This is a genomic window from Streptomyces aurantiaciflavus (genome assembly GCF_049808595.1).
Lineage (GTDB): Bacteria > Actinomycetota > Actinomycetes > Streptomycetales > Streptomycetaceae > Streptomyces.
Genome location: NZ_JBNCAQ010000013.1, coordinates 110,764 through 166,958, shown reverse-complemented (window position 1 = coordinate 166,958; position 56,195 = coordinate 110,764). Strand labels below are relative to the sequence as shown.

General features: G+C 73.4%; 54 protein-coding genes (1 of these 54 running past the window's edge). 24 read left to right on the top strand and 30 right to left on the bottom strand.

The genetic code is table 11. The annotated features are described in order from the left end of the window. On the top strand, positions 1-234 hold the 3' portion of the coding sequence (locus ACPT94_RS18090; RefSeq protein WP_360342268.1) for a thiolase family protein. It extends 936 nt beyond the left edge of the window; only the last 234 of its 1,170 coding nucleotides appear in the window; its start codon lies off the left edge, out of view; it ends in the stop codon at positions 232-234. A gap of 66 nt (positions 235-300) precedes the next feature. On the opposite strand, the gene ACPT94_RS18085 is transcribed toward ACPT94_RS18090, so the two are convergent. Continuing rightward, entirely contained in the window at positions 301-1,101 is an 801-nt protein-coding gene (locus tag ACPT94_RS18085) for a TVP38/TMEM64 family protein (protein WP_425246279.1), read from the bottom strand. A gap of 49 nt (positions 1,102-1,150) precedes the next feature. Between ACPT94_RS18085 and ACPT94_RS18080 the strand changes: the two genes are divergently transcribed. Next, complete coding sequence (locus ACPT94_RS18080; protein WP_360342274.1) at positions 1,151-1,873, top strand: DNA alkylation repair protein; 723 nt, start codon at positions 1,151-1,153, stop codon at positions 1,871-1,873. Between the two features lie 7 nt (positions 1,874-1,880). On the opposite strand, the gene ACPT94_RS18075 is transcribed toward ACPT94_RS18080, so the two are convergent. After that, the gene (locus ACPT94_RS18075; RefSeq protein ID WP_425246278.1) at positions 1,881-2,426 is read right to left on the bottom strand and encodes a hypothetical protein; all 546 of its coding nucleotides are present in this window, start codon (positions 2,424-2,426) and stop codon (positions 1,881-1,883) included. Between the two features lie 332 nt (positions 2,427-2,758). On the opposite strand from ACPT94_RS18075, the gene tuf reads away from it, so the two are divergent. Both tuf and ACPT94_RS18065 read left to right on the top strand, forming a co-directional pair. Next, a complete protein-coding gene (tuf, locus tag ACPT94_RS18070; RefSeq protein WP_360342280.1) occupies positions 2,759-3,940 on the top strand; it encodes an elongation factor Tu in 1,182 nt (393 codons plus the stop codon). Positions 3,941-4,096: 156 nt separating this feature from the next. Beyond that, the gene (locus ACPT94_RS18065; protein WP_360342459.1) at positions 4,097-4,888 is read left to right on the top strand and encodes a spermidine synthase; all 792 of its coding nucleotides are present in this window, start codon (positions 4,097-4,099) and stop codon (positions 4,886-4,888) included. Between the two features lie 72 nt (positions 4,889-4,960). Here ACPT94_RS18065 and ACPT94_RS18060 read toward each other — a convergent pair whose 3' ends face one another. Then, positions 4,961-6,301, bottom strand: a complete 1,341-nt coding sequence (locus ACPT94_RS18060) for an MFS transporter (protein WP_360342283.1) — start codon at positions 6,299-6,301, stop codon at positions 4,961-4,963. Between the two features lie 96 nt (positions 6,302-6,397). Further along, the gene (locus ACPT94_RS18055; protein WP_360342286.1) at positions 6,398-7,432 is read right to left on the bottom strand and encodes a DUF8017 domain-containing protein; all 1,035 of its coding nucleotides are present in this window, start codon (positions 7,430-7,432) and stop codon (positions 6,398-6,400) included. Positions 7,433-7,629: 197 nt separating this feature from the next. Here ACPT94_RS18055 and ACPT94_RS18050 point away from each other — a divergent pair, with 197 nt between their 5' ends. Continuing rightward, complete coding sequence (locus ACPT94_RS18050) at positions 7,630-8,067, top strand: DUF4442 domain-containing protein (protein WP_360342462.1); 438 nt, start codon at positions 7,630-7,632, stop codon at positions 8,065-8,067. Positions 8,068-8,140: 73 nt separating this feature from the next. On the opposite strand, the gene galU is transcribed toward ACPT94_RS18050, so the two are convergent. Then, complete coding sequence (gene galU / locus ACPT94_RS18045; protein WP_360342289.1) at positions 8,141-9,109, bottom strand: UTP--glucose-1-phosphate uridylyltransferase GalU; 969 nt, start codon at positions 9,107-9,109, stop codon at positions 8,141-8,143. A gap of 420 nt (positions 9,110-9,529) precedes the next feature. Here galU and ACPT94_RS18040 point away from each other — a divergent pair, with 420 nt between their 5' ends. Continuing rightward, the gene (locus ACPT94_RS18040) at positions 9,530-11,419 is read left to right on the top strand and encodes an RICIN domain-containing protein (protein WP_425246277.1); all 1,890 of its coding nucleotides are present in this window, start codon (positions 9,530-9,532) and stop codon (positions 11,417-11,419) included. A 12-nt stretch (positions 11,420-11,431) separates the two neighbouring features. Here ACPT94_RS18040 and ACPT94_RS18035 read toward each other — a convergent pair whose 3' ends face one another. Further along, positions 11,432-11,830, bottom strand: coding sequence for a hypothetical protein (locus ACPT94_RS18035; RefSeq protein WP_425246276.1), 399 nt, complete (start codon positions 11,828-11,830; stop codon positions 11,432-11,434). 219 nt (positions 11,831-12,049) lie between these two features. On the opposite strand from ACPT94_RS18035, the gene ACPT94_RS18030 reads away from it, so the two are divergent. Further along, entirely contained in the window at positions 12,050-12,709 is a 660-nt protein-coding gene (locus tag ACPT94_RS18030) for a DedA family protein (RefSeq protein WP_360342298.1), read from the top strand. Positions 12,710-12,796: 87 nt separating this feature from the next. Here ACPT94_RS18030 and ACPT94_RS18025 read toward each other — a convergent pair whose 3' ends face one another. Continuing rightward, entirely contained in the window at positions 12,797-13,324 is a 528-nt protein-coding gene (locus ACPT94_RS18025; RefSeq protein ID WP_360342301.1) for a gamma carbonic anhydrase family protein, read from the bottom strand. Between the two features lie 113 nt (positions 13,325-13,437). Between ACPT94_RS18025 and ACPT94_RS18020 the strand changes: the two genes are divergently transcribed. From ACPT94_RS18020 to ACPT94_RS18010, 3 genes are all read left to right on the top strand, one after another. Then, positions 13,438-14,202, top strand: coding sequence for an acyltransferase (locus tag ACPT94_RS18020; protein WP_360342304.1), 765 nt, complete (start codon positions 13,438-13,440; stop codon positions 14,200-14,202). 233 nt (positions 14,203-14,435) lie between these two features. Further along, entirely contained in the window at positions 14,436-15,008 is a 573-nt protein-coding gene (locus ACPT94_RS18015; protein WP_360342307.1) for a helix-turn-helix domain-containing protein, read from the top strand. A 42-nt stretch (positions 15,009-15,050) separates the two neighbouring features. Further along, positions 15,051-15,611: a YbaK/EbsC family protein gene (locus ACPT94_RS18010; RefSeq protein ID WP_425246275.1), complete on the top strand. Its 561-nt coding sequence runs from the start codon at positions 15,051-15,053 to the stop codon at positions 15,609-15,611. Between the two features lies 1 nt (position 15,612). Here the strand turns inward: ACPT94_RS18010 and ACPT94_RS18005 are convergent, their stop codons facing one another. Beyond that, complete coding sequence (locus ACPT94_RS18005; RefSeq protein ID WP_425246305.1) at positions 15,613-16,698, bottom strand: cation diffusion facilitator family transporter; 1,086 nt, start codon at positions 16,696-16,698, stop codon at positions 15,613-15,615. A 62-nt stretch (positions 16,699-16,760) separates the two neighbouring features. On the opposite strand from ACPT94_RS18005, the gene ACPT94_RS18000 reads away from it, so the two are divergent. After that, positions 16,761-17,120 (top strand): ArsR/SmtB family transcription factor, encoded by a 360-nt coding sequence (locus ACPT94_RS18000; protein ID WP_360342313.1) that lies wholly within the window; start codon positions 16,761-16,763, stop codon positions 17,118-17,120. Positions 17,121-17,162: 42 nt separating this feature from the next. On the opposite strand, the gene ACPT94_RS17995 is transcribed toward ACPT94_RS18000, so the two are convergent. The 3 genes from ACPT94_RS17995 to ACPT94_RS17985 form a co-directional block, all read right to left on the bottom strand. Further along, positions 17,163-18,386, bottom strand: a complete 1,224-nt coding sequence (locus ACPT94_RS17995) for a 4-hydroxybenzoate 3-monooxygenase (RefSeq protein ID WP_425246274.1) — start codon at positions 18,384-18,386, stop codon at positions 17,163-17,165. A 31-nt stretch (positions 18,387-18,417) separates the two neighbouring features. Continuing rightward, on the bottom strand, positions 18,418-20,052 hold the full coding sequence (locus tag ACPT94_RS17990; RefSeq protein WP_360342319.1) for an APC family permease: 1,635 nt from the start codon (positions 20,050-20,052) through the stop codon (positions 18,418-18,420). 189 nt (positions 20,053-20,241) lie between these two features. Then, complete coding sequence (locus ACPT94_RS17985) at positions 20,242-20,649, bottom strand: CoA-binding protein (RefSeq protein WP_360342322.1); 408 nt, start codon at positions 20,647-20,649, stop codon at positions 20,242-20,244. A 115-nt stretch (positions 20,650-20,764) separates the two neighbouring features. Here ACPT94_RS17985 and ACPT94_RS17980 point away from each other — a divergent pair, with 115 nt between their 5' ends. From ACPT94_RS17980 to ACPT94_RS17960, 5 genes are all read left to right on the top strand, one after another. After that, positions 20,765-21,487, top strand: a complete 723-nt coding sequence (locus ACPT94_RS17980; RefSeq protein ID WP_360342325.1) for a hypothetical protein — start codon at positions 20,765-20,767, stop codon at positions 21,485-21,487. Next, the gene (locus tag ACPT94_RS17975) at positions 21,484-22,029 is read left to right on the top strand and encodes a SixA phosphatase family protein (protein WP_425246273.1); all 546 of its coding nucleotides are present in this window, start codon (positions 21,484-21,486) and stop codon (positions 22,027-22,029) included. The genes ACPT94_RS17980 and ACPT94_RS17975 overlap by 4 nt, the downstream gene beginning before the upstream one ends. A 71-nt stretch (positions 22,030-22,100) precedes the next feature. After that, entirely contained in the window at positions 22,101-22,727 is a 627-nt protein-coding gene (locus ACPT94_RS17970) for a YigZ family protein (protein WP_360342331.1), read from the top strand. 137 nt (positions 22,728-22,864) lie between these two features. Then, a complete protein-coding gene (locus ACPT94_RS17965; protein WP_425246272.1) occupies positions 22,865-24,028 on the top strand; it encodes an exonuclease SbcCD subunit D in 1,164 nt (387 codons plus the stop codon). Next, positions 24,025-27,048 (top strand): AAA family ATPase, encoded by a 3,024-nt coding sequence (locus ACPT94_RS17960; RefSeq protein ID WP_425246271.1) that lies wholly within the window; start codon positions 24,025-24,027, stop codon positions 27,046-27,048. The genes ACPT94_RS17965 and ACPT94_RS17960 overlap by 4 nt, the downstream gene beginning before the upstream one ends. Here the strand turns inward: ACPT94_RS17960 and ACPT94_RS17955 are convergent. Then, the gene (locus tag ACPT94_RS17955; protein ID WP_360342339.1) at positions 27,009-27,455 is read right to left on the bottom strand and encodes an Lrp/AsnC family transcriptional regulator; all 447 of its coding nucleotides are present in this window, start codon (positions 27,453-27,455) and stop codon (positions 27,009-27,011) included. The genes ACPT94_RS17960 and ACPT94_RS17955 overlap by 40 nt on opposite strands. 198 nt (positions 27,456-27,653) lie before the next feature. Between ACPT94_RS17955 and ACPT94_RS17950 the strand changes: the two genes are divergently transcribed. After that, positions 27,654-28,160, top strand: a complete 507-nt coding sequence (locus tag ACPT94_RS17950; protein ID WP_425246270.1) for a rhodanese-like domain-containing protein — start codon at positions 27,654-27,656, stop codon at positions 28,158-28,160. Between the two features lie 16 nt (positions 28,161-28,176). Here the strand turns inward: ACPT94_RS17950 and ACPT94_RS17945 are convergent, their stop codons facing one another. The 3 genes from ACPT94_RS17945 to ACPT94_RS17935 form a co-directional block, all read right to left on the bottom strand. Then, positions 28,177-28,968: an ATP-grasp domain-containing protein gene (locus ACPT94_RS17945; RefSeq protein WP_425246269.1), complete on the bottom strand. Its 792-nt coding sequence runs from the start codon at positions 28,966-28,968 to the stop codon at positions 28,177-28,179. Between the two features lie 69 nt (positions 28,969-29,037). Beyond that, entirely contained in the window at positions 29,038-30,729 is a 1,692-nt protein-coding gene (locus ACPT94_RS17940; protein ID WP_425246268.1) for a DUF885 domain-containing protein, read from the bottom strand. Between the two features lie 33 nt (positions 30,730-30,762). Further along, positions 30,763-31,254, bottom strand: a complete 492-nt coding sequence (locus ACPT94_RS17935) for an Lrp/AsnC family transcriptional regulator (RefSeq protein WP_360342351.1) — start codon at positions 31,252-31,254, stop codon at positions 30,763-30,765. Positions 31,255-31,314: 60 nt separating this feature from the next. Between ACPT94_RS17935 and ACPT94_RS17930 the strand changes: the two genes are divergently transcribed. Next, positions 31,315-32,529: a trans-sulfuration enzyme family protein gene (locus ACPT94_RS17930; RefSeq protein WP_425246267.1), complete on the top strand. Its 1,215-nt coding sequence runs from the start codon at positions 31,315-31,317 to the stop codon at positions 32,527-32,529. A 144-nt stretch (positions 32,530-32,673) separates the two neighbouring features. On the opposite strand, the gene ACPT94_RS17925 is transcribed toward ACPT94_RS17930, so the two are convergent. The 3 genes from ACPT94_RS17925 to ACPT94_RS17915 form a co-directional block, all read right to left on the bottom strand. Beyond that, positions 32,674-34,044, bottom strand: coding sequence for a GNAT family N-acetyltransferase (locus ACPT94_RS17925; RefSeq protein WP_425246304.1), 1,371 nt, complete (start codon positions 34,042-34,044; stop codon positions 32,674-32,676). Between the two features lie 252 nt (positions 34,045-34,296). Beyond that, entirely contained in the window at positions 34,297-35,871 is a 1,575-nt protein-coding gene (locus tag ACPT94_RS17920) for an alkaline phosphatase D family protein (RefSeq protein WP_425246266.1), read from the bottom strand. 704 nt (positions 35,872-36,575) lie between these two features. After that, complete coding sequence (locus tag ACPT94_RS17915; RefSeq protein WP_360342360.1) at positions 36,576-37,406, bottom strand: alpha/beta fold hydrolase; 831 nt, start codon at positions 37,404-37,406, stop codon at positions 36,576-36,578. A gap of 155 nt (positions 37,407-37,561) precedes the next feature. Here ACPT94_RS17915 and ACPT94_RS17910 point away from each other — a divergent pair, with 155 nt between their 5' ends. Beyond that, on the top strand, positions 37,562-38,443 hold the full coding sequence (locus ACPT94_RS17910) for an RNA polymerase sigma-70 factor (RefSeq protein WP_425246265.1): 882 nt from the start codon (positions 37,562-37,564) through the stop codon (positions 38,441-38,443). A 242-nt stretch (positions 38,444-38,685) separates the two neighbouring features. Further along, positions 38,686-39,447: a GntR family transcriptional regulator gene (locus ACPT94_RS17905; RefSeq protein ID WP_425246264.1), complete on the top strand. Its 762-nt coding sequence runs from the start codon at positions 38,686-38,688 to the stop codon at positions 39,445-39,447. Between the two features lie 126 nt (positions 39,448-39,573). On the opposite strand, the gene ACPT94_RS17900 is transcribed toward ACPT94_RS17905, so the two are convergent. The 3 genes from ACPT94_RS17900 to ACPT94_RS17890 all read right to left on the bottom strand — a co-directional run bounded on the left by ACPT94_RS17900 (position 39,574) and on the right by ACPT94_RS17890 (position 43,234). Beyond that, positions 39,574-40,746 (bottom strand): ROK family transcriptional regulator, encoded by a 1,173-nt coding sequence (locus ACPT94_RS17900; protein WP_360342369.1) that lies wholly within the window; start codon positions 40,744-40,746, stop codon positions 39,574-39,576. 653 nt (positions 40,747-41,399) lie between these two features. Continuing rightward, on the bottom strand, positions 41,400-42,065 hold the full coding sequence (locus ACPT94_RS17895; RefSeq protein WP_360342372.1) for a response regulator transcription factor: 666 nt from the start codon (positions 42,063-42,065) through the stop codon (positions 41,400-41,402). A 14-nt stretch (positions 42,066-42,079) separates the two neighbouring features. Further along, on the bottom strand, positions 42,080-43,234 hold the full coding sequence (locus tag ACPT94_RS17890) for a sensor histidine kinase (RefSeq protein ID WP_360342375.1): 1,155 nt from the start codon (positions 43,232-43,234) through the stop codon (positions 42,080-42,082). A gap of 108 nt (positions 43,235-43,342) precedes the next feature. Here ACPT94_RS17890 and ACPT94_RS17885 point away from each other — a divergent pair, with 108 nt between their 5' ends. The 3 genes from ACPT94_RS17885 to ACPT94_RS17875 all read left to right on the top strand — a co-directional run bounded on the left by ACPT94_RS17885 (position 43,343) and on the right by ACPT94_RS17875 (position 45,512). Then, positions 43,343-44,263 (top strand): ATP-binding cassette domain-containing protein, encoded by a 921-nt coding sequence (locus ACPT94_RS17885; protein ID WP_360342378.1) that lies wholly within the window; start codon positions 43,343-43,345, stop codon positions 44,261-44,263. Positions 44,264-44,265: 2 nt separating this feature from the next. After that, positions 44,266-44,988 (top strand): ABC transporter permease, encoded by a 723-nt coding sequence (locus tag ACPT94_RS17880; protein WP_360342381.1) that lies wholly within the window; start codon positions 44,266-44,268, stop codon positions 44,986-44,988. 80 nt (positions 44,989-45,068) lie between these two features. Beyond that, on the top strand, positions 45,069-45,512 hold the full coding sequence (locus tag ACPT94_RS17875; protein ID WP_360342384.1) for a hypothetical protein: 444 nt from the start codon (positions 45,069-45,071) through the stop codon (positions 45,510-45,512). Positions 45,513-45,519: 7 nt separating this feature from the next. Here the strand turns inward: ACPT94_RS17875 and mug are convergent, their stop codons facing one another. Beyond that, entirely contained in the window at positions 45,520-46,065 is a 546-nt protein-coding gene (gene mug / locus ACPT94_RS17870; RefSeq protein ID WP_360342471.1) for a G/U mismatch-specific DNA glycosylase, read from the bottom strand. Beyond that, positions 46,062-47,504 (bottom strand): adenylosuccinate lyase, encoded by a 1,443-nt coding sequence (gene purB / locus ACPT94_RS17865; RefSeq protein WP_360342387.1) that lies wholly within the window; start codon positions 47,502-47,504, stop codon positions 46,062-46,064. Before purB ends, mug begins: the two co-directional genes overlap by 4 nt. 112 nt (positions 47,505-47,616) lie before the next feature. Here purB and ACPT94_RS17860 point away from each other — a divergent pair, with 112 nt between their 5' ends. Next, positions 47,617-47,769, top strand: coding sequence for a hypothetical protein (locus tag ACPT94_RS17860; RefSeq protein WP_425246263.1), 153 nt, complete (start codon positions 47,617-47,619; stop codon positions 47,767-47,769). A gap of 166 nt (positions 47,770-47,935) precedes the next feature. On the opposite strand, the gene ACPT94_RS17855 is transcribed toward ACPT94_RS17860, so the two are convergent. The 7 genes from ACPT94_RS17855 to ACPT94_RS17825 form a co-directional block, all read right to left on the bottom strand. Further along, positions 47,936-48,724: an SGNH/GDSL hydrolase family protein gene (locus ACPT94_RS17855; RefSeq protein ID WP_360342390.1), complete on the bottom strand. Its 789-nt coding sequence runs from the start codon at positions 48,722-48,724 to the stop codon at positions 47,936-47,938. Positions 48,725-48,827: 103 nt separating this feature from the next. Next, a complete protein-coding gene (locus ACPT94_RS17850) occupies positions 48,828-49,841 on the bottom strand; it encodes a hemolysin family protein (protein WP_425246262.1) in 1,014 nt (337 codons plus the stop codon). Next, positions 49,838-51,172 (bottom strand): hemolysin family protein, encoded by a 1,335-nt coding sequence (locus ACPT94_RS17845; RefSeq protein ID WP_360342396.1) that lies wholly within the window; start codon positions 51,170-51,172, stop codon positions 49,838-49,840. Before ACPT94_RS17845 ends, ACPT94_RS17850 begins: the two co-directional genes overlap by 4 nt. A gap of 177 nt (positions 51,173-51,349) precedes the next feature. After that, a complete protein-coding gene (locus tag ACPT94_RS17840; RefSeq protein WP_360342399.1) occupies positions 51,350-51,775 on the bottom strand; it encodes a GNAT family N-acetyltransferase in 426 nt (141 codons plus the stop codon). Positions 51,776-51,853: 78 nt separating this feature from the next. After that, on the bottom strand, positions 51,854-52,741 hold the full coding sequence (locus tag ACPT94_RS17835; RefSeq protein ID WP_360342402.1) for an LLM class F420-dependent oxidoreductase: 888 nt from the start codon (positions 52,739-52,741) through the stop codon (positions 51,854-51,856). A gap of 45 nt (positions 52,742-52,786) precedes the next feature. Next, positions 52,787-55,354: an ABC transporter permease gene (locus tag ACPT94_RS17830; RefSeq protein ID WP_425246261.1), complete on the bottom strand. Its 2,568-nt coding sequence runs from the start codon at positions 55,352-55,354 to the stop codon at positions 52,787-52,789. A gap of 4 nt (positions 55,355-55,358) precedes the next feature. Continuing rightward, positions 55,359-56,195, bottom strand: a complete 837-nt coding sequence (locus ACPT94_RS17825) for an ABC transporter ATP-binding protein (protein ID WP_360342408.1) — start codon at positions 56,193-56,195, stop codon at positions 55,359-55,361.

Here is a 56,195-nt window from a genome sequence, read left to right as displayed (position 1 = left end):
AACGAGGCGTTCTCCAGCGTCGTCCTGGCCTGGCGGCAGGAGACCGGCGCCGACCTCGCCAAGGTCAACGTCCACGGCGGCGCGATCGCCCTCGGGCACCCGCTCGGCGCGAGCGGGACCCGGTTGACGACGACTTTGGTGCACGCGATGCGGGAACGGGGCGCCCGCTACGCGTTGCAGACGATGTGCGAGGCGGGCGGCCTCGCCAACGCGATGATCCTCGAAGGGGTCTGAAGCGCTTTCAATGTCCCGACAGTCCCGGTGGTCTCAGTGGCCAGGGCTTCCCAGGCCTCTGGGGCGTCAGCGGCGGCGCAGGTGGTGGCGTTTGCGCCACGCCACCACCGCGCCCGCCAGGCCGGGCAGGGTGATGGCGGCCATCGCGATCAGGAAGAGCGGCGAGGTCGGGGAAGAGGCGGTGGCCCCGGCCACCACGTACGCGGCCGTGTTCGGGACCGAGCCGAGCGCGGTCGCGACCAGGAACGGCAGCCAGCCCATGCGGGAGACGGCGGCACAGTAGTTCGCGGCCCAGAACGGGATCCCCGGGAAGAGCCGGGCCGCCAGCATCGAGCGCAGCCCGTGCCGGCTCAACTGGCCGTCCGCGGCCTTCAGCAACCGGCCCCGCAGCAGCGGTCGCAGCGCGTCCTGCCCGAGGACCCGGCCCAGTCCGAAGGCGATTCCCGCCCCCAGCACCGTGCCGCCCATCGCCGCGCCGAGGCCCAGCTGCGAGCCGAACAGGGCGCCCGCGGCCAGGTTCAGCAGCGGCCGCGGCACGAACGCCACCGTGCACAGCCCGTACGCGACCGCGAACACGAGCGCCGCTGTGGCGCCGCCCAGTTGGGGTGGCCAGCCCTCCGCGAGCAGCTTCTGCGGTTCGAAGAGCAGCACGCTCGACGCGGCCGCCGCCAGCAGCGCGACCAGCAGCGCGAAACGGGACCAGGGGGAGAGCAGCACTCTGGTGCAGCGGGCGGCGAGACCGTCGGGCGCGGGCGTGGGCGCGGCGACGACGGGAACGGGCACGGGCACGGGAACGACGAGCTCCGTGGCGGCGGCCCGGGGAGAGGCCGTGGCGGTGCCCCCAGAGCGGGTGGTGGCATCGAGCATCCGGCGACACTAACCGACGGACATGTGTGATCGCCGTATGGTTCGTCTCATGACCGTCACAGGTGCGGAAACGGTCGATGTACCGCCCAGCGCTCTCGCCGACGCCGTGATGGAGCGGCTGACCGCCGCGTACGCCGGCGCGGCCGATCCCGTCCGGGCGGCGGCCATGCGCGCGTACATGAAGGACGTGGCGCCCTTCCTGGGCCTGCCCACACCCGAGCGCCGGGCCCTGTCCCGTGCCGTCCTGGCGGGCACGTCCCGCCCCGACGAGGCCGACTGCACGGCGATCGCCCTGCGCTGCTGGGCGCTGCCGCAGCGCGAATACCACTACTTCGCCGTCGACTACCTCCGCCGGCACGCCCGACGCTGCACCTCGGCGTTCCTGCCGGTGACCCGCCACCTCGTCACCACCGTGCCCTGGTGGGACACCGTCGACCCGCTCGCCGCCCATGTCGTCGGCGCCCTCGTCGCCGCCGACCCGCGCCTCACGGCCGACATGGACGCCTGGATCACCGACGACGACCTGTGGGTCGCCCGCGCCGCCCTGCTCCACCAACTCCGCTACAAGGAACGCACCGACGCCGACCGCCTCTTCGCCCACTGCCTGCACCGGTCCGGCCACCCGGACTTCTTCGTCCGCAAGGCGATCGGCTGGGCCCTGCGCGAGTACGCCAAGACCGACCCCGGGGCCGTCCGCGCCTTCCTGTCCCGTGAGCGGGGCCGGTTCGCTCCGCTGACGGTCCGGGAGGCGCTGAAGAACATCGGCGGCTGAGCGCGCGTCACGGCCGCCGGCGGGGTGCCTCGTCGTCGGGGGTGTCGGGGCTCGCGAAACGGAAGGGGACCGAGAGGTGGGCGGCCAGGGCCGCGCCGACCCGGCCGGCCACGGCGGCCGACGGGTGCCGGGGGAACGGGTCCTCGTCGCCGAGGTGCCGGGCGGCCGCGGACCGGTGGACGGTGGCGAGCGGCAGTTCCCCCTCGGGGTCGGCGGTGACCGCCACCAGCTCCACGAACCAGTCGTGCACGGTGTCCCCGTCCCAGACGGCCTCCACGGCCACGACGCGGCCGGGCGCGCCCGCCGCACGGGCGGTCAGCGACTCGAGGTCGAGCGGGCTGTCGGGGGTGCGGGCGACGCGGTCGCCGTGGTGGCGGTAGCGGTCGTGGACGACGAGCTGGGCCTCGGCGAGCCCCAGCCCCCGAGCCCGGCCGGCCTCCCAGACGACCCGGACCGCCGGCAGCAGGGCGTCCTGAAGGACGTATCCGTCGGCCTGGGCGCGGATGCCGGCCGGCAGCAGCTCCCACCACTCGGCCGTGGTCATGTCGGTCATGCGGACGGTGCCTCTCTCTTCCGTGCGGCCCCGCCCCCCAACTCCCCCGGGGAAAACCATTCGACACCGGTCGGACCGTCGGCGAGGATCTGTCCCATGTTCCGGTACGCCTTCGTCCTCGCAGCATCCGCCGTCGCGGATGCCCCGAAGGCTGCCGTTCCCGTTCTCACGGCCGCTGTCGACGGCGCCCGAAGCTGACCCTCTCCGGATCGTCCGGCGGACCCCGCAGGGGGAGGGTCGGCGATTTCCCAGGGGTCCCCGTCCCGGCCGGCGTTCCGCCGCAGCCGGGGCCATCACTCAGCACCCTTCCCTGAGAGGCTTCGGGTATCGCCATGCCCAAGACGGCATACGTGCGCACCAAACCGCACCTGAACATCGGCACGATGGGGCACGTCGACCACGGCAAGACCACCCTGACCGCCGCCATCACCAAGGTCCTCGCCGAGCGCGGAGCCGGCACGTTCGTGCCGTTCGACCGCATCGACCGCGCCCCCGAGGAGGCGGCGCGCGGCATCACGATCAACATCGCGCACGTCGAGTACGAGACCGACACCCGGCACTACGCGCACGTCGACATGCCGGGCCACGCCGACTACGTCAAGAACATGGTCACCGGCGCCGCGCAGCTCGACGGGGCGATCCTCGTCGTCTCCGCGCTCGACGGGATCATGCCGCAGACCGCCGAACACGTCCTGCTCGCCCGGCAGGTGGGCGTCGACCACATCGTCGTCGCCCTGAACAAGGCCGACGCCGTCGACGACGGCGAGGACGCCGTGCTCACCGACCTGGTCGAGCTGGAGGTCCGCGACCTGCTCACGGCGCACGGCTACGGCGGTGACGCCGCGCCCGTCGTACGGGTCTCGGGGCTGAAGGCGCTGGAGGGCGACCCGCGGTGGACGGCGTCCATCGACGCGCTGCTCGACGCGGTCGACACCTATGTGCCGATGCCCGAGCGGTACGTGGACGCGCCGTTCCTGCTGCCCGTGGAGAACGTGCTCACCATCACCGGCCGGGGGACGGTCGTCACCGGCGCGGTGGAGCGGGGCAGGGTGCGGGTCGGCGACCGGGTCGAGGTGCTCGGCGCCGGCGTGGACACCGTGGTGACCGGTCTGGAGACCTTCGGCAAGCCGATGGAGGAGGCGCAGGCCGGGGACAACGTGGCGCTGCTGCTGCGCGGGGTGCCGCGGGACGCCGTGCGGCGGGGGCACGTGGTGGCCGCGCCGGGGAGCGTGGCGCCGCGGCGGCGGTTCTCGGCGCGGGTGTATGTGCTGTCGGCGGCGGAGGGCGGGCGTTCGACGCCCGTCGCCACCGGGTACCGGCCGCAGTTCTACATCCGTACGGCGGACGTCGTCGGGGCCGTGGACCTGGGGGAGGCCGCCGTCGCGCGCCCCGGGGACACGGTCGCCATGACCGTCGAGCTGGGGCGTGAGGTGCCTCTGGAGCCGGGGCTCGGGTTCGCCGTTCGTGAGGGCGGGCGGACCGTGGGGGCGGGGACCGTGACCGCCGTCGAGTGAGCGTGGCCGAGGTGCGTGGGGGCACTGCGGGACCGTTGTGGCTGGTCGCGCAGTGCCCCGCGCCCCTTGCCGGGCGCCTTGGACAGGCACAATGAGAAGGTGAAGGACGAGCCCATACCCGTCACCCGAGCCGTCGACCACGGCACCGCCAAGCTGATGCCCGACGTCGACCGGGAGCGGGCGTGGCTGCTGACCGTGGACGGGGCGCCGCAGTCGTACGTCGACCTGGACGAGCCGACGCACCTGGAGTTCGAGTACGCGCAGCGGCTCGGGCACGTCCTGGACACCGTCGCCGAGGCGGGGCGGCCCCTGGACGTGCTGCACCTCGGTGGCGGGGCGCTCACCCTGCCGCGCTATCTGGCGGCGACCCGGCCGGGCTCCCGGCAGGACGTCGTCGAGGCCGATCGCGGCCTGCTGGAGCTGGTGGCCGAGCACCTGCCCCTCCCGCCCGGCACCGGCGTCACGCTGCACGCGGCCGACGCGCGGGCCTGGCTGGAGGCGGCCCCGGCCGACTCCGCCGACGCCCTTGTCGCCGACGTCTTCGGCGGCTCCCGCGTCCCCGCCCATCTGACGTCCCTCGCCTACGCCCGCGAGGCCGGACGCGTCCTGCGCGCCGACGGCGTCTACCTGGCGAACCTCGCGGACGCGGCGCCGTTCGCCTTCCTGCGCTCCCAACTGGCCACGTTCGCCGCGGTCTTCGAGGAACTCGCCCTGATCGCCGAACCGGCGGTGCTGCGCGGCCGGCGCTTCGGCAACGCGGTCCTCGTCGCCGCCCACCACCCCCTGGACGTCACCACCCTGGCCCGGCTCACCGCCGCCGACGCCTTCCCGGCCCGCGTGGAACACGGGCCGGGGCTAAGGGACTTCGTCGGCGACGCCCGGCCCGTGGGGGACGAGGAGGCGGTTCCGTCGCCCGAGCCGCCGGGCGGGGCGTTCGGTATCGGCTGACGGGGGAGGGAGTCGGCTCGACCCTCGGCTCGGCCGGTTCGGCCGTTCCCACCGCCCGAGCCGCCCCGTGCCTCAGGCCCTCCCGGACCCCGCGTCCACCTCCGTCAGGCCCTCACGACCTGCCTCGGTCTCCTCCTCGCCCGAATCGCCATCGCCTGCCTCGCCCCGAGTGACCTGCTTCGTGCGGCGGGTCAGATTCCGTACGTCCGGCACGCACAGCACCGCCGCCGTGACCAGGACGACCAGCGTGGCGCAGCCCCACAGGGCGGCCGTCCGGCCGAAGGCGGACTCCGTGGGGCCCGCGAGTGCCGTGGCCAGGGGAACCATGGCGACCGAGCCGAACCAGTCGTAGGCCGAGACGCGGGAGAGTTTCTCCTCGGGTATCTCCTGGTGGAGGGCGGTCATCCAGGAGACGCCGAACACCTCCAGCGTGACGCCGGTCAGGAACATCACGGTGCACAGGACGGAGATCGGTACCGGCACGGCGAGCGCGGCGGACGGCAGGGCCAGCGGGAAGACACAGAGAGTGCCGGCGAAGAGCAGACGGCGGGGCTTCCAGCGGGTCATCAGGACGGCGCCGGCCACCGTGCCCGCGCCGAAGAAACCGAGGGCGAGGCCCCAGGGGCCGGGCCCGCCGAGGTGGTCCCGGGCGACGAGGGGACCGTAGACCGCGTCGGCGGCGGCGACGACCGCGTTGGCGATCGAGAACTGCAGGACGATGCCCCACAGCCAGGGCCGGCCGCTGAACTCCCGCCAGCCCTCGCGGAGATCGGCGAGCATGCCGCCGCTCCGCCCGCGCGCCGGGATGTGACTCACGTCGAGGAACGCGCGCAGCGTCCCGGCGAGCGCGAAGGCGGCGGCGTCCGCGGCGAGCACCCAGCCCGGCCCGGCCACGGCGACCATCGCGCCACCGAGAGCCGCGCCGCCGAGGGCCGCTCCCTGCATCGCCATCCGGAACACCGCGAACGCCCGTCCGGCCTGCTCGCCCTCGACCGAGGACATCAGCATGCCCTCGGCGGCCGGGCTGAAGAACGCCTGGCCCGTGCCGCCGAGCGCGGTCAGCAGCATCATCTGCCACAACTGCGGCTCGCCCGCGAGCACGAGCGCGGCGAACGCGGCCTGCGAGAGACAGTTGAGGGCGTTGGCGGCGACCATCACCCGGTGCCGCGGGAGCCGGTCGGCGACCGCGCCGCCGATCAGCAGGAACAGCACCAGCGGCAGCGTGCGGGCCGCGGCCACCAGACCGACGTCGCCGCCGTCGCCCCCCGCCTCGAGGACGGCGAACGCGGCGGCGATGAGCGCTCCGTGACTGCCGAGGCTCGTGATGAACGCGGCGGCGGTCAGCAGGCTGTAGTTGCGGCCCGCCCAGGCGGGTCTGCGCAGGCGGGGGCGGGTGGCGGCGGCTGAGGTCACGGGACTACTCTCGCGGGCGGGGATCCGAGTTGACAAACCGATTCCAGGCCACGGTTGCGGCCCGCCTCCTGCGGGCGGGCCGCAACCGGGTGCGGGTCAGTCCACCGTCGGGTCTCCGTGGAGCCGTACGGTGCTGAGGACCTTCTGGATGGTCGCGTCGGGCACCTCTTCCTTGACGCCCTTGGCGCCGTAGAAGCTCCACGAGACGAAGTTGCCGGCCGAGTTCTTGAAGGCGAACGTGGTCGCCTTGCCGTCGAAGTCGCACTTGCGGGTCTTCGGGACGCCGGACGTGTAGGACGTCGCCACGCTGCCCGCGACCCCCGACTTCGTCGTGTACGGCTTCGCCTCGCCGATCTTCAGGTACTTCTTGGAGGACTCCTTCTGGTCGGTGTAGCCGCCGAAGGCGAACGCCGCCGCATCGCCCCGCGCGGTACTGGCGGTGTCCTTCGCCCCGTCCTCGCCCTTGGTGCCGGCTGCCGCCAGCGACGACGTCTCCTCGCTGCCGTCCTTGTCGTCGTCGGACGAGCAGTAGTCGTGCTTCAGGAAGGCGGGCGCCGAGAAGCCGATGTACGGGGAGCCGTCCCCCTTCTGCTGGTCCTCGAAGAAGGTGAAGACGCCGGGCTTCTCGACCTCCCACTCGGGGGGAACGTCGAAGGCCGTGCCGTACTTCGGGTTGATCACGACCTTCCAGCCGGGAACGGTCGGCTTCTCCGTCTCGGTGTCGCGCGGGTTGTCGTCCGCTGCCGACGCGCTCGGGTCGGCCGACGTCGGTGCCGATGCCGACGGCGACCGGCTCGTGCCGCCGCCCCCACCGTCCGCCTCGTCGTCGCTGTCGCCGCCCAGGACGAGGAAGCCGGTCACGCCCGCGGCCACGACGACGGCCAGGGCCGCCCCGATCGCCACCAGTTTCGTCCGGTTGCCCCCACCGCCACCGCCGCCGGGCTGCGGCTGGGGCTGGGGCGCGCCGACGGGCGAGGGCGCGCCCCACTGCGGCTGCTGCGCGTAGGGGTTGGGCTGCTGGAAGCCGGGTTGCTGATACGGATTCGGCTGCTGGTATCCCGGCTGCTGGTACGGATTGTTCTGCGCCTGCGGGTTCTGCTCTCCCCCGGGCGGCTGCTGTCCTGGCCACATGGCCTGAAACCCTAGTGCCGCCCAGGACACGAGTCGGTCACCGCCCCTTGTCGAGGCCGTACCGAAGCAGACCGCGGGGCGGTGACGGCCGGTGCGCCGGAGGCGACGCCGAGGACGGGTGCGTGCGGCGATCACCGCACGGCTCTGGCGAGCGCTGGCTACTCGTGGGTAACATCGCCGTCATGAGCGCAGACCAGATGTCCGTCGGCGAGATGCTCGCCGCCACGGTGCCCATGGCCCGGACCCTGAACCTCGAGTTCCTGGAGACCGGCCCGGAGAAGGCCGTGGTGGCCCTGCCGGACCAGAGCGAGTACCACAACCACGTGGGCGGGCCGCACGCCGGCGCGATGTTCACGCTCGGCGAGTCCGCCAGCGGCGCGATCGTCCTCGCCGCGTTCGGCGACCAGCTGGCGCGGGCCGTCCCGCTCGCCGTCGGCGCCGAGATCGCCTACAAGAAGCTCGCGATGGGCGCCGTCACCGCCACCGCCACCCTCGGCCGCCCGGCCGCCGAGGTCGTCGCCCAACTCGACGCGGGGGAGCGCCCCGAGTTCCCGGTGACGATCGAGATCCGCCGCGCCGACGGAGCCGTCACCGGTGAGATGACGGTGGTGTGGACCCTGCGCCCCAACGGCTGAGTCACAGGCGGGAGTCGGAGCTGCCTTCCGTGCGGGTGCCGACCGACCGCCCGTCCGTGACCGGGCCCCGCTGTCATGCCGCCAGTCGTGCGCGCTCCGCGTCGTCCGTCTCCCCGTTCTCCAGACCGGCCACGAACTCCTTGAGCCAGGACACGAACTCCGGGCCCAGGTCGGGCCGGTCGCAGGCCAGGCGGACGACCGTGCGGAGATAGTCGGCCTTGTCGCCGGTGTCGTAACGGCGTCCGGAGAAGACGACGCCGTGGACCGTGCCGGACGCGGCCAGCTCCTGGAGGGCGTCGGTGAGCTGGATCTCCCCGCCGCGGCCGGGCGCGGTGCGCTCGAGGACGTCGAAGACGGCCGGGTCCAAAACGTAGCGGCCGATGACGGCGTACCGGCTCGGCGCGTCCTCGCGGGCGGGCTTCTCGACGAGGCCGGTGACCCGTACGACACCGTCCTCGCCGGAGGGCTCCACGGCCGCGCAGCCGTAGAGGTGGACCTGCTCCGGCGGGACCGCCATCAGTGCGACCACGCTGCCGGCGTACCGCTCGCGGACCTCCAGCATCCGGCTGAGCAGGGTCTCGCGCGGGTCGATGAGGTCGTCGCCGAGGAGGACGGCGAAGGGCTGGTCGCCGACATGGTGGCGGGCGCACAGCACGGCGTGGCCGAGGCCGAGCGGGTCGCCCTGCCGGATGTGGTGGATGTCGGCGAGCCGGGCCGGGTCGCGCACCGCGTCCAGCCGCACGGTGTCGCCCTTGGCCGCGAGGGCCTGCTCCAGTTCGAAGGCGTGGTCGAAGTGGTCCTCGATGGCCCGCTTGTGCCGGCCGGTGACCATCAGGACGTCGTCCAGACCGGCCGCGGCCGCCTCCTCGACGACGTACTGGATGGCCGGCTTGTCGACGACCGGGAGCATCTCCTTCGGGGTCGCCTTCGTCGCGGGCAGGAAGCGGGTGCCGAGTCCGGCCGCCGGCACGACCGCCTTGCGGACCGCGGCAACGGTCGCGGGAGCGGACGGGGTGACGGGGGAGGGGTGGGGGGCGTTCATGGCGATCATGGTGGACCGGGCGGATGGGAGCAGCCCGGGAGTCACCTCTGAGATTCCTGTGGGGCGCGCCCGAAGTTGGAGATTGCGTGCCCCATCCGCCTTTCCCCGCACACAAGTTGACGCCCCGCCTCCGCCCCCACTCCGGTCAGATTTCGAAAACGGGTGCGGATACCGCCGGTAACTTATCTGAATACCCCGCACTTTGAACGGGAGTCACTCGAACTCCTTGTTTCCTGTGAGGCGCGTGTGCGAAGGTGAGCCTCCCCGCGGGCCGGTCGGATCGGGACAGGGACCTGGTCGGGCCAAAAGTACGCACCAATCAAAGGCATCAATCACGCATCATCGCGCACCACCCAGGTACCTCTTTCCGGCGGACGCGTATTGCGTGCCGTTCGTCGGCTGGGAAGGAAATGGTTCCCCGTGCAGTCCCCGAATCCCCCACGCCCGCCGTACCCGCCCCGCCCCGGATGGACCCCTGGGGATTCCGACCGCGACCTCGCGGCCCGGCTCGGCACCGACGGCAACGCCCGCGCCGTCGCCCTGCTGCTCACCCGCCACTGGCGCTCGGCGCACGACTACGCCACCGTCTGCCTGGCCGGCAACCCCGAGGACTCGGCGCGGCTCGTGGCCGCCGCCGCGTTCCACGAGGTGTTCGGACGGCTCGCGGGCGGACGCCCCGGCGGTGCGCTGCGCCCCCAGCTCCTCGTCGCCGTACGCAACACGGTGCGGGCATGGGCCGGGGCGGACGGAGTCGTCGCCGTGCTGCCGGAGCTGCGCAAAACCGTCGGCGGGCGCGGACTGCGCGCCGCACGCCCCGCGACCCCCGAAAGGCGCCGACTCGCCGAACGCGCTTTCCAGTCCCTCCCGGCCGCTTCCCAGTGCCTGTTGTGGCATACGGAGGTGGAGGCCGAGCCGATAACCGTACCGGCCGGTCTGCTGGGCGTGGACGGCATCACGGCGGAGGCCGGTCTGGAACGGGCCCACGAGCAATTCCGAACGGCCTGCGTGCGCGCCCACCGGGAACTCGCGCCGACCAGTGAATGCCGTTTCTACAACCGCCTCCTCGACGTTCCCCTGCGCCGCGGCGGAACCCTGCTGCCCGATGTCCGGCAGCATCTCGCCGAGTGCCGCCACTGCCGTCACGCCGCCGAACAACTCAGCCATTTCGACGGCGGACTGGACGTCCTGCTCGCCGAGACCGTCCTCGGCTGGGGCGCCCGCCGCTACCTCGACTCCCGCCCCGGACGTGCCGCCACCCCCACCGCCACCACGGGCACACCCGCCCGGCCCGCGGAGACGCGTCCGGCCGGCGGAGGCGGCCGCCACCGCGTCACCTCGGCCGGTCTGCTCGACCTGTCGGGCGGGCGCTCCCGGAAGGCCGTCCTCATCGGTGTCGGGCTGACCTCCCTCGCCCTGCTCGCGACCGTGCTCGTGACCCGGAGCTGGTCCGAGGACAACGGCGTCTCCCACCCCCGGGCCACGTGGGGCGCCCCCGCCGCCGGCACCAGCCCCGCGGGTTCCGCCGGCGCACCGAGCGCCCCGGACCGTCCCTCGTCCACCGGCTCCTCCTCGAACTCTTCCGCGGGCGCCTCCGCCGCCCGCCCCGCTCAGGTCGCCCACGGCAGGCTGCGCAACACGGCGGCGGGGCTGTGCCTCGACACCGCCGGCGGGCGGATCGAGGCCGGCGCCCCGGCCGTCCTGGCGGCCTGCTCGTCGGCTCCGTCCCAGCAGTGGTCGTACCAGGACGACGGACTGCTGCGCAGCACCGCCGCCCCGGCCCTCTGCCTGGCCGCCGACCCGGCCCGCGGAACGACCGTGCTGGCGGGGTGCGTGGTGCACGCGGGCGAGGTCTTCTTCGATCTGACCGTGCGCGGGGAACTCCTGCTGCGGCGCGGTGGGGGCGGCCAGGCGGTCGCGCCCGGCACGGGCCGGTCGCGGACGGACGTCGTCGTCGCGGACCGGGACGGCTCCGGGCGGCAGCGGTGGGTGTTCGACGCGGCCGCCGAGGCGCGGGAGACACCCGTTCCGGACGGGAAGGGCCCGGCGGAACCGCAGGCCGAGAGCCCGGAGCGGCCTGGTGCGCCGGGTGCCCCGGCCCGGCCGCGCGACGCCGTGCCGATGCCGCCGACCGCTCCCGAACCGTCCGCCGCGCCGGAGTACGAGCGGCGGTTCGCCCAGGTGGACTGCTGCGAGGCGTCCGACCCGGCGGACGGGGCCCCGGCACCGGCCAGCCGCACCGGCCCGGCCGAGGTACTGGGCGACGTCGTCGAGCACGCCCTCACCGGGGTGACGACGACCCTCGACGGCTGAAGCCGCGCCGCGCTACGACGTGCACACGCTCCTCAGCTTGCCGGCCGCCTTGTCGATCGCGCCGGAGTCGGGTGCGCGGCCGTCGAGGACGTCCCGGTTGTAGTCCTCGATCGCCCGGCCGAGGTCCTTGACCGCCTTGTCGACCTTGCTGTCGTCCGACCTGGCGTCGATCTTGTCGAGGTTCTTCTCGATGGTGTCGACGGACTCCTCGGTCTTCGTCGGATCCTGGGTCGCGTCCACGCCGGCCTCATGGATCGCCGTGAGGCTGTCGCTGATGTCGTCGGCGTGGGAGAGGCAGTCCAGGGAGTCGTCGACCTCACAGCCGGTGAGGAGACCGGCGGACAGCGCGACGGCTGCCGCGACGGAGGCGATGACGGCCCTGCGGCGGCCACGTCGGCGGTTCACGGCCATGGTGGGGGTCCCTTCGGAAGCGGTGCGGAACGGGTGGGCTCCTTCGCCCACCACGATCACGTGACCGGCCGCTTCGGACGAGGGACCGAACTCCCGGATCCGGGGTGTAGCGGACTACACCCCGGACCCCGCCGGGGCCGACCCGGTAGGCTTCCCGCCGTGCGCCCGCTCGCGGCGCGCGCCGGGAACAGCAGGGCAGTCAATGGGGAGGAACCGGCGGTGCACGTCCAGGAGTGGCTCGAGGCCGTACCCGCGGTCAGCATCTACGCGCTGGTGGGCGTGGTCATCGGTCTGGAGAGCCTGGGCATCCCGCTGCCGGGCGAGATCATCCTCGTCTCCGCGGCGCTGCTCGCCTCCCAGCACGGCGAGATCAACCCGTTCATCCTCGGCACCTGCGCCACCGCCGGCGCCGTGATCGGCGACTCCATCGGCTACGCCATCGGCCGCAAGGGCGGCCGGCCGATGCTGGCCTGGCTGGGCAAGAAGTTCCCCCGGCACTTCAGCGAGGGCCACGTCGCGACGGCGGAGCGCTCCTTCGAGAAGTGGGGCATGTGGGCCGTCTTCTTCGGCCGCTTCATCGCCCTGCTGCGGATCTTCGCCGGTCCGCTGGCGGGTGTCCTGCGGATGCCGTACTGGAAGTTCTTCATCGCCAACGTCCTCGGCGGGATCGTGTGGGCGGGCGGTACGACGGCGGTCATCTACTACGTGGGTGTGGTCGCCGAGTCGTGGCTGAAGAAGTTCTCCTGGCTGGGGCTGGTGGCCGCCGTGCTCATCGGCCTCACGTCGATGCTGGTGCTGAAGCGCAAGGCGAAGAAGGCGCAGAGTGCGCAGAGCGCTCCGCAGGAGGGCGAAGTGGAGGCTGTGGCGGCCGCCGAGTGACGTCGGGCGCGGGGGGTCCGTGCTGGTCGCGCCCACGCCGGCGGAGCCGCACAAGGACCCGGCCCCGCGCCCTGGGCGACCGCTGTCCTACTCGTGGATCTCGCCGTGGGCCTTGGCCAGCTCGGCGTACAGCGTTCCGTTCAGCGTGACGCCCTGCCGCTCCTCCTCCGTCAGCTCACGCTTCACCTTCGCGGGCACCCCCGCCACCAGCGACCCCGGCGGCACCTCCATCCCCTGTGGGACGAGCGCCTGCGCGGCCACGAGCGATCCCGCCCCGATCACCGCCCCGTTCAGGACGGTCGCCCCCATCCCGATCAGACAGTCGTCGCCCACGGTGGCCCCGTGCACGACGGCGTTGTGGCCCACGGACACCCGCTCCCCGATCGTCACCGGGAAACCGGGGTCGGCATGCAGCGTGCAGTTGTCCTGGATGTTGCTCCGCGCCCCGACGGAGATCGACTCGACGTCGCCGCGCACCACCGCGCCGTACCAGACGCTCGCGCCCGCCGCCAGCGTCACGTCCCCGATCACCGAGGACGTCGGCGCCACGAACGCCTCCGCGTCGACCTTCGGTTCCCTGCCGCCGATGCCCACGATCAGCGCCCTGTGCGTCATCACCGTCTCCTCGTGTCCGTCGTACCCCCCCCCGCACCGTACGTCACCCGGTGGGGTGAAGATCACAGGGCTACGGCGTCCTGGGGCCGGTGCGCGCTGAGTACGGTGAGCGGGTGCCGAAGCGCAAGAACACGTTCTCATCATGGTGGCGCCGCCTGGCGCAGCGCGCGGTCCACGCGGGCTGGGCATGGGTGCAGCGCACGGGCTCCGTCACCGCCGAGCACCCCGGCCGTCTCCGCTTCGGCTCCATGGGTCCGGGCACCCGGCTGGCCTTCCCGCTCGGCACCGTCTTCGGCGAGCCCTGGATCCACCTCGGCGCCCACTGCATCGTCGGCGAGCAGGTCACGCTGACGGCCGGCCTGATGCCCGACCTCGACCTCGGCCCGGACCCGATCCTGCGCATCGGCGACGGTGTGGTCCTGGGCCGGGGCAGCCATGTCATCGCCGACACCACGGTCACCATCGGCAGCGACTGCTACTTCGGCCCGTACGTGTATGTCACCTCCACCAACCACTCCTACGACGATCCGCACGAGCCCATCGGCAAGCAGTGGCCGCGGATGGAGCCCGTGGAGATCGGTCCCGGCTGCTGGATCGGCACCGGCGCCGTGATCCTGCCGGGGGCGCGGATCGGGCGGAACGTCGTCGTGGCGGCCGGGGCGGTGGTGCGCGGGCCCGTGCCCGACCACGCCGTCGTGGCGGGGGCACCCGCCCGGGTCGTACGGCGGTGGACGCCCGCCGAGGGCTGGCAGCCGCCGCTGCGGACCCCGGCGCCGGTGCCGATCCCGGACGGGATCACCTCGGAACAGTTGGTCGCGCTGTCGGGGCTGGACGAGGAGTCGGCGGCGCGGCTCGCGCAGCTGGAACCCGAGGGCTGACCCAGCCCGTCGGTCCGACGGGGGCGAACGCCGGCAGCGAGGTCCGGGTCAGGCCTCCCGGCCCCGTCAGGAGGCTCGTGGCCAGGGCGAACAGTGCCGTCACGAGGTCCTCGCAGTACAGTTCGTGCGCGATCGGGTGCACCACACCGTGGTGCGGGACAGTGAACTCTGTCATCCAGAACATGGGACTCCGGGGACGGGTGAACCGGACCCCGGACGGAATTGGACGGAATGTGTCGGACCTCGACCTGCTGACCCAGTCCCTGGCGCGCAACGTCAAGCGCTGGCGCACCGAGCGCGGCTTCACCCTCGACGCGCTCGCCGCCCGGGCCGGGGTCAGCCGCGGCATGCTGATCCAGATCGAGCAGGCCCGCACCAACCCCAGCCTCGGCACGGTCGTCAAGATCGGCGACGCGCTCGGCGTCAGCATCACCACCCTCCTCGACTACGAGCAGGGACCGAAGGTCCGGATCGTCCCGGCCGACCAGGTGGTCCGGCTGTGGCACACCGACGCGGGCAGCTACAGCCGTCTCCTCGCGGGCACGGAGGCGCCCGGCCCCCTGGAGATGTGGGACTGGCGGCTGATGCCGGGCGACAGCAGTGACTCCGACCCGCACCCCGCCGGCACGGTCGAGATCGCCCACGTCACGGCCGGCGAACTGACCCTCACCGTCGAGGGCGCCGAGTACCGCGTCCCGGCCGGCGCGAGCGTCACCTTCGAGGCCAACGCGGCCCACAGGTACGCCAACCGGGGCGAGGTGCCGACCGAGATGGTGCTGACCGTGTCGGTGCCGCCCGTGCACTGAGACGGCCCCCGGCGGCCGCCGGGCTGCTGTTAGCGTGCGCCCATGGACGCACCCATCGGACACTTCGACAACGCCAGGCCGGCCCCCGGCTGCCTCGACGAACTGACCCGCCCGGTCGCCGACGCCGTACGCCACTGGAGCGGCAGCGTCCCCGCCGACCAGATCGTGTACGTCGACACCGACCCGCAGTGGGCCGACACCGCCGTCTTCGTCGAGCACTACGGGCAGGAGCTGCTCGAGCAGTCCGCGAACTGTGTCGTCGTCGCGGGCAGGCGCGCCGGTGAGAGCACGCTCGCCGCGTGTGTCGTGCTGTCCACCACCCGCGTCGACGTCAACGGCGTGGTCCGCCGCCACCTGGGCGCCCGCAAGGTCTCGTTCGCGCCCATGGACACGGCGGTGGGGGAGACCGGCATGGAGTACGGCGGCATCACCCCCGTCGGGCTGCCGGCGGCCTGGCCCGTGCTGGTGGACTCGGCCGTCGTCGACCTGCCGTACGTCCTGGTGGGCAGCGGCCGCCGGCGCGGGAAGCTGCTGGTGCCGGGCAAGGCGTTCGCCGGACTGCCGGGCGCGGTCGTGCTGGAGGGGCTGGGCCTGGTCGGCTGAGTCACGCCCGCGCGTGGTGGGCCAGCCTCAGATGCGGATCCGTCTCGCCGGGGACCGGTGCCGGGTCGGCGTGGACCAGGGCGGCCGTCAGGCGGGGAACGGCGTGCAGCAGGGCGTGTTCGGCGTCCACGGCGATCGCGTGCGCCTGACGGACCGTCACCTCGCCGTCCACGACCACCGCGACCTCGGCGCGCAGCCGGTGCCCGATCCAGCGCAGCCGCAACTCGCCGACCTCCCGCACCCCTTCGACCGACCGCAACGCCCGCTCCGCCCGGTCGACCAGCGCCGGGTCGACGGCGTCCATCACCCGCCGGAACACCTCGCGCGCCGCGTCCCGCAGCACCAGCGCGATGGCCGCGGTGATCGCCAACCCCACGATCGGGTCGGCGAGTCGCCACCCCAGTGCCGCACCGCCGGCACCCAGCAGCACCGCCAGCGACGTGAAGCCGTCGGTGCGCGCGTGGAGCCCGTCCGCCACCAGTGCGGCCGAGCCGATCGCGCGGCCGACCCGGATGCGGTAGCGGGCCACCCACTCGTTGCCGGCGAAGCCGACGAGCGCGGCCATCGCGACCGCGGGCAGGTGCTCGACGGGCCGTGGGTCCAGCATCCGTTCGACCGCCGTCCAGCCGGCGAAGGCCGCCGACGCGGCGATGGTCAGCACGATCGCGATGCCCGCCAGGTCCTCCGCCCGCCCGTAGCCGTAGGTGAAGCGCCGGGTGGCGGCCCGTCGTCCCAGCACGAACGCGATGCCCAGCGGTACGGCGGTCAGCGCGTCCGCCGCGTTGTGCACCGTGTCGCCGAGCAGTGCCACCGAGCCGGAGGCGACCACGACGGCCGCCTGCGCCACCGCCGTCACGCCCAGCACAGCCAGTGAGACCCACAGCGCGCGCATACCGCGGGCCGAGGACTCCAGGGCCCGGTCGAGCTTGTCGGCGCTCTCGTGGGAGTGGGGGATGAGGAGATGGGAGAGGCGATGGCGGAGGCCGGGGGAGGCGGGGTGGTGCGGGTGTTCGTGTCCGTGGTGGTGCCGGTGCCCGTGACCGTGGTCGTGCTCATGGCCGTGACCGTGGTCGTGCCGCTCGCTCACGTCGATCCCCTTCCGGTGCGGCGTGGTGGACGCGTGCCGGTCCACGAGGCCATTATGTGCGTATGAGCGCACGCATGCACCTGTCACCTGCACACCATGCGCATCCGCGCAGCCCGGGCGAGGAGCAGTTCGCCCTCGCGGCCGAGCTGCTCGCCCTGCTCGGCGACCGCACCCGGCTCACCCTGCTGCACGCCCTGACGTCCGGTGAGGCGGACGTGACGACCCTGACGGAGGTGTGCGGGGCGGCGCGCCCGGCCGTCAGCCAGCACCTGGCGCGGCTGCGGCTGGCCGGGCTGGTGACCACTCGCAAGGAGGGGCGACGGGTGGTCTACGCCCTGCGCGACGGCCATCTGCGCCGTCTGGTGGACGAGGCGCTGAACGTGGCCGACCACCGGCTGAGCGGCCGGCCGGCACACGACTGAGCCGGCGACGGCGGGGGTGGCCGTGAGGGTGCTCCGCCCGGCTCAGTAACGCTCCGCCGTCCCGAGGTACTGCTCCGCGAACGCGGCGGCAGCGGCCGGCGAGGTGAACAGACGGCGCAGCCGGGCGAGGGCCGTCCCGGCACGGAACGGGTCGCCCGCGGCCGTGCCGTGGTAGACCTCCGCGAGCCACTGCGAGAACTCCTGGTAGTCCCACACCCGCCGTAGACACGCCTGCGAGTAGCCGCCCAGACCGCTGCCGTCGCCCTCCGACAGATACGCGACCAGCGCGTCGCCGAGCAGGAAGGCGTCGTGCAGCGCGAGGTTCATGCCCTTCGCGGCGATGGGCGCCACCAGGTGGGCCGCGTCCCCGGCCAGGAACAGCCGCCCGTACGTCATCGGCTCGACCACGTAGTCGTGCATGTCCAGCACGCGCTTCTCGATCAGCTTGCCCTCGGTGAGCGCCGGGACGCCGGCGGCCCCCAGGCGCTCGTGGAGTTCGGCCCAGACCCGCTCGTGGGGCCAGTTCTCGGGATCGTCGCCGGGCGGGCACTGGAGGTAGTAGCGGGTGACCTCGGGGCTGCGGGGCATGTGCCCGGCGAACCCACGCGGATGGATGCCGAACAGCACGCAGTCGGAGGACGGCGGCGCTTCTGCGAGCAGCGCCAGCCAGCCGATGCCGTAGTCGTGCCGGGCGATCCCCGCCCGCTCCGGCACCAGCGCGGCCCGGCTGACCCCGCGCGCCCCGTCCGCGCCGACGACGAAGTCGCAGTGCAGCAACCGCCGTCGCCCCGTCTCGGGGCAGGTGTACGACACCGAGGGGCGGTCCGTGCCGAGGTCGTGCAGCTCGACGTCCCGCACCGCGAAGCGGGCGTCCCCGCCGCGCACGTCGACGTACTCGCGTACGAGGTCCGTCACCAGCAACGGCTGGGGGTAGACGAAGTGGTGGCGTCCCGTCAGCTCGCCGTAGGGGAGGCGGTGGCGCTCGCCGCCGAAGCGGAACTCACAGGCCGTGTGCAGCTCGGCGCGCTCCAACAGGTTGACGGCCAGGCCCCGTTGCTGGAGTCCGCGCACGGCCCATTCCTCGATGACCCCCGCGCGCGGCCGGTGTTCGATGAACGCGCGGGTCTCCGTCTCCAGCACCACGCAGTCGATGTGCGCGGCGCGCAGGACGGCACCGACGGTCAGCCCGGCGGGGCCGGCACCCACGACGACGACCGGAAAGCGCTCCGGGGAGGGGGAACCGGGGCGGGGGGAGGTGGCGGTCACCCGCACATTATGAGTGCCCCCTCCCGGGGTGTCAGTGGGCCGGTACGTCGACCACCGCGACGTCCTCGATGCTCCGCTCGATGTCCTCGGCGCGGGACGCGGACGCCTTCGCCCAGTAGTAGATCACCAGCGAGAACGCGGCGACGACCAGCATGTCCCACCAAAGGCCCAGATGCCCCTGCCCGCCGAAACCGCCCTGCCAGGAGATCAGCCCGAGGCCCAGCAGATACACCGGCAGCCAGCGCGCGGCCCTCCAGTCCAGCCGGGGCGCGTCCGGGAGTCCGGCGGTCACCGCGTACCAGGCGTACCCGCCCAGCAGCGCGTACCCGATGACGATGGCCACCCCGAGCCGCCACAGCGTGTCCCAGCCGGCCCAGTAGATGATCAGGTTGGCCACCACGAACGACAACGGCGAGATCACCGTGCCGCCGGGCAGCCGGTACGGCCGCTCGCGGTGCGGCAGCCGATCCGCGAACACGCCGTACGCCAGCGGGGCGCCCGCGTACATCAGCACGCTCGCCGAGGTGATGAAGCCGACCAGCTCCTGCCAGCTGGGGAACGGCAGGAAGCAGACCACGCCGGTCACGAACGAGAGGATCAGCCCGAACCACGGCACGCCCCGCCGGTCGGTGCGGGTGAACATCTTCGGGGCGTAGCCGTTCCTCGCGAGACCGAAGGAGACCCGGGAGGTGGCGGTCGTGTAGATCAGGCCGGTGCCGCCCGGGGAGATCACCGCGTCGACGTAGAGCACCACGCTCAGCCAGCCGAGGCCCACCAGGGTCGCCAGGCCCGCCCAGGGGCCGCTGATGCCCTCGAAGTGCAGCTTGGCCCAGCCGTCGGCGAAGGCGGTGTGCGGGAGGGCGGCGATGAACACCACCTGGAGCAGGACGTAGACGACCGCGCCGATCGCGACCGACCCGAGGGTGGCCCGCGGCAGGTCCCGCTGCGGGTCGCGGCTCTCGCCCGCGAGCTGGATCGCCTGCTCGAAACCCAGCAGGGCGAAGATGATGCCGCTCGAACTGATCGCGCTCAGCACACCCTTCACGCCGAACGGGGCGAACCCTTCCGAGGTGAAGTTCCCCGGATGGAAGTGGCCGGCCGCGATGACGAAGATGGCGAGCAGCGGCACCGCGATCTTCCACCAGGTGGCCGCGCTGTTGGTGTGCGCGAGCACCCGGACGCCGAGGAAATTCACGGCCACGAACACCGCCATCAGCAGAACGGCGACCGCGAATCCGCTCCCGGTCAGCGTGCCGTCGGTGTGCTGGAAACCGTGCGCCCAGCCCCAGTGCCCGGCGTAGCCGATCATCGCCTCGACCTCGATCGGCGCCACCGTCGCCGCCTGCAGCCAGGAGAACCAGCCGAACGACATGCCGGCCAGCCCGCCGAACGCGTAGTGCGGATAGCGGGCCGTGCCGCCCGCGACCGGGAACATCCCGCCCAGCTCCGCGTGGACCAGGGCGAGGAGCACGATCGCCACCGCGCCGACGACCCATGACACGATCGCGGCGGGACCGGCCACCACGACCGCCTTCTCCGCGCCGTACAACCAGCCCGAACCGATGATGGATCCGACCGACGCCCACATCAGCCCGATCAGTCCGACGTCCCGTCGCAGGCCGCCCGGGTTACCCGTGACCTGTGGAATTCGGTCGACGTTTACCATTTTCTAAGGGGCCTCTCATGAAATGCACGCGACAGTCGGGTGGCGCGTTGCAGAGGCCTCAGACTAGGAATCGGCAATCGTCGAACTGAAGGGCGCGGGAAGAACTTTGACCAGTGTGCGGGTGATTCCTGGACAGCTCTTCAGCGGCTGCTGAGCAATTCGAAGGAATTCCGAGATATTGATGTGGATTCAGCGCAGTCGGGGAATCTCGATCGCCGGGCAGCGGTCCATCACCATCTCCAGGCCCGCGCCGCGCGTACGGTCGTAGGCGGCCTCGTCGACGACGCCGAGCTGGAACCACACCGCCTTCGCGCCCTTGGCGACCGCCTCGTCGGCGACGGCTCCCGCGAGGTCGCTGTTGACGAACACGTCGACGACGTCGACCTCGAAGGGGATGTCGGCGAGGGAGGCGTAGCCCTGCTCCCCGTGCACCGTCTCCGCCTTCGGGTGGACGGGCACCACCCGCTTGCCGAAGCGCTGGAGCACCTCCGCGACGCCGTACGCCGCGCGTCGTGCGTTCGTCGACAGGCCCACCACCGCCCAGGTGTCGCCGAGTTCCGTGAGGATCTTGCGGACCGTTGCCTCGTCGCCGTACACCGGCGGCCTCCTCTGACTGACGGGAAGGGTGCTCACCCGCTCAACAGCGTACGAGCGGTCCTGATTCCGTGCCTTCGGACTGCGGACGGCCCTTGGGCCGCCTACGCTCGCCCACGTGCTGCGCATCATCGACGCCCGAACCGGCGAACCCGTCGCCGCCGCCCCCGTCCGCCGTGGCCTGACCCTGGTCGAGGCCCACGCCTCGGGGTACGGCACCGGCACGCTCCGCGTCCTGCTCGTCGCCGACGTACTCGTCCGCGCCCTGGAACTCGGCGGTACGCCCGTCCTGGCCCTGCTCACCGGCGAGCACCGGCAGGCGGAACTGCGCGGGGCCGGGACCGCCCTCGGCATCCGGCCCTTCGAGGACGGACGGGACTTCGGCGCCGGAATCGGCGAGGCCCAGGCCCTGCACGTGGTGCGGGAGGGCGGCGAGGAACCCGAAGGGGTCAGGATCGCCGTGGCGCCGGTCCTCGCGGCTCCCGCGGAGCCCCCCGCCGCCCCCACCGCCGTCCGCCTCGCCCTGCTCTCCCGTCACCACCGCGACCCCGTCCCGCTCGACGCGGACGCCCTGCGCGAGGCCCAGGACACGCTCGTCCGCTGGCGCCGCGCCGTCGCCGGCTGGGCGCGACGGCCTTCGCGGCCGGTCCCCGACGAGGTGCGCGGCCGGCTCCGCACCGCCTGGGAGGACGACCTGGACCTGCCCGCGGTGCTGAGGGTGCTGCGGTCGGTGGAGGAGGCGGGGCCGGAGCTGCCGGACGGCGCCCGCTTCGAGACGTACGCCTACGCCGACCGGCTCCTCGGCCTCGACCTCACCCGTGACCTGGGAGCCCCGGCATGAGCGCGCGCACCGGCTCCGGACCGCTGCGGCGGCTGGTCGTCCTGCGGCACGCCAAGTCCGCCTGGCCGGAGGGCGTGCCGGACCACGAACGGCCGCTCGCCCCGCGCGGCCTGCGGGACGCGCCCGCCGCAGGGCGCGCGCTCGCCGACGCCGACTGTCTCCCCGACCTCGCACTGTGCTCCACCGCCGTCCGCGCCCGACGGACCTGGGACCTGGCCTCCGCCCAGTGGGGCACCCCGCCCCCGGTCCGCCACGAGCCCCGGCTGTACGCGGCCGACCCGGACGAGCTGCTGGACGCCGTACGCGAGACACCCGCCGGGGTCGAGACCCTGCTGCTGGTCGGCCACAACCCCGGCCTCCAGGACCTGATCCTGGACCTGGCCGGGGACGACCTCGACGACGCCCTGGCCGAGGTGCGGGTGAAGTTCCCGACGTCCGCGATCGCGGTCCTGGCCTGGTACGGCCCCACCTGGCGGGACCTCGCCCCGGGCACGGCCCTGCTGACCTGGACGGCGGTGCCACGGGGGAGGAAGGGCGGCTGAGCCGGCCCGCTTCCACCGTCCTGCGCGCATCCCGCGACCGTGACCCCGGCCCCGGCGCATAGGCTGGCCGGATGCAGGACGAGTACCGCACAGTCGCCCGCGCGGGCGTGCACGAGACCGAGGTCAACCGCTCCCGCTTCCTGTGCGCCCTCGCCCCGGCGGCCACCGAACAGGAGGCGCAGGACTTCGTCGCGGCCGTCCGCAAGGAGCACGCCGACGCCACCCACAACTGCTGGGCCTACGTCATCGGCGCCGACGCCTCCGTCCAGAAGGCCAGTGACGACGGCGAACCCGGCGGCACCGCGGGCGTCCCCATGCTCCAGATGCTGCTGCGCCGCGACATGCGCTACGTCGTCGCCGTCGTCACCCGCTACTACGGCGGCGTCAAGCTGGGCGCGGGCGGCCTCATCCGCGCGTATGGCGGCGCGGTCGGCGAGGCACTCGACGCCGTCGGCACCCTCACACGCCGCCGCTTCCGCCTGGCCACGCTCACGGTCGACCACCAGCGGGCCGGCAAGCTCCAGAACGACCTGCGCGCCACCGGCCGTGAGGTGCGTGAGGTGCGCTACGGCGAGGCGGTCACGATCGAGATCGGGCTGCCGGACGCCGACGTGGAGGCCTTCCGCGCCTGGCTCGCGAACGCGACGGCGGGAACGGCCGGGTTCGAGGTGGGCGGGGAGGCCTACGGGGACGCGTGACGGGAAGGCCCGCCGGGCGCGCGACGGGGGAGGTTGTGGCGAATTGTCCGCAACGTTCCCGTGTGGCGTCTGGCCTGACGGTGCGCTACGGGAGTAACCGCCCGTGATGTCGGACCCGCCCGTTAGTCTCGGGGATCATGAGGCTGCTGCACACATCCGACTGGCATCTCGGCCGGGCGTTCCACCGGGTGAACATGCTCGGTGCCCAGGCCGAGTTCATCGGCCATCTCGTCACCACCGTGCGCGAGCGCGAGGTCGACGCGGTGGTCGTGTCGGGCGATGTGTACGACCGGGCGGTGCCGCCGCTCGCCGCCGTCGAGCTGTTCGACGACGCCCTGCACCGGCTCGCCGAGCTGGGCGTGCCGACGGTGATGATCTCCGGGAACCACGACTCCGCGCGGCGGCTCGGCGTGGGCGCCGGGCTGATCGGGCGGGCGGGCATCCATCTGCGGACCGAGCCTTCGGCGGCCGGGACGCCGGTCGTCCTGCGCGACACGTTCGGCGACGTCGCCTTCTACGGCCTGCCCTATCTCGAACCCGCCCTCGTGAAGGACGAGTTCGGCGTGGAGAAGGCGGGCCACGAGACGGTGCTCGCCGCCGCCATGGACCGGGTCCGCGCCGACCTCGCCACGCGCGCGCGGGGGACGCGCTCCGTCGTCCTGGCCCACGCCTTCGTCACCGGCGGCGAGCCCAGCGACAGCGAGCGGGACATCACCGTCGGCGGAGTCGCCTCCGTGCCCGCCGGTGTCTTCGACGGCGTCGACTACGTGGCGCTGGGGCATCTGCACGGCTGCCAGACCATCACCGAGCGCGTGCGCTACTCCGGGTCCCCGCTGCCGTACTCCTTCTCGGAGGCCGAGCACCGCAAGACCATGTGGCTGGTCGACCTGGGCGCCGACGGCTCGCCGGCCGCCGAGCGGATCGACTGCCCGGTGCCGCGCGCGCTGGCCCGCGTCCGGGGCACGCTGGAGGAGCTGCTCGCCGATCCCGGGCTCGCGGGGTACGAGGAGGCGTGGGTCGAGGCCACGCTCACCGACGCCGTGCGCCCGGCCGACCCCATGGCCCGGCTCACCGAGCGCTTCCCGCACACCCTGAGCCTCGTCTTCGACCCCGAGCGCGCGCCGGACGACCCCGAGGTGTCGTACGCCCGGCGCCTGGCCGGCCGCAGCGACCAGGAGATCGCCGAGGACTTCGTGGCCCATGTGCGCGGGGCGGGCCCGGACGAGCGCGAACAGGCCGTCCTGCGGGACGCCTTCGACGCCGTGCGCGCGGACGACGCCGTGCGGGAGGTGGCCCGATGAGGCTGCACCGGCTCGACCTCACCGCCTTCGGCCCCTTCGGCGCCTCGCAGAGCGTCGACTTCGACGAACTGTCCGCCGCCGGCCTCTTCCTGCTGCACGGCCCGACGGGCGCGGGCAAGACCTCCGTCCTCGACGCCGTGTGCTACGCCCTCTACGGCTCCGTCCCGGGCGCCCGCCAGACATCCCAGGGCCTCACCCTGCGCAGCGACCACGCCGCCCCCGGCACGCGCACCGAGGTCACCCTCGAACTCACCGTCGCCGGACGCCGGTTGGAGGTCACCCGCCAGCCGCCCTGGGAGCGTCCCAAGAAACGCGGCACCGGCACCACCGTCGAGAAGGCCCAGAGCTGGCTGCGCGCATACGACGCCGCGACCGGGGCCTGGAAGGATCTCAGCCGCTCCCACCAGGAGATCGGCGAGGAGATCACCCAGCTGCTGGGCATGAGCCGCGAGCAGTTCTGCCAGGTCGTCCTGCTGCCCCAGGGCGACTTCGCCCGCTTCCTGCGCGCCGACGCCGAGGCACGCGGCCGACTGCTCGGCCGCCTCTTCGACACCCAGCGGTTCGCCGACGTCGAGAAGCGGCTCGCCGAGCGGCGCCGTACGGCCGAGGCACGCGTGCGTGAGGGCGACGCGGCGCTGCTCGCCGACGCGCACCGCATGCAGCAGGCCGCGGGCGACGCCATGGAGCTTCCCGAGCTGGCACCGGGCGAGCCGGGCCTCGCCGAGGCCGTGCTGACCGCCGCCGCCGTCGCCCGCGGCACCGCGCGGGAGCAGCTGACGATCGCCGAGTGCGGCTGTCTCGCCGCCGAGTCCGACCGCGCCGCCGCCGACCGCGCCCTGTCCGAAGCCCGCGAACTCGCCCGCCTGCAGCGGCGGTTCACGGAGGCGCGGGAGCGGGCCCGGCGGCTCGAGGAGCGGGCCGGGGCCCATCGGGACGCGCAGGCGCGGATGGAGCGGGCGCGCAAGGCGGAGGCGGTGGCGCCGGCGCTGGAGCTGCGGGAGGCCGCCGAGGCCGAGCACCGCAGGGCGGCCGCCGCCGAGACACACGCGCGTGCGCAGTTGCCGGAGCACCTCGTGGACGCCGGGGCCGCCGGTCTCGCCGCCGCCGCGCGCCGGGCCGCGGAGGAGCTGGGCGGGCTGGAGTCGGCCCGCCGCGGTGAGCGCCGGCTGGCCGACCTGCTCGCCGAGCGTGCCGACCTGGACCGGCAGGAGCGCGCCGACGAGGACGTGCTGGCGGAGACCGAGGGCTGGTTCGCGGAGTGGGACGCCACCCGCGCGGCACTCCAGGCGCGGATCGAGTCCGCCCAGGAGGCCGCCACCCGCGCCGAACAGCTCGCCGTGCAGCGCGAGCCCGCCCGGCGCCGGTTGACGGCGGCCCGGCTGCGCGACCAGCTGGCCCGCGACACCGAGGACGCCCAGCAGCGGGCCCTCGCCTCGGCCGAGCGGGCGCTGGAGGCCCGGACGCACTGGCTGGACCTCAAGGAGCAGCGCCTGAGCGGCATCGCCGCCGAACTGGCCGCCACCTTGGAGGACGGCTCGCCCTGCGCCGTCTGCGGCGCCACCGACCACCCCGCACCCGCCCGCAAGGTCGCCGGGCACGTCGACCGCGAGACCGAGGAGCGGGCCCTCGCCGCCTACCAGAGCGCGGAGCAGGACCGGGCGGATGCCGAGCGCGACCTCGGCCTCGTCCGGGAGGCGCTCGCCGCCGCCACCGCCGAGGCCGGCGACGCACCGACGGACCGGCTCGCCGCCGACGCCGACGAGCTGGAACGGACCTGGACGCAGGCCCGTCGCGACGCGTCCGCGCTGCATCCCGCGCGCGAGGAACTGCGCCGCGCCGAGCAGGAGCACGAGCGGCGGACGGCCGCACAGCGGGAGGCGCAGGTCCGGGCGGCGTCCCGCGTGGGCCGCCGCGAGCGGCTGGAGCGTGAGCGGGCGGCGCTGGAGGAGGAGCTGACTCAGGCCCGCGGCGCTGCGGAGAGCGTGGCCGCGCGGGCCGCGCAGCTGGAGTGGCGGGCCGCCCGGCTCACCGACGCGGCCGACGCCGCCCGCGCCGCCGAGGAGAGCGCCGCACGGCTCAAGGCCGCCGACGGACGCCTCGACGAGGCCGCCTTCCGGGCCGGCTTCGACACCCCGCAGGCCGCGTCCGACGCTCTCCTCGACGCCGCCGCCCACCGCGAGCTGCAACGCCGCCTGGACGCCTGGCAGGCCGAGGAGGCCGCCGTACGGGCCGTTCTCGCCGAGCCCGACACCGTGGCCGCGGCGCAACAGCCGTCCGCCGACCTCGCCGCGGCCGAGCAGGCCGCCGGCCGGGCGGCCGAACGGCTGCGCCGGGCCACCTCCGCCCAGGACGCGGCCGCCCGCCGTTGCGCCGAACTCGACCGCCTCTCCGCGCGCGCGGCCGACGGCGTACGGCGGCGCGCGCCGCTGCGCGAGGAGTACGACCGGGTGGCCCGCCTGGCCGGCCTCACCGCGGGCACCTCGGCCGACAACGCCCGCAGGATGCGCCTGGAGTCGTACGTCCTGGCCGCCCGCCTGGAACAGGTGGCCGCCGCCGCGACCGTCCGTCTGCAGCGCATGTCCTCCGGGCGGTACACCCTCGTCCACTCCGACGACCGGACCGGACGCGGCCGCAGCGGGCTCGGACTGCACGTCGTCGACGCCTGGACCGGGCGCGAGCGGGACACGGCCACGCTGTCGGGCGGGGAGACCTTCTTCGCCTCGCTCGCCCTCGCCCTGGGCCTCGCCGACGTCGTCACCGACGAGACGGGCGGGGTCCGGCTGGACACGCTCTTCATCGACGAGGGGTTCGGCAGCCTCGACGACCAGACGCTGGACGAGGTCCTCGACGTCCTGGACTCCCTGCGCGAGCGCGACCGCAGCGTCGGCATCGTCAGCCATGTGGCCGATCTGCGGCGGCGCGTCCACGCGCAGTTGGAGGTCGTCAAGGGGAGATCGGGGTCGGTGGTGCGGCAGCGGGGCTACCTGCCCAGCGGGCGGCGGGGGAGCGGTGAGGAGTAGACGACGCTCGTCGTGACCGACCCCAGCGCGCCGATCTTGCCCGACACCTCCTCCAGGTGCCGCATCGACCGGGCGGCGACCTTGATCACGAAGCAGTCGTCGCCCGTGACGTGGTGCGCCTCCAGGATCTCCGGTGTCACGGCGACGAGGTCGTGGAACGGCTTGTAGTTGCCGTTGGGATAGCGCAGCCGCACGAACGCCAGGATCGGCAGCCCCAGCCGCTCGGGGTCCACGACGGCCGCGTACCCCTGGATGACCCCCGCCTCCTCCAGTCGCCGCACCCGCTCGGTGACGGCGCTCGCCGACATCGACACGGCCCGCGCCAGGTCGGCGAAGCTTGCCCGGCCCTCACGCTGGAGGACTTCGAGGATGCGCCAGTCAGTGGCGTCCGGGGAATACGTGGTCATGACCGAGGGATAGCAGGGGAATCCCCGGCGGAACAAGTCACGCGCAGGGGAATGCCCCTTCAGGAAGACGATCAGCAACCGTAGATTTCTGGTCGTCCGCAGCCAGTCGGACACCAGTCCCACCACAGTCCGACTCCAGTCCGAATCCAGCCGCTCCCAGTCCGCCCCTGGTCGGACCCGCCTCGGAAAGGTCCCGCGATGACCGCTCCCACCGCCCCCGCCGTCACCGCCCCCGTCACCGCCGTGAACCCCGTCCTGCGTGTCGCCCCCGCCGCCCCGGCCGAGGCCGCCGCCTACTTCCGGGCGAGCCTCGTCTTCCACGCCGATGTCTCCGACGTGGCCGCGGCGCTCGCGGCCGACGGCGACCCCGGCTTCGTCGTCCTGGACTCCCGCTCCACCGAGGCGTGGGACCAGGGCCACATCCCCGGCGCGATCCACCTGCCGACCGCGCTCGTCCCCGAGCAGGCCCGGCAGCTCCTCGACAAGGACGTGCCGGTCGTGACGTACTGCTGGGGTCCCGGCTGCAACGGCGCCACCCGCGCGGCCCTCGCCCTCGCCGAACTCGGCTACCGGGTCAAGGAGATGCTCGGCGGCTTCGAGTACTGGGCGCGCGAGGGCTTCGAGTACGAGACCTGGGAGGGCCGCGAGCGGCGCGCGGCCGACCCGCTGACCGCCCCCGTGGACGCGGAGGACTGCGGCTGCTGACAGCCGGGCTCCCCGCTCAGTCCCGTACGACCTCCGGTACGGGACGCAGGAACCGGTGGTCCGCCGCCGCGAACTGCTCCTCGGGGCGGGCCGCGTGCAGCACGACGTCGAGTGCGGCGTCCGTGTCGCACGCGTAATGCCCGCTGGCCCAGGCGGCGTTGGCCTCCACCACCGCCCACCCGGCACCGTCCACCAGGCCGACGTCCACGACGACGGCGCTCGGCAGCCCCGTCCCGGCCAAACGCTCGGCGAACCGCAGCACCTCGGCGCGGCGCGGGTCCTCGGCCAGCGGGGCGACGTCGAGATCCCCCCGGGCCGCGTACCGGCTGCCGGTGCGCACCTCACCGTCCAGCACGAACAGCCGGTACTCCACGGCGAACGTCACGATGTCGCTCACCAGCACCGGTTCCGTGCCCTCGACGGCGTCCGGCCCCGGCAGCCCGCTGCCGTCCGCGTAGACCCGGGCCGGGAAGCTCTTGTCGTTCGGCGGCTTCATGAACGCGGGGCGCCGCAGCAGGCGTGCCTCGGCGATCGTGGTGAACTCGACGTCGCGGAGGGTGAGTTCGTGCGGCAGCCGGGCGAGCCAGTCCTCCGGCGCCTCCAGCAGACCGACCCCCAGCTCCCGCGCGACCGCGTCCGCGAACAGCGGACCGGCGTACAGCGAAGCCCCCGCCGCGCGCCGCCACTGCTCGGGCACCCGCCAGTCGCGCAGCGTCTCCACGTGCGCCCCACGCCGCCGGGCCGCGTCCGCGAGGGCGTGGCCGGTCGCGGTGACGCGTGGGGAGAGGAAGAGTGTTCGGGTGGTCATGACCGACGAGGGTGGCGCACGGGCGGGCCCGGACGACAGTGAATTTCCGTGGCCCGCCCCACGCGCTCCTCAGAGCCGCGCCAGCTCGTCCACCAGGTCGTCCAGCCCGAGCGACCCCTGCGAAAGGGCCGCCATGTGCCACGCCTTGAGGTCGAAGGCGTCGCCGTGCCGCTCGCGGGCCTTGTCGCGGCCCAGCAGCCAGGCCCGCTCACCGAGCTTGTAGCCGATGGCCTGGCCGGGGATCGACAGGTAGCGGGTCAGCTCACTCGCCACGTAGTCCGCCGGCCGGCTGCTGTGGGCGTTGAAGAACTCCTCGGCCAGCTCGGGGGTCCAGCGCTCGCCCGGGTGGAAGGGGGAGTCGGCGGGGATCTCCAGCTCCAGGTGCATGCCGATGTCGACGATGACCCGGACCGCGCGCATCATCTGCGCGTCCAGGTAGCCGAGCCGCTGCTCCGCGTCCGTGAGGAAGCCCAGCTCGTCCATCAGGCGCTCCGCGTACAGCGCCCAGCCCTCGCAGTTGGCGCTGACATGGCCGACGGTGGCCTGGTAGCGGGAGAGGTCCTGCGCGACGTGCGCCCACTGCGCGAGCTGGAGGTGATGACCCGGCACACCCTCGTGGTACCAGGTGGAGACGAGGTCGTAGACCGGGAAGCGGGTCAGGCCCATCGTCGGCAGCCAGGTGCGGCCGGGCCGGGAGAAGTCCTCCGACGGGGGCGAGTAGTAGGGTGCCGCCGCGCTGCCGGGCGGCGCGATGCGCGACTCCACCTTCCGCACCCGCTCGGCGAGTTCGAAGTGGGTGCCGTCCAGGGCGTCGATCGCCTGGTCCATCAGGCCCTGGAGCCAGTCGCGGACCTCGTCGACGCCCTCGATGTGCTTGCCGTGCTCGTCGAGGTGGGCGAGCGCCACCCACGGCGTCCCGGCACCCGGGAGGATCTTCTCCGCCTCCTGCTGCATCTCGGCGAGGAGCCGGTGGTACTCGGCCCAGCCGTACGCGTACGCCTCGTCCAGGTCGAGGTCGGTGCCGTTGAAGTAGCGCGACCAGCGGGCGTAGCGCTCCCGGCCGACGGTGTTCGGCGCGCCCTCGACGGCCGGCGCGTACACGTCCCGCATCCAGTCCCGCAGCTCGACGACCGCCGCGGTCGCCGCCCGCGCCGCCTCGTCCAGCTCCGTGCGCAGCGCCTCGGGCCCCTCGGAGACGAAGTCCTCGAACCAGCCGCGGCCCGAGCCGTCCGTGTCCGACCACTCGGTGAGCTGTCCGACGAAGGTGGCGGTCGGCCGCGGCGCCGCGTACAGCTTGCGTTCCAGGCCGAGCGCCAGGGACTCCCGGTAGCCGGTCAGCGCCGCCGGCACCGCGCGCAGCCGCTCGGCGATCGCCGCCCAGTCCTCCTCGGTCTCCGTCGGCGTCACGGTGAACACCTCCCGCGCCTGGTGCGCCGGCGTGACCATGTTGCCGACCGCGCGCAGGCCCTCCTCGGCGTCGTGCACGGCGAGTTCGGCGGTGAGGCGCTCGCGCAGCAGGCGCGCGCACCGGCGCTCGATGTCACGGTCCGCGCCGGGCCGCCGCTCCGCCTCGTCCAGCTTCGCCAGGGTGTCCCGCGCGAGCCGCGCGAGTGCCTCCTGTCCCGCCGGTGAGTAGTCGGGCAGGCGGCTCGAACTCTCCTTCACGCCGAGATAGGTACCGGTGACCGGATCGAGGGCGACGAGTTCGTCGACGTAGGCGTCGGCGACCTCGCGGGGCAGCGGGTTGTTGGTCTGCGACATGCGCACCATCCTCGTACGCGGCGGTGCCGCACGTCACGGCGTTTGTGGCGAAGTGGCCGGCGGCAGCAGCGGCCCGCAGTCCCACTGCTGGAAGATCAGCCGTGTCTCCACCCGGGCCACCTCCCGCCGTGCCGTGAACTCGTCCAGGACCAGCCGCTGAAGATCGGCCATGTCCGCGACCGCGACATGCACGAGGTAGTCGTCGGGCCCCGTGAGATGGAAGACGGTCAGCGCCTCCGGCAACGCCCGGATCCGCTCCACGAACGGCCCCACCAGCTCCCGCCGGTGCGGCCTGACCTGCACGGACAGCAGCGCCTGGAGGCCTCGGCCGAGTTTGGCCGGATCGAGCTGCAGCCGATGCCCGACGATCACCCCGGACCGGCGCAGCCGCGTCACCCGGTCCAGGCACGTGGACGGCGCGAGTCCGACCTGCGCGGCGAGATCGCGGTAGGTGGTCCGGGCGTCGTTCTGCAACAGCCGCAGCAGCTGCAGATCCACCGGGTCCAGTACGACGGATTCGCTCACTCGCCGAACGTAACACGGACACCTCCCAGACACACCCGTTCCCTGTTCACCCTGCGGTCCATGGACTCAGCCTCAGCGAGCACACACGCGTACGACGGCGTACGCACGTCGGGAGCGCCCCGCGCACTGGCCACCGAGGCCGTGCACGCCGGGCGGGACGACCTGGCCCGGCAGGGCCTGCACGCCCCGCCGATCGACCTGTCCACCACCTATCCCTCGTACGACAGCCGCGCCGAGGCCGCTCGCATCGACGCGTTCGCCACCACCGGCGCCGAGCCCGAGGGCCCGCCCGTCTACGGGCGGCTGGGCAATCCGACGGTCGCCCGCTTCGAGACCGCGCTGGCCCGGCTGGAGGGCACCGAGAGCGCGGTCGCGTTCGCCAGTGGCATGGCCGCGCTGAGCGCGGTGCTGCTGGTACGGGCTTCCATGGGCCTGCGGCACGTCGTGGCCGTCCGCCCGCTGTACGGCTGCAGCGACCATCTGCTGACCGCCGGGCTGCTCGGCTCGGAGGTCACCTGGACCGACCCCGCCGGGATCGCGGACGCGCTGCGCCCGGACACCGGCCTGGTCATGGTCGAGTCCCCGGCCAACCCGACCCTCGCAGAGGTCGATCTGCGGGCGGTCGCCCACGCCTGCGGTTCGGTCCCGCTGCTCGTCGACAACACCTTCGCCACGCCCGTCCTCCAGCGCCCGGCGCAGCAGGGCGCCCGGCTGGTGCTGCACAGCGCCACCAAGTACCTCGGTGGACACGGGGACGTGCTGGCCGGTGTGGTGGCCTGCGACGAGGAGTTCGCCGGACGGCTGCGGCAGATACGGTTCGCCACCGGCGGGGTGCTGCATCCGCTGGCCGGCTATCTGCTGCTGCGGGGCCTGTCGACGCTGCCGGTGCGGGTGCGGGCCGCCTCCGCGAACGCCGCCGAACTGGTCCGCCGGCTGGCCGCCGACCCGCGCGTCGTCCGGGTCCACTATCCCCGCATCGGCGGCGCGATGATCGCCTTCGAGGTCCACGGCGACCCGCATGAGGTGATCGCCGGCGTCCGGCTGATCACCCCCGCCGTGAGCCTCGGCAGCGTCGACACCCTCATCCAGCATCCGGCGTCCATCAGCCACCGCATCGTGGACGCCGAGGAACGGCGGGGCGCCGGGGTGAGCGACCGGCTGTTGCGGATGTCGGTGGGACTGGAGGACGTCGAGGATCTCTGGGCGGACCTGGACGCGGCCCTTGGAACGGGAGAAACGGTTCTCCGGTCCGAGCGGGGAGCCGCCACCGTATGAAGCGGGGAGCCCGGGCCCGTGCAAAGCGGGGAGCTCGGAACTGTATGAAGCGGCAAGCTAGGGACGGTACGAAGCGGGGAGCCGTCACGGTGTGAGACGACGGCCCGGCGGTGTCACACCGCCGGGCCGTCCGGTGGGCGCGGGTCAGTCGCGAGCGATGCGCTCCCCGTCCCCGCCCGGTACCGCCCGCGCCCCAGCCTTCTCCAGGCGGGCGGTGATGACGAGGGTTCCCTCCTCGATCTGGTAGTCGAGGGGCAGACCCAGTCCGCGCATGGCGGCGACCATGCCGGTGTTGGAGGACCGCGTCACCGCGTACACGCTCTCGCAGCCCGCCTCGACGGCCATCGCGACCAGCCGGCCGAGCAGTTCGGCGCCGATGCCGCGCCGCTGCCACTGGTCCTCGACCAGCAGCGCCACCTCCGTCTCGTCGCCGTCCCACAGCAGGTGGCCGAGGCCGACGAGGCGCCCGGAGGGGGTCTGCACGGCGAGGGTGCGGCCGAAACGGGGGCTGAGCAGGTGGTTGAGGTAGCGGTCGGCGTCACCGACCGGCCCGTGGTAGCGCATGCCGAGGGTGCGCGCAGAGCACCGCTCGTGCATCGCCTTCGCCGCCTCCAGGTCACCGGTGTCGGCCCGGCGCACGGTGATGGCGTTCCCCTCGGGCAGCGTCAGTACGTCCTGCCCGGCCGGGATCCGCGGGCCCAGCCGGGCGTCCAGCTCCACCAGCGCCCGCGCCCGCGCGAACTCGGTCGGTGTGAACGGCAGATACGGCCGCTCCACGGTGATCACTCCGCCTTCCGGCGCCCGCAGGCGCATCACGGTGTCCTCCAGGGCCCCTTCCACGGGCACGGCCTCCGGCCCCCTTCCGCCGCTCTTCGCGGCGGCGGGCAGGGAACGGATGGTGCACCGGCCCAGCAACTGCCGCAGCGCGAGCGGCAGTTCGGCCGCGTCCAGGGCGGTACGGGTGGCCAGGCCCAGGACCCGGGTCGGGGCGTCCACCAGATCGTGGGCGTCGGCACGCTCGATCCAGGTGCCCGCGCCGCCGGCCCGCGCCACGGCCCGGGTGATGTCGGCCGCCGTCAGCGCGCCCGGGGCCCGCAGCAGGAACTCGTCCACCGTGTCCTCGCCCAACGGGTGCGTCTGCAGGCTCAGGATGTCGACCCGGTGGCCGGCCAGCGCCGTGCACAGCGCGGCCAGCGATCCCGGCTCGTCCTTCACCGTCGTCCGCATCCGCCACAGGGTGCTCTGCGCGGTGACGTCGGCGGGGAGCTCGGACGGCCCGGCCTGCCCCTCGTAGGAGGGCGGCCGGGCATCGGTATCACTGGTGGGCGGCGCGTGGCCGTGGCGCCGGGACCACCAGACGTGGAATCCCGCGGTGGCGGTCAGGGCGGCAGCGGACAGGGCCAGGAGTCCGGGGCCGTCGGGGCCGTGCCCCACGAGGTTCGCGACCACGTCGGCCACCGCGACCGCCGTGAAGAGGGCGGCGAGCTCCACCATGTCCCGCCGCCAGTGGTGCACCGGGCGCCCGTGTTTGCGGCGCGTCACATCAGACATGTCTCGAGTCATGCGGCCACTGTGAAGGAACGGTGTTGCGTGATCACGAACGCCTTGTGACTGATGGGTAAAGCGTGCATTTGACCGTTTCGTTCACTCTTCTACGGCTACGGCGCCGTGGTGCGCCACGACGACGCAGCCGCAGGTCGTGCGGGGGCCGCACCGCGCACCGGGAGATGACGCCGGTGCGCGGAGCACCCTTCGAGAGTACGGGAGTTACTGGCCGACCCGGCCCGGCTGGAGCACCTGGGTGAACAGCACGGTGCCGTCCTGCTCGCGCAGCCGCACCGTCAGCTCCCCGCTGTCGCCGTCGATGTCGACCTCGCCGAAGAACTGGTAGCCGCCCGCCGGGGAGACGTTGGCCGTGGTCGGCGCCTTGACGAAGACACGGTCCGGGCCGAACGTGCCGTCCAGCGTGTTCGCCGGGAAGGCGCCCGCGTTGAGCGGCCCGGAGACGAACTCCCAGAACGGCGCGAAATCCTTGAACGCGGCCCGTGACGGGTCGTAGTGCTGGGCCGAGGTGTGGTGGACGTCGGCCGTCAGCCACACCGTGCCGGTGATCCGCCGGTGCTTGACGAACCGCAGCAGTTCGGCGATCTGCAGCTCACGGCCGAGCGGCGCGCCCGGGTCGCCCTGCGCGACCGCCTCGAAGTTCGGCTTGCCGTCCGTGCCGTCGGGGACGACCAGACCGAGCGGCATGTCGGAGGCGATCACCTTCCACACCGCCCGTGAGCGGGCCAGCTCGCGCTTGAGCCACTCCAGTTGCTCGCGGCCGAGGATGCCCTGCGGGTCGGTGGTCCGGTCGTCCGGCGAGTTCGCGTCGCGGTACGTGCGCATGTCGAGCACGAACACGTCCAGCAGCGGGCCGTGGTGCTGCACCCGGTAGACCCGGCCGTCGGGGCGGCGCAGCGTCGAGATGGGGAAGTACTCGGAGAACGCCTGCCGGGCGCGGGCGGCGAGGACGTCGACGCTCTTCTCGGTGTACCGGCTGTCGGCGAGGATCTCGCCCGGGTACCAGTTGTTGGTGACCTCGTGGTCGTCCCACTGGACGATGGAGGGGACCCGGGCGTTGAAGGCCCGCAGGTTCTCGTCCAGCAGGTTGTAGCGGAAGTTGCCGCGGAACTCCGCCAGCGTCTCGGCGACCTTCGCCTTCTCCTCCGTGGTGATGTTCCGCCAGATCCGCCCGTCGGGCAGGGCCACGGTCTCGGTGAGCGGGCCGTCGGCGTAGATGTTGTCACCGCTGCAGAGGAAGAAGTCCGGGTCGAGCGCGGCCATGGCGTCGTAGATCCGGTAGCCGCCCAGCTCCGGGTTGATGCCCCAGCCCTGCCCGGCGAGGTCGCCCGACCAGACGAACCGCACGCCGTCGCGCCGCTTGGCGGAGACGGTTCTGAACGTGCCGGTCACCGGCTCGCACGTACGGCGCGGGTCGTCCGGGTCGGCCAGCAGCACCCGGTAGTGGATCTGCTCGCCGGACGGCAGCCCCTGCAGTCGCGTCGTGCCGGTGAAGTCGCTGTCCGCGTCGAGCAACGGGCCGTGCCAGCGGCGCGCGCCCCGGAACGACTCCGTGGCCGCCGTCTCGACGATCATCCGCGCCGGCCGGTCGGACCGCACCCACACCAGCCCGGAGTGCGCGGTCACGTCACCGGTCTGCACGCCCCATTCGGCCCGGGGCCGCCCCGACAGCGCGAGGGCCGGCGCCGCACCGACGGCGGCGGGCAGGGTCAGGGCCGCCGACGCGACCAACGAACCACGCAGGACGCTGCGGCGCCCGGGAAGCGGACGATGTGACATGGAAGGGCCTCCTGTGACGGGAACCGGCCGGTGTGCACAGCCACAACTACTGGTGCGCCGCAGCGCCCACGGAAACCTCAAGTGAACAGCTGGGCGTGGGAGGAGGGGAGGAGGACGCGCAGGGGCTGGGCGGATCCGGGGAGGAGGGGGGAGGACGCGCAAGGGCTGGGCGCATCGGGGAAGGAGGGGAGGAGGACACGCCGGGGCCGGGCGGATCGGGGGAGGACGGGTCGGGGTGGCGTGGGGCCCACGGGGCGTGAGGGGGCCGAGTCAGGCGAGCATGTCGGTCCGGTGCCGTCCTCGTCCGCCGTCGGGCGCACGACGATGAGCTGCGGTGCGCGGCAAGCTGCGGTCGGGGGCTCTTCGTGCTTGCCACCGTGCGCTTCGCGACGCTGGAGCTGCGGGCTCTTCGTGCTTGCCACCGTGCGCTTCGCGACGCTGGAGCTGCGGGCTCTTCGTGCTTGCCACCGTGCGCTTCGCGACGCTGGAGCTGCGGGTTCTCGCGCTTGCCACCGCGCGCTTCGCGGCACGCCGGCGTCGGGGGCTGGTCGCGCTGGCCACCGCTCGCCACGCGGCATCTGGGGGCTGCGGGCTCGTGGCTCTTGCCACCGGGCCACCGGGCCCCTCCCGGCCGCCCGGGGCGCCGGACGCTCCCTCAGAGCCCGAGTCGCCCCGGCGGCAACGGCGTTGAGTCGCCCCCTGCCTCAGCGGCTGCCGTCGAGGATCACCCGCGCCACCAGCGCCGGGTCGTCGTTCATCGGGCAGTGGCCGCAGCCGGGCAGGCGGACCAGGCGGGCCCGGGGGATGATCTGCTTGGCGCGGACGCCCTGACGGCGTACCAGGAGCCAGTCCCGGGTGCCCCAGGCCACGGTGACCGGGAGTCCGGGGATGTCGTCGGTGAACTTGACGGTCGTACCGGCCCGCAGAGTCTGGTCGAAGCCGGTCGCCTGGGCCAGCGCGAGCGTCTCGGCGACCACGGCCTCGGGGGAACGGCGGCCGGGGCGGGCGTAGATGGTGCTGGTCAGGGCCGTGCGGCCGGCCGCCGTACGCGACAGGCGCTCGACCAGGGGTAGCGGCAGCCGCTGGGAGATCTGACGCATGGTGAGCAGGACGCCGAAGGCGTACCGCCGCTCCGCCTCCGACCAGAACCCGGCCGGCGACAGCGCGGTGACGGACCGTACGCGCTTCTCGCGGCCGAGTTCCAGGGCCAGCAGCCCGCCCAGCGAGTTGCCGGCGACGTGAGGCCGTTCGAGCTCCAGCGCCTCGCAGAAGGCGCCGAACACCGCGGTCGTCGTGGGCAGGTCGTAGGCGAGCCCGTCGGGCAGGGCGGGGGACGCGCCGAAGCCGGGAAGGTCCACGGCGATCACGTCCCGCTCGGCGGCGAGGATGTCCACCACGGGGTCCCAGGCCTGGCGGTGATGCCCGATGCCGTGCAGCAGGAGCAGCGGCTCGCCGCGCCCGGCGCGCGCGTAGGAGACGGTGACGGGCTGCGGGCCACGGGGGCCGGGAACCGTGAAGGAGACGGTGGCGGACATGGGGGTGCTCCTCGTCTGTACGGGCGGACGGGCCGACGGGGTCCGGGCGGATCGGCCGACGCGGCGTAGACAGCTTGTCAGCAATTGCTACCCACGGGTAGCCCCTGTTCGCGCGCCGTCTGGACACCGGCAGACGCGTCGGATGGGATGGCACCGTGACCGCAGACACCGCCACCGACGTCTTCGAAGACCACCGCCCGCTCCTCCTGGGCGTCGCCTACCGCATGCTCGGACGTGTCGCCGACGCGGAGGACGTGGTCCAGGACGCCTGGCTGCGCTGGTCGGCGGCCGACCGCGCCGACGTGCGCGAACCCCGCGCCTACCTGGTCCGCGTCGCCACCCGCCTCGCCCTCGACCGCCTCGCCCGGATCAAGGCCCGCAACGAGGCGTACGTCGGCCCCTGGCTGCCCGAACCGTACGTCACCCACTTCGGCGACACCGTCCAGGACAGCGCCGAGCAGGCCGTGCTGGCCGACTCCGTCTCCCTCGCCGTCCTCGTCGTCCTGGAGTCGCTGTCCCCGCTGGAGCGCGCGGTGTTCGTCCTGCGGGAGGCCTTCGGCTACCCGTACGCCGAGATCGCCGCCGTCCTCGACCGGACCGAGCCCGCGGTGCGCCAGCTGGCCGGCCGTGCCCGCCGGCACGTCGAGGAACGGCGCCCCCGCTACGACGTCGACCCCGTCCAGCGCCGCGAGCTCACCGAGCGATTCCTCGCCGCCGCGGCGGAGGGCGACCTGGAGGGCCTGATGGCGCTGCTCGCGCCGGACGCCCGTCTCGTCGGCGACAGCGGCGGCAAGGCGAAGGCACCGCTGCGGGTCCTGGAGAGCGCCGACCACGTGGGCCGGTTCCTCCTCGGGGTGGCCCGCAAGGGCGTCCAGGACCCGTCCTTCCGCTTCCTGGAGGTCAACGGCGGCCTCGCCGTACTGATCCTGTCCGGGGACAAGCCGGACGCCGTCTTCCAGCTCGACGTGGCCGAGGGGCGCGTCCAGGCCGTCTATGTCATCCGCAACCCCGACAAGCTGCGCACGCTCACCGTGTAGCGCCAACTCCAGTACCGCGGCCCCCGTTTCGCGACGGGGGATTTGCCGTCATGTCAAGAAAACGGTTCCTCGAGAACGTTCAGTGAACGCTTTCTCGTCCGGTGTAAACCAACGTCCCCAGGGTTCCAGGATTGGTCTTGACCAGGCATGGGGGCCGCCCTATGGTCGCAGAGAAGTACAACAACCTTTAATAAACAAGGGCGCGAAAACGCCGCCGGACCACGGCGATTGCGGAGGACAGGGTGGGGACCACGCAACTGGAATCGGTGCCGGAACCGAAGTACTGGCATCTCAAGACCGTGCTCAGTGAGGCACTCGACTCGGAGTTCACCGTGGGCGAGATCCTGCCCAACGAGCGTGAACTGGCCGCCCGATTCGGGGTCGCGCGCGCGACGCTCCGTCAGGCCCTGGAGCAGCTCGAACTGGAGGGCCGGCTGCAGCGCCGTCGCGGCGTCGGCACCACCGTCGCGCCGCCCCGCGTGGGCGTCGACGTGGGAACGGAACGCGGAACCTGGCCCGGCGCGAGTGGTGACACGTGGCAACTCGTCGACTGCACGGTCGCCGCCCCGCCGGCGGCCGTCGCCGACGCCCTCGGCATCGACCGCGAGCAGCCCGTGCACATCGTGCGCCGCTCCCGGGTGTCCCACGGCCGGCCCGTCGCCGCCGAGCTCCTCTACGTCCCGCAGTCGTCGGTGCCCGGCCTGACCGCGATCGACGCCCCGTCCGGTACGGCACGCGCGCGTGCGGCGCTGCGCGAGCTGCAGCACCTGGCCCTGGAGGGGCAGGACCGCGCCGTGGAGCTGGGCTCGGCCCGCGCGGACGACGCGAAGGAACTCGACCGGCTGCCGGGTGCCCCGGTGCTCGTCGTCACGACCCGCTTCTTCGCCGAGGGCCGCACCGCGGCGCTCTCCGTCGCCACGTACCGCGCGGACACCTGCCGGCTGACGTTCGGCGCGTCGGGCGGGGTGGAGATCCACCACGGTCCGGAGCGCCAGGCGTCCTGACGCTCCGATCCCGCCTCACGGCCCTACGGCAGGCACCTGAACGGTCTGCGCCCCGGCCGCCGAGGCCCGCGCCACCGAGCGCACACCTCCGCCGCGCCCCGGAACTCCTCCGGGGCGCGGCGCGTTTCACGGACGACCCACCGCCGAACGCCCCGTCACCGTCCCCTCCACCGCGAAGAGCTGCTCCTCGACATGGTCGAGAGCCAGCCGCAGCGCCCCCGTCGCCACGGCCGCCTCGCCGAGCATCGACAGGGCCACCTTCGGCGGCCGCAGACAGTACCGCTCCAACTCCCGCCGCAACGGCTCCAGGACACCGTCCAGCCCGGCCGCCCAGCCGCCGACCACCACCAACTCGGGGTCGAGGGCCAGCACCAGCGCGGCCACGTCGTGGACGAGCCGCTGGATGAAGCGGTCGACGGCCGCCCGGGCCCGCTGATCACCCTCGCGCGCCTGCGCGAACACGCCGGCGACCGCCTGCTCGTCCAGCGGGTGCAGCGGCTCGTCCGTCGTGGACAACAGCGTCTCCGGGGTCACCTCCCGGCCCAGCAGGTGCAGCGCGCCGATCTCCCCGGCGGCCCCGCCGTACCCGCGGTGCAGCCGCCCGCCGATCAGCGAACCGGCGCCCGGGCTCAGCCCCGCCAGCACGAACACGACGTCGTCGGACTCCACGGCCGACCCCTTCCAGTGCTCGGCCACGGCCGCCGCGTTGGCGTCGTTCTCGACCAGCACCGGGCACTTGAAGGAGCGGCTCAGCCGCTCGCCCAACCGCAGCCCCGTCCACTGGGGGAGCGCCGTGCCCAGCCGTATCGTTCCGTCGGCCTCGACGATCCCGGGGGTGCCGACGCCCACGGCCCGCAGGGAGCTGCGCGCGACACCAGCCCGGCGCAACAGCTCGGCGACCGCGCTGCGCAGCCGCTCCAGCCGCTCGTCCGCCGGCGCCGTCTCGTCGACGTCCTTGGCCTGGGCGCCCAGCACCCGTCCGTCCAGGTCGGCGAGGAGCGCGGCCACGCGGTGCGCCCCGATCTCCAGACCCAGCAGATGACCGGCCTCCGCACGGAACCGGAACCGCCGCGCCGGCCGCCCCTGTCGCCGGGCGACACTCTCGTCGGCCGCCTTCTCGACGACGAGCCCGGCCCCGATGAGATCCTCGACGACCCCCTCGACGGTCGGCCGGGACAGCCCCGTGACCCGGGTGATCTCCGTCAGCGTCGCGCAGTCCGCGGCACGCAGCGCGTGCAGCACCACCGCGGAGTTGATCCTTCGCAGCAGCGAGGGATCCCCGCCGGTCAGCCGTCCCAACGTCCGTCCTCCCAGCTCGTGGCCGTGTTGGGCGGATCGTACTCGGCGCGGCCGACCCCGGCGAGTGCGGAATCCCACGAACGGACTTCCGACGCCGCTGGTCGCCCCGCCCGCTCGGCCCCGACTCGGCGCGCCGCTGGTGGGGCGCCCGCTGGGGCTTGCCGCGGGCCGGCTCGGCTCAGCGCGCTGTTGGGCGCCGTGCGTGGTTGGGGTGTCGGACCTGGCTCGGCGCGTCCCGGTGGACGCGCATGCTCGGGGCTGCCGCCCGCAGCTCGGCGTGCCGTTGGGTGCCGCGCATGCTCGGGGCTGCCGCCCGCAGCTCGGCGTGCCGTTGGGTGCCGCGCATGCTCGGGGCTGCCGCCCGCAGCTCGGCGTGCCGTTGGGTGCCGCGTGTGGTCGGGGCGTCCGGCCGTGGCTCGGCGTGTTGTCGGGTGGGCGCCCGCTGGGGCTTGCCGCGGGCCGACCCAGCGTGCCGTCGGGCGCCTCGCATTGTCGGGGCGCCCGGCCTCGGCTCGGCGTGCCCCGGGTGGCGCGCCTCGGGCCCCGGGTGGCGCGCCGGCCTGCCGCCCGCAGGCTCGGCGTGCCGTCGAGGACGTCGTGCGCCGTCGGGCGTCCGCCGGCCGCTCGGTGTGCCGCAGGTGTCGTGCGTCGGCTCAGCCTGCGCCCACGAACCCGGACTCGTACGCCGTGATGACGGCCTGCGTGCGGTCCCGTGCCCCCAGCTTGGCCAGGACCGCGCTCACATGTGACTTGACCGTCTCCGCGCCGACGACCAGCTGGGCGGCGATCTCCGCGTTGGACAGGCCTCGTGCCATCAGCCGCAGCACCTCGGCCTCCCGCTCGGTCAACCGCGCCCGTCGCAACACGTCCCGGGCCGCGCGGTTCCCCCGCCCCCCGTCGCCGTACTCGGCGGCGAGCCGCCGTACCGACGCGGGGAACAGCAGTGACTCGCCCTCGGCGACGAGCCGCACCGCGTGCACGATCTCGGCGGGCCGCGCCCGCTTCAGCAGAAACCCGTCCGCGCCCGCCCGCAGCGCCTCGTACACGTACTCGTCGTTCTCGAAGGTCGTCACCACGAGGATCTTCGGCGGCTCCGGCACCGTCCGCAGCACCGCCCGAGTGGCCTCGATCCCGTCCATCAACGGCATCCGCACGTCCATGGCGACCACGTCCGGCCGGAGCTGCCGCACCAGCGGAATCACCGCCGCACCGTCCGCCGCCTCCCCGACGACCTCGATGTCGCCCGGCGCCTCCAGCACGGCCCGCAGACCCGCGCGGACCAGGGGTTCGTCGTCGACGAGGAGTACGGTCACCGGCATCCGGCCAGCGTAGATCAGCCCAGCGGCAGCTCCGCACGGACCTGCCAGTCTCCCGCGTCCGGGCCCGTGGACGCCCGCCCGCCGAGGAGCGCGGCCCGCTCGCGTATGCCACGCAGCCCGCTGCCGCGCCCGGGGCCGGGTGTGCCAGCCGTCAGCGGATTGCGGACCTCCAGGCAGAGGACGTCGGAGGCGACCCCGACACGGACCCGGACGGGGACGGCTCCCGCGTGTCTCAGCACGTTGGTCAGCGCCTCCTGGAGGATGCGGTAGCCCTCCCGGGACACCGGACCCGGCACCGAGTCCAGCGGTCCGGTCACCTCGGCGTCGACCTTCGCGCCCGACGCGCGCGCCGACTCCAGCAGCCGGTCGGCCTCGGCCAGCGTCGGCCTTCCGCTCGCCGGCTGCTCCGACTCGCGCAGGACACCGAGGACCCGCTCCAGATCGGCGAGGGCCGACCGGCCGGTCTCCTCGATCGCGCCCAGTGCCCGGTCGGTGAACTCAGCGTCGCCCGCCGCCCGCGCCGCGCCCGCCTGCACCACCGCCACCGTGAGCGCGTGACCGATCGAGTCGTGCAGCTCGCGCGCTATCCGATTGCGCTCCAGGAGCTGCTCGGTGCGCTCCTCCAGCGCCGCGAGCCGCTCCGCGGCGGAGGGGCCGAGGAGCCGCCGCGCGAGGGAGGTGACCGACGCGCCGAGCCCGACGACCAGCCCGTACAAGGCGAGGAGAGGGAGCGGCACCAGGAGGGCGTAGCCCCAGTGCGGTGTCGCTTCGGCGAGGACCGGGACGCCGTCGGGCACCCGCCCCCACGCGGTCCGGGCCAGCTCGAAGGCGAGGATCGGCAGCCAGACGCAGCCGAACACGGACACCGCCCCGAGCGCCATGCGCACTTCCAGCCACAGCACCGTGCGCAGCCGGTCCCGCCATCCCGTCGCCGGAGCCACGGAGAAGCCCGGATCCCGCTCGCCGGGCGTGAGCAGCAGCTGCGCCTGCACCCCCTCGCCCCTGCGCACCGCCGGGATCAGCCCGACCGGCACGAGCACGAGCGCGGGCACCCACGGCCGCGACGGATCGATGTACATCCAGACACTCACGACCAGCATCGGCACCCACAGGTGCAGCAGTCGTGTGTACGTCGTCCCCCGCAGCAGCGGGCGCAGGCAGCGGCCCATGCGGACATCGTGGCAGGCACCACTGACAACGGGCCTCCCCCGGGCGGGGGAGACGGACTCCACCGGCGGGGGAGGCCCCCGCACCGGGCCGGTCGCCAGGCTGGGGCCATGACCAGCATCGACATCCGCGACCTCACGAAGGAGTACGGCCGCCGACGGGCCGTGGACGCGCTCACCTTCCGCGTCCTGCCCGGCCGCGTCACCGGTTTCCTCGGCCCCAACGGCGCCGGGAAGTCCACCACCCTGCGCCTGCTCCTCGGCCTCGACCGCCCGACGTCCGGCACCGCCACCCTCGACGGCCGGACCTACGCCACCCTGCGCGAACCCCTGCGGCACGTCGGCGCCCTGCTCGACGCGCAGGCCCCGCACGGGTCCCGCACCGGCCGCGACCATCTGCGCGCCCTCGCCGCGAGCAACCGCGTCCCCGTCCGCCGGGTCGACGAGGTGCTGGAGGAGACGGGGCTCGCCCCGGCCGCCCGCCGCCGGGTGAGGACGTACTCCCTGGGCATGCGCCAGCGGCTGGGCATCGCCGCGGCCCTGCTCGGCGACCCCGAGGTGGTGGTGCTCGACGAGCCGTCCAACGGCCTGGACCCCGAAGGCATCGTCTGGATCCGCGGGTTGCTGCGTCGGCTCGCGGGCGAGGGGCGGACCGTGCTGGTCTCCAGTCACCTGATGAACGAGACCGCCTCCTTCGCCGACCACCTCGTCGTCCTCGGCCGGGGCCGCCTGCTGGCTGACACCCCGATGCGGGACTTCATCGACGCGCGCGTGCGGCCCCGCGTACGGGTCCGCACCAGCGACCCCGCCGCGCTCGGCAACGCCCTCGCCCGCCACGGCCACGACGCCGTCGCCCACGACGACGGGCACTGGACCGTGGACCACGCACGCGTGGACGACATCGGCCGCCTCGCGTCCGACGCCGGCGTCCCCCTGCTCGAACTGACCGCCGAGGAAGGCACGCTGGAGCAGGCCTACCTCGATCTGACCGCCGCCGACGCCGAGTTCACGGCCCAGCCGCAGGAGGCCTGACCATGGCATTCCAGCCCGCCCTCCACGCCGAGTTGATCAAGATCCGTACCCTGCGCGCACAGGTCGGCGGCCCGTGCGCGATCCTGGTCGCCACCGTCGCCTTCTCCGCGCTCGCCGGCGTCGACACGGACGGCGACGACTTCGACCCGCTGTTCTCCGCCTTCTTCGGCGTCACCTTCGGCCAGATCGCGGCGATCGCGTTCGGGACGACGGCCGTGGCGGCCGAGTTCCAGGGCGGGGCGCTGCGCGTCTCGCTGGCCGCGGTGCCGCACCGGGGCCGCTGGTTCGCCGCCAAGGCGACGGCGATCGCGCTGCCCGTCCTGGCCGTCGGCCTGGTCACGGGCTTCGTCACCTTGGCGGTGGGCAGCGCGGTACTGGGGGAGAAGGCCGACGGGTTCAGTACGGCCGAGGGCGTGCGCGCCGCGGTGGGCTGCGGGATCCACCTGACGCTGATGGCCCTGTTCGCCGCGGGGCTGACGGCCGTCCTGCGCAGCGGAGTGGCCGCGCTGAGCGTCCTGATCCCGTTCCTGTTGATCGTGTCCTTCGTGATCGGCGACCTGTCCGGCGGCGTCGCGGACTTCCTGCCCGACCGGGCCGGCCAAGTGGTGCTCCACGGAAGCTGGGACGGCGCCCTGGGACCGTGGACCGGGCTCGCGGTGACCGCCCTGTGGACGGCGGCCGCCCTCGCGGCGGGGGAGTGGCGGGTGCGGCGCCGGGACGCCTGAGCCCGGGTCGCTGACACCCTGACAGTTCCCCGTGGCCATCGCCTCACTGATTGTCAGTGGCAGCCGGTTTACTGGATCACATGGACATCGCGCGCTGGCTCGCCACCATCGACCTGCTGTGCGCCCGGGACTTCCCCGCGGAGCACGGCAGGACGGACGTGGGCACGGGAGGCCCCGGTTATCTCGTCGCCGAGTTACAGACCAGCGACGACTTCTGGGAGGACGACGGGACGCAGTGGGAGGAGACGGAGGCACAGTACGACGCCGACCGGGACGGGATCACCGCGCGGCTGACCGACCGCTGGGGGCCACCGCACCACATCAGCCTGTCCAGCACGCTGGAACGCTCGACGAACGGCGAGGACATACCCGAGCCCTGGCGCTCGCTCAGTGCGCACGTGCCGGACGTCCACCTGTGGCAGCTGCCCGGCACGGGACGCTGGCTCGCCCTGGGAGTCTCCCAGTGGGACAAGGAACTGCCGTTCCAGCTCCTCGCCGTCGTCACCGACACCGACCCGCCCTGACCCGGCCTCAGCCCTCCGCCGCCACCCGCAGCCGCGCGAACTCCTCCGCCATCGTCGCCGCCGTCCAATGGGCGTTGAGGCCACTGGGATTCGGCAGCACCCACACACGCGTGTCCCCGATCACCCGCTCCTGCGGACCCACCCGCGCCTTCCGGTCGTCGAACGCGGCCCGGTAGGCCGTGACCCCCACCACGGCCAGCCAGCGCGGCCTCAGCAGCACGACCTTCTCCGCCAGCAGCCGCCCGCCCTCGCGGTACTCCTGAGCCGTCAGCTCGTCGGCCCGCGCGGTCGCCCGCGCCACCACGTTGGTGATGCCGAGCCCGTACGACAGCAACTCCCGTTGCTCGGCCGGCTTCATCAGCCTCGGCGTGAAACCGGACAGGTGCAGCACCGGCCAGAAACGGTTGCCCGGGCGGGCGAAGTGGTGGCCCGTCGCCGCCGTCATCAGCCCCGGGTTGATGCCGCAGAACAGCACACGGAGGCCGCCCGCGACCACGTCCGGGACGAGACGGTCGCGGGCGGCCTCGAGCTCCGCCTGGGTGAAGCGGGTCAGAGGATCGCTCCCGGGGTGTAGCCGGCGGCCTCCGGGCGCTGCTTCACGATCTCCTCGATCCGGCCGACGACGGCGGCAACCTGGTCGGCGGCGGCGCCCGTGAAGGACAGCTTGTCGGCCATCAGCGCGTCGAGCTGCGCCCGGTCCAGCGGGATGCGCTCGTCGGCGGCGAGCTTGTCCAGGAGCTCGTTGCGCTCGGCGCCCTGCTCGCGCATCGCCAGCGCGGAGGCCACGGCGTTCTCCTTGATCGCCTCGTGCGCGACCTCGCGGCCCACGCCCGCGCGCACCGCGCCCATCAGCACCTTGGTGGTGGCGAGGAACGGCAGATAGCGGTCCAGCTCGCGCGACACGACCGCCGGGAAGGCCCCGAACTCGTCGAGCACCGTCAGGAACGTCTCCAGCAGACCGTCCAGCGCGAAGAACGCGTCGGGGAGCGCCACCCGGCGCACCACCGAGCAGGACACGTCACCCTCGTTCCACTGGTCGCCCGCCAGCTCGCCCGTCATCGACGCGTAGCCGCGCAGGACGACCATGAGGCCGTTGACGCGCTCGCAGGAGCGGGTGTTCATCTTGTGCGGCATGGCGGAGGAGCCGACCTGGCCCGGCTTGAAGCCCTCGGTGACCAGCTCGTGCCCGGCCATCAGCCGGATCGTCTTCGCCAGCGACGACGGCGCCGCCGCCAGCTGCACCAGCGCGGTGACGACCTCGTAGTCCAGCGAGCGCGGGTACACCTGGCCGACGGACGTGAACGCCTGCGAGAAGCCCAGGTGGCCCGCGATCCGCTGCTCCAGCTCGGCGAGCTTCCCGGCGTCCCCGCCGAGCAGGTCGAGCATGTCCTGCGCCGTGCCGACCGGGCCCTTGATGCCACGCAGCGGGTAGCGGCCGAGCAGCTCCTCGACCCGGCCGTACGCCACGAGCAGCTCGTCGGCCGCGGTCGCGAAACGCTTGCCGAGCGTGGTGGCCTGCGCGGCCACGTTGTGCGAGCGGCCGGCCATGACCAGCTCGGCGTACTCCCCGGCCAGCTTGCCCAGCCGGGCGAGGACGGCCACCGTACGGTCGCGCATCAGCTCCAGCGAGAGGCGGATCTGCAGCTGCTCGACGTTCTCGGTGAGGTCGCGCGAGGTCATGCCCTTGTGCACGTGCTCGTGCCCGGCGAGGTCGTTGAACTCCTCGATCCGCGCCTTCACGTCGTGCCGCGTGACCTTCTCGCGCTCGGCGATCGAGGCCAGGTCGACCTGGTCGAGGACGCGCTCGTAGTCGGCGATCGCCGCGTCCGGCACCTCGATCCCGAGGTCCTTCTGCGCCCGCAGCACGGCGAGCCAGAGCTGACGCTCCAGCCTCACCTTCTGCTCGGGCGACCAGAGCGTGGCGAGCTCGGCGGAGGCGTAGCGTCCGGCGAGGACGTTCGGGATGCGGGGCTTGGCGGGAGCGGAAGTCACGTGTACGGATTCTACTGGCGATTCGTGCAGGCCAGCGCCGCAGGGCTGTTCGGCGGAACCTACGAGACCCGCGTCACCCTCCGGCCTGCGCCAGCTCGGGCAGGACGTCCGCGTGACAGGGTTCCGGCGCTCACCAGCAGGCCGGCGTCTTCCCGCGCAGGCCGTCCACCAGCTCCAGCAGCTCCGGGTGTCCAGCGGATACGCCCGGTACACAGCCGTCACCTCGGCCCGCGTGCCGTCCCGTCTCCTCGTCGGGGTGTCGTAGGCGAAGGGGTTGCCCGGGGGTGCCGGGGGAGGTCTCAGCCTCCGAGGTCCAGCGGTGGCTCACCGCCGGCGCCGGTCAGGGCGACGTCCACGGGGGAGTCTTCCAGCCGGGGCCCGAACCCGTGGATCCGGCCCGGAGACCGATCACCCGCGCGGTCACCGCGCTCCTAGACCGCGGGGCCCTCGTACGGCAGCAGCTCCGGCCGCTTCGGCGGCAGGCCGTCGCCCGAGGAGCGGCCGGTCAGACGGCGTCCGATCCACGGCAGCAGGTGCTGCCGGGCGAACCGGACGTCCGCGACGCGGCGCGCAGCCCAGCCCGGCGGCAGGGTCGCCGGCATCGGTGTGTGCCACTCGGTGTCCTCGGGGTCGTGGCCGAGCGTCTGCCAGACCGCCTCGGCGACACGGCGGTGGCCCTCGGCCGTGAGGTGCAGCCGGTCCACGTCCCACAGGCGCGGGTCGCCCAGGGACGGGGCGCCGTACAGGTCGACGACCAGGGCGCCGTGCCGGGCGGCGAGGTCGTCGACGCAGGCGAACAACTCCTCCATGCGCGGCCGGAACCGCTCCAGGACCGGGCCCTGGCGGCCGGGGCTGCGCATCAGCACGAGCTGCTTGCAGGACGGGGCCAGCCGCTCCACCGCCTCCGTCAGCAGGCCCTTGACCCGCCCCATGTCGCACTTGGGTCGCAGCGTGTCGTTGAGGCCGCCGACGAGGGTGATCACGTCGGCGCCCATCGCGGCCGCCACGGGCACCTGCTCCTCGACTATCTGGCCGATCAGCTTGCCGCGCACGGCGAGGTTGGCGTACCGGAAGCCGGGCGTGCGGGCGGCCATCCGGCCCGCGAGGAGGTCCGCCCAGCCCCGGTAGGTGCCGTCCGGCAGCAGGTCCGACATGCCCTCGGTGAAGGAGTCGCCGACCGCGACGAGACTGGAGTACGGGGGTGTGGTGTTCGTCTGCATGACGTCAGCGATGGTAACCCGCGCACATACCCGTCGGTCGGTCGGCCTCCGTTCCCCTCGGGAGCAGGCTCACGGCGGGAGCTCGCTCACGGCAGGAGCAGCCTCACGCCCGCTGCCCGAACAGTTCCCGCAGCACGTCCTCCATGGTCACCATCCCCGCGAGCCGTCCGTCGGCGCCCAGCACGGCCGCCAGATGCGTACGGCTGCCCCGCATGGCGGTCAGGACGTCGTCCAGGGGCGTCGTCTCCCGTACGCGCGCGATGGGCCGCAGGTCCCGCAGCCGGAACGGCACGTTGTGGGGCGAGGCGTCCAGCGCGTCCTTGACGTGCAGGTAGCCGACGATCCGGCGCCCCTCGTCGACGACGGGGAAGCGGGAGAACCCGGACTCGCCCGCGAGCCGCTCCAGCTCCTCCGGCGTGACGCCCACGCGCGCGTAGACGACACGTTCCAGCGGAAGGACGACGTCCCGCACCGGGCGCCGGCCCAGCTCCAGGGCGTCGTGCAGCCGCTCCTGGGCGCGGTCGTCGAGGAGACCCGCCTCACCGGCGTCCTTGACGATCTGCGCCAGCTCCGCGTCCGAGAAGGTGGCCGTGACCTCGTCCTTGGTCTCGATCCGCAGCAGCTTCAGCAGGCCGTTCGCGAAGGCGTTGATCGCGAAGATCACCGGGCGCAGCGCCCGGGAGAGGGTGACCAGCGGCGGTCCGAGCAGCAGGGCGCTGCGCACCGGCTCCGCGAGCGCGATGTTCTTCGGCACCATCTCGCCCAGCAGCATGTGCAGATACGTGGCCAGGGTCAGCGCGATCACGAAGGACACCGCGTGGCCGGCGCTCTCGGGCACGCCGATCGCGTGGAACACCGGCTCCAGCAGATGCGCGATCGCCGGTTCCGCGACCACACCGAGGACCAGGGTGCACAGCGTGATGCCGAGCTGTGCCGCCGCCATCAGCGCGGACACGTGCTCCAGACCCCACAGCACGCTCCTGGCGCGCCGGTCGCCCCGCTCGGCGTACGGCTCGATCTGGGAGCGGCGTACGGAGATCAGGGCGAACTCCGCTCCGACGAAGAAGGCGTTGACGACCAGGGTCGCCAGGCCGATCAGCAACTGGACGGCGGTCACCTGCCGACCTCCTGTTCGGACGGGTCGTCGAGCGGCGCGTGCAGCAGCACCCGCGCGGCCCTGCGGCCGGAGGCGTCCACCACGTCCATGCGCCAGCCGGCGACCTGGACCCTGTCGCCGACGGCCGGGATGCGGCCCAGCTCGGTGGCGACCAGGCCGGCGAGTGTCTCGTACGGGCCCTCCGGGGCGTGCAGCCCCACGCGCGTGAGCTGGTCGGTGCGGGCGGCGCCGTCGGCCGAGTACAGGACACGGCCGTCGTCGTCCGTGCCCGCGGGGGCCAGGTCGGGTGTCTCGTGCGGGTCGTGCTCGTCACGGACCTCGCCGACGACCTCCTCGACGATGTCCTCCAGCGTCGCCACGCCCGCCGTGCCGCCGTACTCGTCGATGACCACGGCCATCGTCCGTTTCCCGGACAGCCGGTCCAGGAGCCGGTCCACCGTCAGCGACTCGGGCACCAGCAGCGGTTCACGCATGATCTCGGCGATGGACACGCGCGTGCGGCGCTCCGCGGGGACCGCCAGGACGTCCTTGATGTGGGCGGTGCCGACCACCGTGTCCAGGCTGCCGCGGTAGACGGGGAAGCGGGAAAGACCCGTCGCCCGGGTGGCGTTCGCCACGTCCTCGCAGGTCGCCAGGGCCTCCAGGGCGATGACCTGCACGCGCGGGGTCATCACGTTCTCAGCGGTGAGGTCGGCCAGATTCAGCGTGCGCACGAACAGCTCGGCGGTGTCCGCCTCCAGGGCGCCCTGCTTGGCGGAGTGCCGGGCCAGCGCCGCCAGCTCCTGGGGACTGCGGGCGGAGGCCAGCTCCTCGGCGGGCTCCAGGCCGAAGCGGCGCACCACACGGTTCGCGGTGTTGTTCAGATGGGTGATGAAGGGGCGGAAGGCGGCGCTGAACCAGCGCTGGGCGTTGCCCACCCGCTTGGCCACGGCCAGCGGGGCGGAGATCGCCCAGTTCTTCGGCACCAGCTCGCCGACGACCATCAGGAACACGGTCGACAGGGCCGTACCCAGCACCAGCGCGACCGAGCTCGCCGCGGTGCGCGAGAAGCCGATCGACTCCAGCGGCCCGGAGATCAGCTTGGCGATGGACGGCTCGGCGAGCATGCCGACCACCAGGTTGGTGACGGTGATGCCGAGCTGGGCGCCGGAGAGCTGGAAGGTGAGATTGCGGACGGCCTTGAGGGCGCCGGCCGCGCCGCGCTCGCCCCGCGCGACCGCCCGTTCCAGTTCGCCGCGCTCCACGGTGGTCAGTGAGAACTCGGCCGCGACGAAGGCGCCGCACGCGAGCGACAGCAGGATCGCCACCAGCAGCAGGAGCACTTCCATCATCGGGTCACCTCCGTCCCATGGTCGGACAGGGCAGGGAGGAACGCGCGATGTCGGGTACTGGGAGGCTCGCCCATGGGCGGACGCTCACACCTTTCATGAACCGATGGGAAGACCGTACTGTCCGTACGGTCCCCCCAATAGTAAAGGATCGGCAAAGCGGACGGTCGGCGGGCCGGGTCAGCCGGTGAGCGGCTTCACCCAGCGCAGCCACTGCTCCTGAGGCGTGTACCCCGCCGCGCGCCACGCATGGTGCGCGGTCTCGTTGCGTGTCAGCACCATCGCGTCCCCGCGCCGCCCGCCGAGCCGCGTGAACCGCTCCTCCGCCGCGGCCAGCAGCGCCGACCCGATGCCCTGCCGGCGGCGCTCCGGGTGCACGGCCAGCCGGTACAGATGGCAGCGCCATCCGTCGAACCCGGCGATGACCGTGCCGACCAGCTCGCCCTCCTTCTCGGCCAGGATCAGCGCCTCGGGGTCGCGGGCGACCAGCCGCTCCACGCCGTCCCGGTCGTCACTGATGCTCGTCCCCTCGGCGGCGGTCTTCCAGAAGGCCAGCACGGTGTCGAGGTCGTCGGGCGTCGCGGCCCGTATCCGCAGATCAGACATGCGCCGATCCCATCACGGGCGGTGCCTCCGGGGGCGGAATTCCAGCATCCGGACGCACCGCCCCGGCGCCGGCGCCGATCACCGTCCCCGCAACCGAGCGATCACCGGCGCGAACGCCTCGATGTACGGCTCCAGCACCGTCAGATACGAGAACCCGTACCGCTCCCGCTGCGCGAGCACCTGCGCGACGATCTCCTCGAACGTGCCGACCAGCAGCAGGGGCAGCTCCAGTGCCTGCGCCGGGGTCAGCTGCGGCACCCGCTCCAGGAGGGGCCGGACGGCCGCCTCGCGGTCCTCGGTGACGATCACCATCTGGATGAGCAGGTTGAGTTCCGCCGGTTCCGCACGGCCCCGCGCCAGCTCGCGGTAGCGCGCCACGCGTTCGTCGAGCTCGGCGGCCGTGATCGGCGTCAGCCCCGTCGGACTGTCCGGCGCCGACCGGGCGCCCGTGAAGGCCGCGATGTCCGCGTGTTCGGCGGTGAGTTCGAGCATCCGGTCGCCGTTGGCCCCGATCAGCAGCGGCACCCGAGGCCGCTGCACCGGCCGGGGCCTGTGCTCCGGCGAACCCAGCAGCCGGTCCAGCTCCTCGATCGTGCGCCGCAGATGCTCCACCCGCTCACCGGGCGAGCCCCACGGCAGCCCCGCCGTCTCGTGCTCCGCCCGTACGTACCCGGTGCCGAGTCCCAGTTCCAGGCGCCCGCCCGTCAGCGCGTCCGTCGTCGCCACCTCGCGCGCGAGCAACGCCGGATTCCAGAAACCGGCGTTGAGCACGAACGTGCCCAGGCGCGGCCGCTCGGTGGCCTCGGCGGCCGCGACCAGGGCGGGGAACGGCGCCGGCATCCCCAGGTGGTCGGGGACGAGCAGCACGTCGTAGCCGAGCTCCTCGACCCGGCGGCACTTGGCGCGCCACTCCTCGGCGGGCGCGGGCTCGATCAGACTGGCTCCGAAACGGAACGCACGTGGCATGAACTCTCCTCAGCAGCGAGCGACTCGAGCCATCACGCCTTTCCGTCAGTCGTGCGCGATGGCCGCCAGCACATTCATGCGGGACGCGCGCAACGCCGGGAGCAGCGCCGCCACGACGCCGACCACCGCCGAGCCGACGACGACCGCGACGATCGTGCCCCACGGGATCGCGAGCGCCTTCATCCCCTGCAGGGCGAGCACCTGCTGGGTGCACACGCCCCACACCAGCCCGAGCGCCAGCCCGAGGACCGCGCCGAACACCGCGATCACCACCGACTCCAGCCGGATCATCCGGCGCAACTGCCGCCGGGCCAGCCCGATGGCCCGCAGCAGCCCGATCTCCCGGGTCCGCTCCACCACCGACAGCGCCAGGGTGTTGACCACACCGAGCACCGCGATCACGATCGCGAGCCCGAGCAGCGCGTACACCAGGTACAGCAGCACCGCGATCTGGTTGTGGACCAGATCCTTGTAGTCGGCCTGGTCGCGCACCTGCACCTGTGGATACGGATCGAGCGCCTTCTCCAGCCGGGGCCGCAGGTCGTCGGCGTTCACGCCGGGGGCCGTGTTGACGTACAGCACGGAGTCCTGCCCGCCGGGCACGTACTTCTCGACGGTCGCGATACCGAGGAACAGTCCGCCCTGCATGCCGAAGCCCTCCGCGGCGTCCTGGTCGGTCAGCGCGCCGACCTTCAACGAGAGGGTCCGGTCGCCGGGGAACTCGACCGGGAGCACACTGCCGACCCGCACCCCGTGATCCTTCGCGAAGTCCACGTCCATGCCGATCGCACCGTCGGCCAGCGCGGCCGCCGAGTCGCCCTGGGCGTACGTCACGTGGGCGACCTCGTCGACCTGCGGGTCGTACCCGGCGGCGGTCGTCTCGGTCCGGCTGCCGTCCGGCAGCCGTACGGCGACCGGCGCGAACCGCTGCCGTACGACGGTGCCGACGCCCGCGGTGGCGTGGACCCGGTCGGTGACCTCCTGGGAGAACGGGGTGAAGTTGGTGTTCTGGATCACGAAGTCGGCGCCGAGTGTCTCGTCGATCTGCTGGTCGAAGGACTTCGACATGGAGGCGCTCGCCACCGACATGCCGCCCACCAGGGCGAGGCCCACCATGAGCGCGGCGGCGGTGGCGCCGGTACGGCGGGGGTTGCGCAGCGCGTTGCGCTGGCTCATCCGGCCGATCGAGCCGAACAGGGCCGGGACGGCCGCGCCGAGCACCCGGATCACCGGACGCACCAGCAGGGGTCCCGCGATGACGGTCGCGACCAGGGTGAGGACGACACCGAGGCCCAGCAGGGAGGCCGCGGACGCCGTCTGCGACGCGGTCACGCAGCCCACGAGGGCGGCCGCACCGAGGGCGCCGACGACCGCCCCGACCACCGCGCGCACCTTCAGCGGCCGTCCCACGCCGGCGATGTCCGCTTCCGCGAGGGCCGCCATCGGGGACACGGCCGCCGCGCGCCGGGCGGGCAGATAGGCGGCGACGAAGGTGACGCCGACGCCGACGACGTACGCCGTCACCGGGGTGACCCAGCCGACGACCATCTCCGTGGTCTTCAGGTTCATGCCGAACGCGCTCATCAGCCGGATCAGACCGGCCGCCAGGCCGATACCGGCCGCGAGGCCCAGCGTCGAGCCGACCAGGCCCAGCAGCACCGCCTCGGTGAGGACCGAGCGCCGCACCTGGCGGCGGTCGGCGCCCAGGGCCCGCAGCAGGCCCAGCTCACGGGTGCGCTGGGCGATCAGCATGGAGAAGGTGTTGACGATCAGGAACACGCCCACCAGGACGGCGATCCCGGCGAATCCCAGCATCACGTACTTGATGATGTCGAGGAACCCGCCGAGTTGCTCCGCCGCCGACTTCGCCTGCTCGTCGGCCGTCTTCACGTCGTAGGGGCCGGAGCCCAGCGCGGCGGTGACCCGGCGCTTCAGCTCCGTGTCGGTCACCCCCTGCGCCGCCTCGACGGAGACGCCCGTGACCTTGTCCGCCGAGCCCAGCAGCTGCCGGGCGGCGACCTCGGGGTCGACGAAGACCAGGGCCGCGCCCGGATTGGTGGTCCTGAAGGTGGCGATGCCGACGATCCTGACCTTGAAGGAGCCCGGCTGGGCCATCACCGTCAGGGTGTCGCCGATCTCCACGCCCTTCTTGTCGGCGGTGTCGGCGTCCAGCACGGCCTGGCCGGCGCCGCGCGGGGCCTCACCGGAGGTCAGCTCCACCGCGCTGCGGTCGGTGACGTACCAGTCGGCGGCGATGGTGGGCGCGCCGGTGGTCGGTCCCACGGACTCGTTCTCGCCGTCGACGACGGTGATGTTCTCCACGCCCACGTCGGCGTGGGCCGAGGCCACCCCGTCGACGCGGGCCACCCGGTCGACGAGGGCGGCGGGCAGGGTCTGGACCGCGCCGGTCGGCACGGAGGCCTTCAGATCGTCCTTCGGCTGCACCGTCACATCGGCCGACGTGGACGCGAAGAGACGGTCGAAGGTGCGCGTCACCGTGTCGGAGAAGATCAGGCTGCCCGCCACGAACGCCACCGACAGCACGACCGCCAGGGCGGACAGCAGCAGCCGGCCCTTGTGGGCGAGGAAACTCCGGAGCGTCGCCTTCAGCACCGGCTCAGTCCTCCCCGGCGGGGACGCCCGCCTCGCCACCGGCCCCGTCGGAGCCGGAGGCCTGGGAACTCCCGGTGGTGAAAAGGCGCATGCGTTCCAGGACCGCCTCCGCCGTCGGCTGCCCCATCTCGTCCACGATCCGCCCGTCCGCGAGGAAGAGCACCAGGTCGGAGTGGGCGGCGGCACCCGGGTCGTGGGTGACCATGACGACGGTCTGCCCCAGGCTGTCGACGGCTTCACGCAGGAAGGCGAGCACTTCCAGGCCGGCCCGCGAGTCCAGGTTGCCGGTCGGCTCGTCCGCGAAGATCAGCTCCGGGCGGGAGGCGAGCGCCCGGGCGCAGGCCACGCGCTGCTGCTGGCCGCCGGAGAGCTGGGACGGGCGGTGTTTGAGGCGGTTGCGCAGCCCGAGGGTGTCGATCACCTGGTCCAGCCACTTCTGGTCGGGCCTCTGCCCGGCGATGTCCATGGGCAGGGTGATGTTCTCCAGCGCGTTCAGCGTCGGGATCAGGTTGAACGACTGGAACATGAACCCGATCCGGTCCCGCCTGAGCCGGGTCAGCTCCCGCTCCCTCAGCCCCGTGATCTCGGTGTCGCCGAGCCACACCTGCCCGGCCGAGACGGTGTCGAGCCCGGCCAGGCAGTGCATCAGCGTGGACTTCCCGGAGCCCGACGGCCCCATGACCGCGGTGAAACGCCCGCGCACGATGTCCACGTCCACCGAATCCAGGGCGAGCACGGTCGTCTCGCCCGAGCCGTACGCCTTGGTCAGCCCTCGGGCACGGGCCGCCACGCCGTCGGCCGAGGCCAGGCCGGGGGCGTGCTGCGCAGCAGGTGTGGACAA

Excerpts from the sequence above, each read along its gene's own strand:
- ACPT94_RS18010 (WP_425246275.1), top strand. The coding sequence starts at position 15,051 with ATGGACGCACCCATCGGACACTTCGACAACGCCAGGCCGGCCCCCGGC.
- ACPT94_RS17950 (WP_425246270.1), top strand. The coding sequence starts at position 27,654 with ATGACCGCTCCCACCGCCCCCGCCGTCACCGCCCCCGTCACCGCCGTG.
- ACPT94_RS18000 (WP_360342313.1), top strand. The coding sequence starts at position 16,761 with ATGAGCGCACGCATGCACCTGTCACCTGCACACCATGCGCATCCGCGC.
- ACPT94_RS17845 (WP_360342396.1), bottom strand. The coding sequence starts at position 51,172 with ATGATGGAAGTGCTCCTGCTGCTGGTGGCGATCCTGCTGTCGCTCGCG.
- ACPT94_RS17930 (WP_425246267.1), top strand. The coding sequence starts at position 31,315 with ATGGACTCAGCCTCAGCGAGCACACACGCGTACGACGGCGTACGCACG.
- ACPT94_RS17880 (WP_360342381.1), top strand. The coding sequence starts at position 44,266 with ATGGCATTCCAGCCCGCCCTCCACGCCGAGTTGATCAAGATCCGTACC.
- ACPT94_RS17940 (WP_425246268.1), bottom strand. The coding sequence starts at position 30,729 with ATGTCGCAGACCAACAACCCGCTGCCCCGCGAGGTCGCCGACGCCTAC.
- ACPT94_RS17970 (WP_360342331.1), top strand. The coding sequence starts at position 22,101 with ATGCAGGACGAGTACCGCACAGTCGCCCGCGCGGGCGTGCACGAGACC.
- ACPT94_RS17975 (WP_425246273.1), top strand. The coding sequence starts at position 21,484 with ATGAGCGCGCGCACCGGCTCCGGACCGCTGCGGCGGCTGGTCGTCCTG.
- ACPT94_RS17955 (WP_360342339.1), bottom strand. The coding sequence starts at position 27,455 with ATGACCACGTATTCCCCGGACGCCACTGACTGGCGCATCCTCGAAGTC.
- ACPT94_RS17875 (WP_360342384.1), top strand. The coding sequence starts at position 45,069 with ATGGACATCGCGCGCTGGCTCGCCACCATCGACCTGCTGTGCGCCCGG.
- ACPT94_RS18050 (WP_360342462.1), top strand. The coding sequence starts at position 7,630 with ATGTCCGTCGGCGAGATGCTCGCCGCCACGGTGCCCATGGCCCGGACC.
- ACPT94_RS18080 (WP_360342274.1), top strand. The coding sequence starts at position 1,151 with ATGACCGTCACAGGTGCGGAAACGGTCGATGTACCGCCCAGCGCTCTC.
- ACPT94_RS17895 (WP_360342372.1), bottom strand. The coding sequence starts at position 42,065 with ATGCCGGTGACCGTACTCCTCGTCGACGACGAACCCCTGGTCCGCGCG.
- ACPT94_RS18035 (WP_425246276.1), bottom strand. The coding sequence starts at position 11,830 with ATGGCCGTGAACCGCCGACGTGGCCGCCGCAGGGCCGTCATCGCCTCC.
- ACPT94_RS17840 (WP_360342399.1), bottom strand. The coding sequence starts at position 51,775 with ATGTCTGATCTGCGGATACGGGCCGCGACGCCCGACGACCTCGACACC.
- ACPT94_RS17920 (WP_425246266.1), bottom strand. The coding sequence starts at position 35,871 with ATGTCACATCGTCCGCTTCCCGGGCGCCGCAGCGTCCTGCGTGGTTCG.
- ACPT94_RS17885 (WP_360342378.1), top strand. The coding sequence starts at position 43,343 with ATGACCAGCATCGACATCCGCGACCTCACGAAGGAGTACGGCCGCCGA.
- ACPT94_RS18055 (WP_360342286.1), bottom strand. The coding sequence starts at position 7,432 with ATGTGGCCAGGACAGCAGCCGCCCGGGGGAGAGCAGAACCCGCAGGCG.
- ACPT94_RS17890 (WP_360342375.1), bottom strand. The coding sequence starts at position 43,234 with ATGGGCCGCTGCCTGCGCCCGCTGCTGCGGGGGACGACGTACACACGA.
- ACPT94_RS17990 (WP_360342319.1), bottom strand. The coding sequence starts at position 20,052 with ATGGTAAACGTCGACCGAATTCCACAGGTCACGGGTAACCCGGGCGGC.
- tuf (WP_360342280.1), top strand. The coding sequence starts at position 2,759 with ATGCCCAAGACGGCATACGTGCGCACCAAACCGCACCTGAACATCGGC.
- ACPT94_RS18075 (WP_425246278.1), bottom strand. The coding sequence starts at position 2,426 with ATGACCGACATGACCACGGCCGAGTGGTGGGAGCTGCTGCCGGCCGGC.
- ACPT94_RS17855 (WP_360342390.1), bottom strand. The coding sequence starts at position 48,724 with ATGCAGACGAACACCACACCCCCGTACTCCAGTCTCGTCGCGGTCGGC.
- ACPT94_RS17945 (WP_425246269.1), bottom strand. The coding sequence starts at position 28,968 with ATGACCACCCGAACACTCTTCCTCTCCCCACGCGTCACCGCGACCGGC.
- ACPT94_RS18065 (WP_360342459.1), top strand. The coding sequence starts at position 4,097 with ATGCCCGACGTCGACCGGGAGCGGGCGTGGCTGCTGACCGTGGACGGG.
- ACPT94_RS17835 (WP_360342402.1), bottom strand. The coding sequence starts at position 52,741 with ATGCCACGTGCGTTCCGTTTCGGAGCCAGTCTGATCGAGCCCGCGCCC.
- ACPT94_RS17965 (WP_425246272.1), top strand. The coding sequence starts at position 22,865 with ATGAGGCTGCTGCACACATCCGACTGGCATCTCGGCCGGGCGTTCCAC.
- ACPT94_RS17960 (WP_425246271.1), top strand. The coding sequence starts at position 24,025 with ATGAGGCTGCACCGGCTCGACCTCACCGCCTTCGGCCCCTTCGGCGCC.
- ACPT94_RS18085 (WP_425246279.1), bottom strand. The coding sequence starts at position 1,101 with ATGCTCGATGCCACCACCCGCTCTGGGGGCACCGCCACGGCCTCTCCC.
- ACPT94_RS17915 (WP_360342360.1), bottom strand. The coding sequence starts at position 37,406 with ATGTCCGCCACCGTCTCCTTCACGGTTCCCGGCCCCCGTGGCCCGCAG.
- galU (WP_360342289.1), bottom strand. The coding sequence starts at position 9,109 with ATGAACGCCCCCCACCCCTCCCCCGTCACCCCGTCCGCTCCCGCGACC.
- ACPT94_RS18025 (WP_360342301.1), bottom strand. The coding sequence starts at position 13,324 with ATGACGCACAGGGCGCTGATCGTGGGCATCGGCGGCAGGGAACCGAAG.